The 51,844-nt window shown below is 69.6% G+C and carries 48 protein-coding genes and 2 pseudogenes; 21 read left to right on the forward strand and 29 right to left on the reverse strand.

The window, feature by feature from the left end:
* The first annotated feature begins 168 nt into the window (after nt 1-168).
* From BA895_RS14875 to BA895_RS14885, 3 genes are all read left to right on the forward strand, one after another.
* On the forward strand, nt 169-786 hold the full coding sequence (locus tag BA895_RS14875) for a nitroreductase family protein (RefSeq protein ID WP_083283396.1): 618 nt from the start codon (nt 169-171) through the stop codon (nt 784-786).
* Between the two features lie 77 nt (nt 787-863).
* Nucleotides 864-3,401: a DNA topoisomerase (ATP-hydrolyzing) subunit A gene (locus tag BA895_RS14880; RefSeq protein WP_083283397.1), complete on the forward strand. Its 2,538-nt coding sequence runs from the start codon at nt 864-866 to the stop codon at nt 3,399-3,401.
* Nucleotides 3,398-4,480 (forward strand): sucrase ferredoxin, encoded by a 1,083-nt coding sequence (locus BA895_RS14885; protein WP_254666488.1) that lies wholly within the window; start codon nt 3,398-3,400, stop codon nt 4,478-4,480. Before BA895_RS14880 ends, BA895_RS14885 begins: the two co-directional genes overlap by 4 nt.
* A gap of 66 nt (nt 4,481-4,546) precedes the next feature.
* Here the strand turns inward: BA895_RS14885 and BA895_RS23985 are convergent, their stop codons facing one another.
* From BA895_RS23985 to BA895_RS14920, 7 genes are all read right to left on the reverse strand, one after another.
* Entirely contained in the window at nt 4,547-5,431 is an 885-nt protein-coding gene (locus BA895_RS23985) for a tetratricopeptide repeat protein (protein ID WP_070192689.1), read from the reverse strand.
* Complete coding sequence (locus BA895_RS14895) at nt 5,428-6,438, reverse strand: vWA domain-containing protein (protein WP_083283407.1); 1,011 nt, start codon at nt 6,436-6,438, stop codon at nt 5,428-5,430. Before BA895_RS14895 ends, BA895_RS23985 begins: the two co-directional genes overlap by 4 nt.
* Nucleotides 6,435-7,409 (reverse strand): VWA domain-containing protein, encoded by a 975-nt coding sequence (locus BA895_RS14900; RefSeq protein WP_070192690.1) that lies wholly within the window; start codon nt 7,407-7,409, stop codon nt 6,435-6,437. The genes BA895_RS14895 and BA895_RS14900 overlap by 4 nt, the downstream gene beginning before the upstream one ends.
* Nucleotides 7,400-7,882 carry a hypothetical protein gene (locus BA895_RS14905; protein ID WP_070192691.1) on the reverse strand — a complete coding sequence of 161 codons (483 nt, stop codon included), beginning with the start codon at nt 7,880-7,882 and terminating at the stop codon, nt 7,400-7,402. The genes BA895_RS14900 and BA895_RS14905 overlap by 10 nt, the downstream gene beginning before the upstream one ends.
* Nucleotides 7,869-8,807, reverse strand: a complete 939-nt coding sequence (locus tag BA895_RS14910) for a DUF58 domain-containing protein (RefSeq protein WP_254666489.1) — start codon at nt 8,805-8,807, stop codon at nt 7,869-7,871. The genes BA895_RS14905 and BA895_RS14910 overlap by 14 nt, the downstream gene beginning before the upstream one ends.
* 45 nt (nt 8,808-8,852) lie before the next feature.
* Entirely contained in the window at nt 8,853-10,067 is a 1,215-nt protein-coding gene (locus BA895_RS14915) for a MoxR family ATPase (RefSeq protein WP_254666490.1), read from the reverse strand.
* Nucleotides 10,068-10,174: 107 nt separating this feature from the next.
* Nucleotides 10,175-12,307: a type IIA DNA topoisomerase subunit B gene (locus tag BA895_RS14920; protein WP_070192693.1), complete on the reverse strand. Its 2,133-nt coding sequence runs from the start codon at nt 12,305-12,307 to the stop codon at nt 10,175-10,177.
* Nucleotides 12,308-12,656: 349 nt separating this feature from the next.
* Between BA895_RS14920 and BA895_RS14925 the strand changes: the two genes are divergently transcribed.
* Together BA895_RS14925 and BA895_RS14930 are read left to right on the forward strand one after the other, a co-directional pair.
* Complete coding sequence (locus BA895_RS14925) at nt 12,657-12,869, forward strand: hypothetical protein (RefSeq protein ID WP_070192726.1); 213 nt, start codon at nt 12,657-12,659, stop codon at nt 12,867-12,869.
* A 44-nt stretch (nt 12,870-12,913) separates the two neighbouring features.
* A complete protein-coding gene (locus BA895_RS14930; protein ID WP_083283399.1) occupies nt 12,914-13,402 on the forward strand; it encodes a DUF456 domain-containing protein in 489 nt (162 codons plus the stop codon).
* Between the two features lie 53 nt (nt 13,403-13,455).
* Here BA895_RS14930 and BA895_RS14935 read toward each other — a convergent pair whose 3' ends face one another.
* The 6 genes from BA895_RS14935 to BA895_RS14960 all read right to left on the reverse strand — a co-directional run bounded on the left by BA895_RS14935 (nt 13,456) and on the right by BA895_RS14960 (nt 21,209).
* On the reverse strand, nt 13,456-13,863 hold the full coding sequence (locus BA895_RS14935; protein ID WP_070192694.1) for a DUF3040 domain-containing protein: 408 nt from the start codon (nt 13,861-13,863) through the stop codon (nt 13,456-13,458).
* A gap of 75 nt (nt 13,864-13,938) precedes the next feature.
* The gene (gene dinB, locus BA895_RS14940) at nt 13,939-15,198 is read right to left on the reverse strand and encodes a DNA polymerase IV (RefSeq protein ID WP_070192695.1); all 1,260 of its coding nucleotides are present in this window, start codon (nt 15,196-15,198) and stop codon (nt 13,939-13,941) included.
* Between the two features lie 99 nt (nt 15,199-15,297).
* On the reverse strand, nt 15,298-16,062 hold the full coding sequence (locus BA895_RS14945) for a bifunctional 2-polyprenyl-6-hydroxyphenol methylase/3-demethylubiquinol 3-O-methyltransferase UbiG (protein WP_070192696.1): 765 nt from the start codon (nt 16,060-16,062) through the stop codon (nt 15,298-15,300).
* 51 nt (nt 16,063-16,113) lie between these two features.
* Nucleotides 16,114-20,211 (reverse strand): DNA polymerase III subunit alpha, encoded by a 4,098-nt coding sequence (locus tag BA895_RS14950; RefSeq protein WP_070192728.1) that lies wholly within the window; start codon nt 20,209-20,211, stop codon nt 16,114-16,116.
* Between the two features lie 11 nt (nt 20,212-20,222).
* Nucleotides 20,223-20,777 (reverse strand): SAV_6107 family HEPN domain-containing protein, encoded by a 555-nt coding sequence (locus BA895_RS14955; RefSeq protein ID WP_083283400.1) that lies wholly within the window; start codon nt 20,775-20,777, stop codon nt 20,223-20,225.
* Nucleotides 20,778-20,879: 102 nt separating this feature from the next.
* Entirely contained in the window at nt 20,880-21,209 is a 330-nt protein-coding gene (locus BA895_RS14960; RefSeq protein ID WP_070192697.1) for a DUF6504 family protein, read from the reverse strand.
* 486 nt (nt 21,210-21,695) lie between these two features.
* Between BA895_RS14960 and BA895_RS14965 the strand changes: the two genes are divergently transcribed.
* Nucleotides 21,696-22,415: a DUF4126 domain-containing protein gene (locus tag BA895_RS14965; RefSeq protein WP_070192698.1), complete on the forward strand. Its 720-nt coding sequence runs from the start codon at nt 21,696-21,698 to the stop codon at nt 22,413-22,415.
* Nucleotides 22,416-22,418: 3 nt separating this feature from the next.
* Here the strand turns inward: BA895_RS14965 and BA895_RS14970 are convergent, their stop codons facing one another.
* On the reverse strand, nt 22,419-23,327 hold the full coding sequence (locus tag BA895_RS14970) for a methylenetetrahydrofolate reductase (protein ID WP_070192699.1): 909 nt from the start codon (nt 23,325-23,327) through the stop codon (nt 22,419-22,421).
* Between the two features lie 203 nt (nt 23,328-23,530).
* Between BA895_RS14970 and BA895_RS14975 the strand changes: the two genes are divergently transcribed.
* Nucleotides 23,531-24,625 (forward strand): polyprenyl synthetase family protein, encoded by a 1,095-nt coding sequence (locus BA895_RS14975; RefSeq protein WP_070192700.1) that lies wholly within the window; start codon nt 23,531-23,533, stop codon nt 24,623-24,625.
* A 147-nt stretch (nt 24,626-24,772) separates the two neighbouring features.
* On the opposite strand, the gene BA895_RS14980 is transcribed toward BA895_RS14975, so the two are convergent.
* Nucleotides 24,773-25,168, reverse strand: coding sequence for an Rv2175c family DNA-binding protein (locus BA895_RS14980; protein ID WP_371327720.1), 396 nt, complete (start codon nt 25,166-25,168; stop codon nt 24,773-24,775).
* Nucleotides 25,169-25,429: 261 nt separating this feature from the next.
* Between BA895_RS14980 and BA895_RS14985 the strand changes: the two genes are divergently transcribed.
* The 3 genes from BA895_RS14985 to BA895_RS14995 all read left to right on the forward strand — a co-directional run bounded on the left by BA895_RS14985 (nt 25,430) and on the right by BA895_RS14995 (nt 29,539).
* On the forward strand, nt 25,430-26,395 hold the full coding sequence (locus tag BA895_RS14985; protein WP_070192702.1) for a LysM peptidoglycan-binding domain-containing protein: 966 nt from the start codon (nt 25,430-25,432) through the stop codon (nt 26,393-26,395).
* Between the two features lie 77 nt (nt 26,396-26,472).
* A complete protein-coding gene (locus tag BA895_RS14990; RefSeq protein ID WP_070192703.1) occupies nt 26,473-28,614 on the forward strand; it encodes a Stk1 family PASTA domain-containing Ser/Thr kinase in 2,142 nt (713 codons plus the stop codon).
* A gap of 7 nt (nt 28,615-28,621) precedes the next feature.
* The gene (locus BA895_RS14995) at nt 28,622-29,539 is read left to right on the forward strand and encodes a DMT family transporter (RefSeq protein ID WP_070192704.1); all 918 of its coding nucleotides are present in this window, start codon (nt 28,622-28,624) and stop codon (nt 29,537-29,539) included.
* Nucleotides 29,540-29,660: 121 nt separating this feature from the next.
* On the opposite strand, the gene BA895_RS15000 is transcribed toward BA895_RS14995, so the two are convergent.
* The 5 genes and pseudogenes from BA895_RS15000 to BA895_RS15020 all read right to left on the reverse strand — a co-directional run.
* On the reverse strand, nt 29,661-31,097 hold the full coding sequence (locus BA895_RS15000) for a class II 3-deoxy-7-phosphoheptulonate synthase (protein WP_083283403.1): 1,437 nt from the start codon (nt 31,095-31,097) through the stop codon (nt 29,661-29,663).
* Nucleotides 31,098-31,113: 16 nt separating this feature from the next.
* Nucleotides 31,114-31,485: a hypothetical protein gene (locus BA895_RS15005; RefSeq protein WP_139142678.1), complete on the reverse strand. Its 372-nt coding sequence runs from the start codon at nt 31,483-31,485 to the stop codon at nt 31,114-31,116.
* A gap of 36 nt (nt 31,486-31,521) precedes the next feature.
* Complete coding sequence (locus BA895_RS15010) at nt 31,522-32,235, reverse strand: response regulator transcription factor (protein WP_070192730.1); 714 nt, start codon at nt 32,233-32,235, stop codon at nt 31,522-31,524.
* A gap of 5 nt (nt 32,236-32,240) precedes the next feature.
* The gene (gene macS, locus BA895_RS15015; RefSeq protein ID WP_070192706.1) at nt 32,241-33,392 is read right to left on the reverse strand and encodes a MacS family sensor histidine kinase; all 1,152 of its coding nucleotides are present in this window, start codon (nt 33,390-33,392) and stop codon (nt 32,241-32,243) included.
* Nucleotides 33,393-33,647: 255 nt separating this feature from the next.
* Nucleotides 33,648-34,397, reverse strand: a pseudogene (locus BA895_RS15020) (lysophospholipid acyltransferase family protein); the annotation flags it as partial.
* A gap of 107 nt (nt 34,398-34,504) precedes the next feature.
* Here BA895_RS15020 and BA895_RS24725 point away from each other — a divergent pair.
* Nucleotides 34,505-34,639 (forward strand): hypothetical protein, encoded by a 135-nt coding sequence (locus BA895_RS24725; protein WP_256388452.1) that lies wholly within the window; start codon nt 34,505-34,507, stop codon nt 34,637-34,639.
* Nucleotides 34,636-35,286 (forward strand): hypothetical protein, encoded by a 651-nt coding sequence (locus BA895_RS15025; protein ID WP_070192707.1) that lies wholly within the window; start codon nt 34,636-34,638, stop codon nt 35,284-35,286. Before BA895_RS24725 ends, BA895_RS15025 begins: the two co-directional genes overlap by 4 nt.
* A gap of 63 nt (nt 35,287-35,349) precedes the next feature.
* Here the strand turns inward: BA895_RS15025 and BA895_RS15030 are convergent, their stop codons facing one another.
* Genes BA895_RS15030 through BA895_RS15040 form a run of 3 tightly spaced genes read right to left on the reverse strand, consistent with a single transcriptional unit; the run spans nt 35,350 to nt 37,231 of the window.
* Nucleotides 35,350-36,318, reverse strand: a complete 969-nt coding sequence (locus BA895_RS15030; protein WP_070192708.1) for an ROK family glucokinase — start codon at nt 36,316-36,318, stop codon at nt 35,350-35,352.
* On the reverse strand, nt 36,315-36,791 hold the full coding sequence (locus tag BA895_RS15035) for a hypothetical protein (RefSeq protein ID WP_070192709.1): 477 nt from the start codon (nt 36,789-36,791) through the stop codon (nt 36,315-36,317). Before BA895_RS15035 ends, BA895_RS15030 begins: the two co-directional genes overlap by 4 nt.
* Nucleotides 36,788-37,231: an SRPBCC family protein gene (locus BA895_RS15040; RefSeq protein ID WP_070192710.1), complete on the reverse strand. Its 444-nt coding sequence runs from the start codon at nt 37,229-37,231 to the stop codon at nt 36,788-36,790. Before BA895_RS15040 ends, BA895_RS15035 begins: the two co-directional genes overlap by 4 nt.
* A 142-nt stretch (nt 37,232-37,373) precedes the next feature.
* Between BA895_RS15040 and BA895_RS15045 the strand changes: the two genes are divergently transcribed.
* Nucleotides 37,374-39,146 (forward strand): long-chain fatty acid--CoA ligase, encoded by a 1,773-nt coding sequence (locus BA895_RS15045; protein WP_254666492.1) that lies wholly within the window; start codon nt 37,374-37,376, stop codon nt 39,144-39,146.
* On the opposite strand, the gene BA895_RS15050 is transcribed toward BA895_RS15045, so the two are convergent.
* Together BA895_RS15050 and BA895_RS15055 are read right to left on the reverse strand one after the other, a co-directional pair.
* Nucleotides 39,139-40,515 carry a hypothetical protein gene (locus BA895_RS15050; RefSeq protein ID WP_139142680.1) on the reverse strand — a complete coding sequence of 459 codons (1,377 nt, stop codon included), beginning with the start codon at nt 40,513-40,515 and terminating at the stop codon, nt 39,139-39,141. The two genes, BA895_RS15045 and BA895_RS15050, sit on opposite strands and share 8 nt — an antisense overlap.
* 115 nt (nt 40,516-40,630) lie before the next feature.
* A complete protein-coding gene (locus BA895_RS15055) occupies nt 40,631-40,990 on the reverse strand; it encodes a hypothetical protein (RefSeq protein ID WP_175442338.1) in 360 nt (119 codons plus the stop codon).
* A gap of 263 nt (nt 40,991-41,253) precedes the next feature.
* Here BA895_RS15055 and BA895_RS15060 point away from each other — a divergent pair, with 263 nt between their 5' ends.
* From BA895_RS15060 to BA895_RS15070, 3 genes are all read left to right on the forward strand, one after another.
* Nucleotides 41,254-42,009, forward strand: coding sequence for a hypothetical protein (locus BA895_RS15060; RefSeq protein ID WP_139142681.1), 756 nt, complete (start codon nt 41,254-41,256; stop codon nt 42,007-42,009).
* A 58-nt stretch (nt 42,010-42,067) separates the two neighbouring features.
* Nucleotides 42,068-43,834, forward strand: coding sequence for a DEDD exonuclease domain-containing protein (locus tag BA895_RS15065; protein ID WP_070192714.1), 1,767 nt, complete (start codon nt 42,068-42,070; stop codon nt 43,832-43,834).
* A 61-nt stretch (nt 43,835-43,895) separates the two neighbouring features.
* Nucleotides 43,896-44,180, forward strand: a complete 285-nt coding sequence (locus tag BA895_RS15070; RefSeq protein ID WP_070192715.1) for an Lrp/AsnC family transcriptional regulator — start codon at nt 43,896-43,898, stop codon at nt 44,178-44,180.
* A gap of 9 nt (nt 44,181-44,189) precedes the next feature.
* Here the strand turns inward: BA895_RS15070 and trpD are convergent, their stop codons facing one another.
* The gene (gene trpD, locus BA895_RS15075) at nt 44,190-45,242 is read right to left on the reverse strand and encodes an anthranilate phosphoribosyltransferase (RefSeq protein ID WP_070192716.1); all 1,053 of its coding nucleotides are present in this window, start codon (nt 45,240-45,242) and stop codon (nt 44,190-44,192) included.
* 4 nt (nt 45,243-45,246) lie between these two features.
* Nucleotides 45,247-45,714: a response regulator transcription factor gene (locus BA895_RS15080; protein WP_070192717.1), complete on the reverse strand. Its 468-nt coding sequence runs from the start codon at nt 45,712-45,714 to the stop codon at nt 45,247-45,249.
* Nucleotides 45,715-45,940: 226 nt separating this feature from the next.
* Here BA895_RS15080 and BA895_RS15085 point away from each other — a divergent pair, with 226 nt between their 5' ends.
* The 5 genes from BA895_RS15085 (at nt 45,941) to BA895_RS15105 (ending at nt 50,800) form a co-directional block, all read left to right on the forward strand.
* Nucleotides 45,941-46,519, forward strand: a complete 579-nt coding sequence (locus BA895_RS15085) for a heme-copper oxidase subunit III (protein ID WP_070192718.1) — start codon at nt 45,941-45,943, stop codon at nt 46,517-46,519.
* Between the two features lie 88 nt (nt 46,520-46,607).
* A complete protein-coding gene (locus BA895_RS15090) occupies nt 46,608-47,432 on the forward strand; it encodes a c-type cytochrome (protein ID WP_070192719.1) in 825 nt (274 codons plus the stop codon).
* Nucleotides 47,429-48,508, forward strand: a complete 1,080-nt coding sequence (locus tag BA895_RS15095; RefSeq protein WP_070192720.1) for a ubiquinol-cytochrome c reductase iron-sulfur subunit — start codon at nt 47,429-47,431, stop codon at nt 48,506-48,508. Before BA895_RS15090 ends, BA895_RS15095 begins: the two co-directional genes overlap by 4 nt.
* Nucleotides 48,505-50,289 carry a ubiquinol-cytochrome c reductase cytochrome b subunit gene (locus BA895_RS15100; RefSeq protein WP_070192721.1) on the forward strand — a complete coding sequence of 595 codons (1,785 nt, stop codon included), beginning with the start codon at nt 48,505-48,507 and terminating at the stop codon, nt 50,287-50,289. The genes BA895_RS15095 and BA895_RS15100 overlap by 4 nt, the downstream gene beginning before the upstream one ends.
* A 157-nt stretch (nt 50,290-50,446) precedes the next feature.
* Nucleotides 50,447-50,800: a metallopeptidase family protein gene (locus BA895_RS15105; protein WP_070192732.1), complete on the forward strand. Its 354-nt coding sequence runs from the start codon at nt 50,447-50,449 to the stop codon at nt 50,798-50,800.
* Between the two features lie 289 nt (nt 50,801-51,089).
* On the opposite strand, the gene BA895_RS15110 is transcribed toward BA895_RS15105, so the two are convergent.
* Both BA895_RS15110 and BA895_RS15115 read right to left on the reverse strand, forming a co-directional pair.
* Entirely contained in the window at nt 51,090-51,491 is a 402-nt protein-coding gene (locus BA895_RS15110) for a cytochrome c oxidase subunit 4 (RefSeq protein WP_070192722.1), read from the reverse strand.
* 3 nt (nt 51,492-51,494) lie between these two features.
* Nucleotides 51,495-51,844 (reverse strand): annotated as a pseudogene (locus BA895_RS15115) (cytochrome ubiquinol oxidase subunit I); the annotation flags it as partial.

The raw sequence follows: 51,844 nt of genomic DNA on the forward strand, positions 1-51,844 counted from the left end.
GCCCACCGGGGCGTCCAGCCACCCGAACCCCGCCACGGTCCGACTCCTGCGGGACTGCCGGCCCCACCAGCACCCAAAACCCGCCACGGTCCGACTTCCGCGGGACAGCCGGCCCCACCAGCTCTCCCGGGTGTCCACCGAAGCCGGGCGTGGTGGGAGGGTGGCGGTGTGGAGTTCTCAGAAGTGGTTCGCCGTCGCCGCATGATCCGTCGCTACGACCCCGACCGTGCGGTGCCCAGGGAGGTCATCGAGCATTGCTTGGCCAACGCCGTTCGCGCCCCCAGCGCGGGCTTCAGCCAGGGCTGGGACTTCCTCGTGCTCCGCACGCAGCCCGAACGTGACCTGTTCTGGGCCGCCACCACCGCGGAGGGCGACGAGCCCGACGCGTGGCTCAGCGGCATCCAGTCGGCCCCGGTGCTCGTCGTCTGTCTCTCGCACAAGAACGCCTACCTCGACCGGTACGCGGCCCCCGACAAGGGCTTCGCCGACCGCGACGAGGCTCGTTGGCCAGTGCCCTACTGGCACGTCGACACCGGCATGGCCTCGCTGCTCATCCTGCTCACCGCCGTCGACGAGGGCCTGGGCGGGTTGTTCTTCGGTGTGGAGACCGACCGTCGCGCCGCAGTGCACGGCGCCTTCGCGATCCCTGCTGACCGCTCCATCGTTGGCGTGGTCTCGCTCGGCTACGCGCTGCCCGGGCCCAAGAGCCCGAGCCTGAAGCGGCACCGTCGCGACGGGCGTGAGGTGGCGCACTGGGGCCGGTTCGGCGTGGCAGCCCAGGGCTGATCGCGACGCTTTGAGAGGATGAGGCGCCCAGCCTCGCATCACCACGCCCCCCGATCACCCAAGGAGCACCACCCGGCATGGCCCGACGCACGCCACCCCCACCTCCTCCTGGTGACTTCGAGGAGAAGATCGTCGGTATCGACGTCGAGGAGGAGATGAGCAACGCCTTCCTCGAGTACTCCTACAGCGTCATCTACTCCCGCGCCCTACCCGACGCCCGCGACGGTCTGAAGCCGGTGCAACGTCGGATCCTGTACGGCGCGAACGAGCTCGGGCTGCGGCCTGAACGGGGCCACGTGAAGAGCCAACGGGTCGTCGGCGAGGTCATGGGCAAGTACCACCCGCACGGCGACACGGCGATCTACGACGCGCTGGTGCGGATGGCCCAGCCGTTCACCCTGCGGCTGCCGCTCATCGACGGCCACGGCAACTTCGGCTCCCTCGACGACGGCCCTGCGGCCGCCCGCTACACCGAGGCGCGGATGGCGTCGGCGGCCCTGCTCATGGTCGGCTCACTCGACGAGAACACCGTCGACTTCGTGCCCAACTACGACGACACGCAGCTGCAGCCGGGAGTGCTCCCGGCGGCCTACCCGAACCTGCTCGTCAACGGGGCGGCCGGAATCGCGGTCGGCATGGCGACCAACATGGCCCCCCACAACCTCGTCGAGGTCATCGGCGCCGCCCGACACCTGATCAGCAACCCGACCTGCTCGCTCGAAGACCTGATGAAGTTCGTGCCGGGCCCCGACCTGCCGTGCGGCGGGCGCATCGTCGGGCTGGAAGGCATCCGCGACGCCTACCTCACCGGTCGGGGCAGCTTCCGCACCCGCGCCACGACCCGCATCGAGTCGATCACCCCGCGTCGCAAGGGCATCGTCGTCACCGAGCTGCCCTACCTCGTCGGTCCCGAGAAGGTCATCGAGAAGATCCGCGACCTGGTGCAGGCCAAGAAGCTGACGGGCATCAGCGACCTCAAAGACCTCTCCGACCGCCAGCATGGGCTGCGCCTCGTCATCGAGATCAAGAACGGCTTCAACCCCGACGCCGTGCTCGAGCAGCTCTACCGACAGACGCCGATGGAAGAGAACTTCGGCATCAACAACGTGGCGCTCGTCGACGGCCAGCCCCGCACGATGGGCCTCAAAGAGCTGCTCACGGTCTACGTCGACTTCCGCACCGAGGTCGTGCGTCGCCGCACCGCCGACCGGCTCCGGCGCCGCGAGGAGCGGTTGCACCTCGTCGAGGGGCTGCTCGTCGCCATCGTCGACATCGACGAGGTCATCCAGGTCATCCGCGGCTCCGACGACACCGCGATCGCCCGCGAGCGCCTCATGGACGTCTTCGACCTGACCGAGCTGCAGGCGAACTACATTCTCGAGCTGCAGCTGCGCCGGCTCACGAAGTTCTCGCTCATCGAGCTCGAGACCGAGAAGTCCGAGCTCGAGCGGGCCATCGAAGAGCTCCGGGCCCTGCTGGGCAGCGAGCGCCTGCTCTCGAGGCTGGTGTCGACCGAGCTGGCCGAGGTGGCGAAGAAGCACGGCACGCCGCGGCGCACGGTGCTGCTCGAGGGGTCTGGGGCGACGGCGAAGTCGGCCACGGCCGCCCCGCTCGAGGTGGCCGACGACCCGTGCTGGGTGCTGCTCAGCTCGACCGGCCTGCTCGCCCGCACCGGCGGCGGCGAGCCCGTTCCCACTGAGGGCGCCCGGTCGAAACACGACGCGATCGTGGGCGCCGTGCTCACCTCTGCCCGCGGCGACTTCGGGCTGGTCACCAGTGCCGGGCGCATGGTGCGCCTCTCGGCCCTTGACCTGCCCACCCTGCCGCCGACCAACGGGGCCCCGAGCCTTTCCGGTGGTGCTCCGCTGGCGGCCTATGTCGACCTGGCCAAGGGCGAGGAGCCGGTGACGATCCTCGCGGTCGGCGAGCAGGCTCCGGTCATCGCGCTCGGCACGGCATCCGGGGTCGTCAAGCGGGTCACCCCCGACGCGCCCAAGGGCGGCGAGTGGGAGGTCATCGGGCTGCGCCCCGGCGACCGGGTGGTGGGGGCCGCCGTCGCCGACAGCGCGGGCCTCGACCTGGTGTTCATCACCAGCGACGCCCAGCTGCTCCGGTTCCCGGCCGACGCGGTGCGTCCGCAGGGCCGCAGCGCAGGTGGGATGGCCGGCATCAAGCTCTCGCCCGGCGCCACGGTCGCCTGGTTCGGCGTGGTCGACGGCGCCCGCGACGGCGTCGTCGTGACCTCGGCCGGGTCGTCGGCTGCCTTGCCGGGCACCGAGGGCGGGTCACTCAAGGTCACCCCGTACGGCGAGTACCCGCCGAAGGGCCGCTCCACGGGCGGGGTGCGGTGCCACCGCTTCCTCAAGGGCGAGGACCAGCTCGTCGTCGCGTTCGCGGGCAACACCCCGGTGCGCGCCGCGGCTGCGAACGGGGTGGCCATCGAGCTGCCCGAGGCGAACGGTCGCCGCGACGGTTCGGGCCTGCCCTTCGCGCCAGTGATCGCCCGCATCGTCGGCGCCCGGTCAGAGTCACCGTCAGACTCATCGTCAGGGCCGCCGTCAGGGCCGCCGTCAGGGCCGCCCTCGGAGGCGCCCACGACGGAACCGCCGCAGTGAGCCGACGAACGGACCCGGCGGCGCCGACAGGGTCGGTCGACCCCAACGACCCCAACGACCCCAACGACCCCAACGACCTGACGAGCTCGGATGCCGCCCCGCCCTGGTTCGACGCGCACCCGTCCACCGCGGGCCACGGTCAGCCGGCCGACACGGCCTGCTCGGTGCTCTCCGACGCCGACGGCACGAGCGCCTACGGCACGGCGGCTCCCGCCCGGTTCTTCGTGCTCATCGAGCAGGGTGGCCCCTGGGGGCCGCAGGCCGCCCGACAGTCGCGCCTCGATCCCACGCTCGGAGCCGAGCTCGAGTCACGCTGCACCAGAGCCGGTGGCCGTTTCATGCTCATCCGTCGCCCTGGCGGCCACCCCGCCGATCACCTTCCTCGACACGCGCTCGTCGCCTTCGCCGGTGGACACCCTCGGGACGCTTGGCTGCTCAGCGGGATGGTCGCCAACCCGAACCAGCTGCTCGCACTCGACTGGGAGGCGCTGACCCTGGGCGACAGCGCACGGGTCGGTGCCTCGTTGCCCGGCGCCGAGCCCGCTGAGCCGGCGTTGCTGGTGTGCACCAACGGCCGTCGCGACGTGTGTTGCGCCGTGCGCGGGCGGCCGATCGCCGCCGCGGCGCATCGCGAGGCCCCGACCCGGGTGTGGGAGGTCTCGCACACCGGTGGTCACCGCTTCGCACCGACCGCGGTGCTGTTGCCGTGGGGCCAGAACTACGCGCGCATCGACGAGGAGTCGACGCGGTGGGTGCTCGACGCCAGCCTGAGCGGGAACACCCCCGCCGCGCTCCTCGGCCCCCTGCACGACCGCGGCCGTTCGGGGATGCCGCCGGCGGCCCAGTGCGCCGAGGCGTTCGTTCGCGCTCACCTGGGTGAGACCCGTCTCGACGCCCTCTCGGCGTCGGCCCCTCTGTCGCACGCCGACGGGTTCCACGTCGAGGTCACCCACGCTGACGGTCGGCACTGGGTGGTGCGCGTCGAGCGGGTCGCCAGCGGTCCGGTGCGGCCCGGTTCCTGCGGCAAGGCGGCCATTCCCGTCATTGAGCACCAAGCCCGGATGGTCACGGCACCCTGACGCGGGCACCCCTGACGCGGGCAAGTTTGACACCGAGTCCCGACCTCCACCCCGGTCGGCCCGCGATCACCAGGGCTTGGCCACCCCGCTGCCGTCAGCACCGTCGGGAAGGGTGCGGTCGTCGTTGTCCTGCTGCTGGTTGCGCTCCGTCGTGTTGCGCTGCTGCTGCTGCTTGAGCAGGTCCTGCTTCTCCTCGCTCGGAGTCTTGCCCGGGTCTGGGGTCGGCTGGGGGTCGGCCGGCTTCGCCGGGTCGGCCGGCTGCGGGTCGGCGGGCTGCGGTTGCTCTTCCTGGTTCTTGCTCTCCATGCGCTGCTCTGCCTGCTGAAGCTGCTGGCCGGTCTGACCGCCTTCTGGCGCATCGCAGAGCTTCGGCCGCTCCTGCGTGATCTTGATGCCCTTGTCGTAGAACTGCTTCCACTCGGCGGTGCGCTCGCTGGCCTTGGCGGCGTCGCCCAGGGCCTCATAGGTCAGGCCGAGGTTGACTCGCACCTTGCAGTCGTCGATGCCGCCCTTGGGCACCTGCTCGAACGCCTGCTCGAACCACGGCCGGGCCGCTTCGAACTGGCCGGCGAGGGCATGGGCGTCGCCGATGGCGAACGGTGAACGGAACTGTTCGACGATGTTCACCCACCCTTGCCGCTCGCCCCAGGTCTGGGTGGCAGCCCGGTCTCCGGCCTGGTAGGCGGCCAGGGTCTGGTTGTGCACCAGGTTCAGCGTGACCAGCCGGGTAGCGACGAAGGCGAGCAGCACCACGAAGGGGAGGGAGGCGAGCAGCAGGCGCCGGCGCCGGGCCCGAAGACGGGCGGGCAACGGGTGACGGCTGCGACGGCGCCTCCAGAACCGAGAGCCTCTGCTGTTGAGTGGCGGGTCGGTCTGACCGGCGGCTGTCAGGTCGCTGGGCTCGGGAGGGTTGGCGGGGTTCGCGTGAGGTGGCGTGACCGTGGTGCTCACGGTGAGACCTCCTTGCGGCGACGGGTCTGAGCAAGTGCGGCGAGCCCGGCACCGGCCTCCCAGACGGCGATGGCGCCCACCCCGAGTAGCAGCGGCCAGTAGAGCTCGTGACGCGAACGCACCTTGCGGGCCTCGATCTCGGTGCTGCTGCCGTAGCGAGCCAGGTCGATGCCGTCGACGGCCGGGCCGATGTCGGCGCCGGCCTCGCGGTGCAGGTAGCCGACCCCGAGCTGGTCGGCGATGGTGCGCAGGGTGCTCTCGCTGATCACCGAGCGGGCGTCCTCGCCGGTCGCGGGGTCCTGGATGTACTCCCCCGACGACTCGAACCGCGCCCGGGTCGCCTTCATCCGGCCGCCCTCGGTGGTGCCGTAGCCCAGCACTGCGCCGCCGTTCACCAGGCCGGCCGGGATGGTGAACGGCGGCGGCTCGCCCTGTGCCGTCTGCTCACCGTCGCCGAGGTAGTAGACGACCCGGCCGCGGTCGGGCGTGCGTTGGCTGGCCTGCTCAAGCAGCGTGCGCAGCCGGTCGTTCGCCTCGGTGACCGACGAGCCCCGGGAGTACTCGGTCGGCTCGGGCAGCAGGGTCTCGGTCACCGAGGCCAGGGCCGTGGTGTCGGTGGTGAGCGGCAGACGCACCCGGGTCGACTGGTCAAAGGTGACCACCGAGTAGCGGGCTCCCGGCAGGGCGGCCGCTATCGCGTCGATATCGCGCCGCACGCCCGCCACCCGGGGCTGCTCGTCACCCCAGTCCTCGGCGATGATGCTGCTCGTGGTGTCGACGACGAAGTAGACGTTGAGGTTGGCCGCCGTGGTGTCCACCTCGTCGCCGGGCAGGCCCGGGCGCAGCGCGGCCACGCCGAGCAGCACGACTGCTGCCGTGAGTCGCCAGTGCGTCGGTCGTGACTCTCCGCCCATGGTTCTCGACGACGGGTTCCACCACACGGCAACGAGGCCGGCGAGCACGAGCACGACCAGCACGGGCCAGGCGACGATGGGGAGGAAGCTCATGACGACCACCTGCGACTCGCGCCGATGACCCCGACCAGGCCCAGACCGGCCAGCGCGATGGGAACGGTGGGGGCATCGGTGTAGAGCGCACGCGCAGCCGACTCGATGATGCTCGCCTCCTGCGCCTGCACGGCATCCACGATCGTGGTGACGGCGCTCTCGTCCCTCAGGGCGAAGTACCGTCCGCCCGTCGAGGTGACGACCGTGCGCATGGCGCCGGCCTCGCGGTCGGCTCCGTCCTCCTCGGGGTTCAGCCCATAGACGCGCACGCCCTTCGACGTGGCCAGCTGGCCGGCCTCGTCGAGGTCGATGAGTGGTCGCCCGGCCAGGTGGTTGTCGGTGGCGAACACGATCGAGCGGGCCCGTTGGGTGTCGATACGGTCGAAGCTGCTCGCGCAGGTGGCCAGGCCGTCACCGATCAGTGAGGTGCCGCGGCCGTTGAAGGTGCCCGCGAAGAACGAGTCGTAGTCGGAGTCGCCGCCCAGGGCCTTCTCGGCGGAGTCGAGCTCGTCGTTGATGTAGTCGTAGTCGTCGGTGAGCGGAAAGACGGTGGCCGCCGACGAGTTGAAGATCACCATGCCGATGCGCTCGCCCTCGAACTTGGTCACCAGCGTCTTGAAGGTCTTCACCAGCTGTGCGTCGAAGGAGGCCATCGAGCCCGAGATGTCGAGACAGAGCATGATGTCGCGGCTGCGGCTCTGCGGCTTGTCGATGGTCGTGTCGAGCGGTCGGGCCGCGCCGACGATGGCCGCGCCGCCGAGCAGACAGGCACTGACCGCCAGCACCACCAGCCGGATCCGGTGCGTGCGCAGTGCGTGCTGGTACTCGGGCAACCGGGTCAGGGCCTGCGAGTTGGCCACGGCGGCGCCCGAACGGCGAGCGCTGCGAGAGAGCCGTCGATAGACGAGGTAGCCGCCGACGAGGGCGAGGATGGTGGCCACGACGAGGGTGCCGGGTGATCTCAGGTCCATCGGGCCACCACCGCCGTCGCCTGGGCGGCCGCGCCCAGCAGCGTGGTCCCCTCCGCCGGCGCGAACTCGCCGGGATACAGCTGCGCGACGACCGCGGAGACCGGGGTGAGCCGCCCACCGGACGCGTGCAGGTCGGTCAGGGTCATCGTCGGTGCCCGGATGCCGGAGACCTCCTGCACGAAGTGACGCACCAGCACGCTCAGCTGCTGGTGACCCCGGCGCGCGGTGATCTCGCCCGCCTCCACTCTGGCGACGACGACCTCGATCTGGCGCGTGTAGTCGCTGCGCAGGCGGCTCAGGCGGTCGGGTGTGATGCGTGGCGGCACGACCACCGGCTTCTCGCGGGTCGACCACCACACCCAGCCGTACCAGAGCGCGATGGCGGCGAACCCGGCGATACCGACCCACAGCCAGGTGACGGCATACGGGTCGGGCGCGTAGAAACCCGGCGGCGGACCCTCAGCGACGAGCACGACGCTGCCTCTCCAGCAGGGCGAAGACGGCTCCGACCACCTCGTCGCTCGACCCGATGCGGGCGTGGTTGATGCCACGGCGGCCCAGCAGAGCCGTGGTGTGCTCGACCCGGTGGGCCACTGCGGCGGCGTAGGCAGCGCGAACCCGTGGGTCGAGGCGAACCAGGGTCGGCAGCGTGTGGGTGTCGGACACGTCGTACGTGGTGCGGCCGGCCTCGATCGAGGTGGGGTCGGCATCCTCAACGGTGATCCAGAGGATCTCGTGCTGCACGTGCAGACGACGCAGCAGCTCCTCCGTCTCCGGGTCGAGGTCGCGGTCGTCGGCGAGCACGAGCAGGAAGAGGCGCCGCCTGACGTTGCGGATGATCCAGCGCAGCTGACTGGCCAGGTTGCTCTGCTCGCTCTCGAGAGACGTGGCGGAGTCGATGGCGCGTAGGAGCAGCTCGAGGTGAGCCTCGGTGCCGCGCAGGTCGTGGGCCGTCGTCGTGGATGCGGTGCCCCGCACCATTCCGACGAGGTCGCCGTGGCGCTGCGCCAGCCAACCGACCAGTCCCGCCGCCGCGATGGCCACCTCCTTCTTCGGCTCACCGCTGCGAGTCGTGGCGGCCATCCCCCGCCCCGTGTCGACCACGAGCATGAGGTTCTGCTTGCGGTGGGCGACGTAGCGCTTGACGAGCGGCCGCGTGTGTCGCGCCGTCGCCTTCCAGTCGATGTCGCGCACCTCGTCGCCGATGACGTAGTCGCGCAGGTCGTCGTAGTCGAGGCTGCGGCCGTGGAAGACCGACGCGTACTCACCCTCGAGCAGACCGCGGGAGCGCCGCCGAGCATGCACGAAGAGCTTGCTCTTGACCCGGGTCAGCATCGTGGTCGGTGACCTGGTGGGCCCGGCGCCCGGGCGTGGCGTACCGGGCGGCACGGGCGGCACGGAAGGAGGGTTGGCTCGTGACGGCATGAGCGGTGGGCAACCCCGTCAGGGGGTCCGGATCCCGTTCACCATAGCGTCGATGATGGCTTCGACGGCCACCTCGTCGGCGGCGGCCTCGAAGCCGAGCGTGACCCGGTGGCGCAGCACGCGGTGAGTGAGCGCCTTCACGTCGTCGGGCACCACGTGGTTGCGCCCGTCGATGAGCGCACGAGCCCGGGCCGCGCTGCTGAACGCGATGCTGGCGCGGGGGCTGGCCCCGAAGTCGACGTAGTTTGCCAGCCGGGCCTCGATGTAGTCGCGAGGATGCCGGGTGACGTAGCTGATGCCCACGATGTAGTTGACGATGGCGGGGTCGATATAGACCCGTCCCGCGAGAGCCTGCAGCCGGTTGATGTCCTCGACCGACACGACTGCCTGAGGGGCCACCGAGAAGATGCCGGCGTCGATGCGGCGCAGCACCTCGGCCTCCTCGGCCGGTGAGGGGTAGTCGAGCACGTCCTTGAGCATGAAGCGGTCCATCTGCGCCTCGGGCAACGGGTAGGTGCCCTCCTGCTCGATGGGGTTCTGGGTGGCCAGCACCAGGAAGGGCACCGGGAGCGGGTAGCTGTGGTCACCGATCGAGGTCTGGCGCTCCTGCATCGCCTCCAGCATCGCCGACTGCGTCTTGGCGCTGCTGCGGTTGATCTCGTCGAGCAGCACGAAGTTGGCGTGCACCGGCCCGAGCTGGGTCTCGAAGCTGCCCGAGTGCTGGTTGTAGACCTGGGTGCCGACGATGTCGCTGGGCAGCAGGTCGGGGGTGCACTGGATGCGATGGAAGCTGCCACCGACCGCCTGGGCCACCGTCTGGGCCGCCGTGGTCTTCGCCAACCCCGGCACGCTCTCGAGCAGCACGTGGCCCCCGGTCAGCAGTGCGATGAGCAGTGTCTCGTGCAGGCGCGTCTGCCCGACCACCTTGGCCGTGAAGGCGCCGGAGATGGCCGCTACCGTCTCACGGGCCCAGGCGAGCTCGTCGGCGTCGAGGTATCTGGCCCCGTCGGGCACCGTCTCGTGTTCCGGGGTGTTGAGCGTGTCGACGGCAACATCGGAGTCGATGCTTTCGGTGCTTTCGGTACTTTTGATGCCCTCGGGCCGGATCCCGGCTGCTGCAGCGGCCCCGTCATCGCCGGTCGCCCCGTCAGGGATCTGGACCGCGTACATCTCGCGGGTCGCGGCGCCACCCTCAGCGTCCGTCTCTGTCCCACCCACGTTGCCCTGCACCATGTGGCCCCTTCTCGGCGAATCACGTCATCGTCCGCGCGGCAGCGACAGCAGCGATGGCAGACCGTCGGACGATGGCACGGAGTCACATCGTAAACGTGCGGCCGCGCTCAGGCGTCGATGCGCTCTCGGTCGATGTCGTTCGCCGAGCCGATGATGAAGTCCTTGCGGGGAGCGACCTCGTTGCCCATGAGCAGCTCGAACACGCGCTCGGCCGCCTCCAGGTCACGCATGGTGACCTGCCGCAGGGTGCGGTGGCGGGGGTCCATGGTCGTGTCGGCCAGCTGGTCGGCATCCATCTCACCGAGGCCCTTGTAGCGCTGCATCGGCTGCTTGATCTTCTTGCCGCTCTTCTCCAGCCGCGACAGGGTGCGGCGCATCTCGGGCTCGTTGAAGGTGTAGATCAGCTCGTTCTTCTTCGACCCGGCGTTGATCACCTCGAGCCGGTGCAGGGGCGGCATCGCGGCGTAGACCCGCCCGGCCTCGACGAGGGGGCGCATGTAGCGGAAGAAGAGCGTGAGCAGCAGGGTGCGGATGTGCGCGCCGTCGACGTCGGCGTCGGTCATGATGATGACCTTGCCGTAGCGCGCCGCCTCGAGCTCGAAGCTGCGCCCTGAGCCGGCGCCGATGACCTGGATGATCGAGGCGCACTCCGCGTTCTTCAGCATGTCGGAGACGGAGGCCTTCTGAACGTTGAGGATCTTGCCCCGGATGGGAAGCAGCGCCTGGAACTCGGAGCTGCGCGCCTCTTTGGCGGTGCCCATCGCCGAGTCGCCCTCGACGATGAACAGCTCGGAGCGCTCGACGTCGCTGGTGCGGCAGTCACGCAGCTTCGTGGGCAGGGTCGAACTCTCGAGGGCGTTCTTGCGTCGCTGGGTCTCCTTGTGCAGCCGCGCGCTGATGCGCGACTTCATCTCGGAGACGACCTTCTCGAGCAGCAGGGCCGACTGTGACTTCTCGCCCCGCTTGGTCGAGGTCAGCCGGGCGGTGAGCTGCTGTTCGACGACCTTGGCGACGATGGCACGCACCGCATTGGTGCCGAGCACCTCCTTGGTCTGACCTTCGAACTGCGGCTCCGCCAGGCGCACGGTGACGACGGCGGTCAGCCCGGCGAGCACGTCGTCCTTCTCGGGCTTGTCGTTGCCGACCTTGAGGCGACGGGCGTTGAGCTCCAGCTGGCGTCGGAAGACCTTGAGCAGGGACTGCTCGAAGCCGACGACGTGGGTGCCGCCCTTCGGGGTCGCGATGATGTTGACGAAGGACTGCACCCGGGCGTCGTAACCCTGACCCCACCGCAGGGCCACATCGACGACGCACTCACGTTCGACCTCGGTCGGGCTCATGTGGCCCTGGGCGTCGAGCACCGGAACGGTCTCGGTGAAGGTGCCCGAACCCTCGAGTCGCCACACCTCGGTGATGGCCGGGTCGGGCGCGAGAAACTCGGCGAACTCGCTGATGCCGCCGTCGTGCTGGAAGACCTCCTCGCGCGGCGACTCCTCGCCGGGGGCGGTGCTCTCCCGGCGTTCGTCGCGCAGCACGAGCTTCAGGCCCGGGATGAGGAAGCTGGTCTGGCGGGCCCGCGCCGCGAGCGACTCGTAGTCGAGACCGGCATCCTTGAGGAAGATCTGGTGGTCGGGCCAGAAGCGCACCCGGGTGCCGGTGATGCCGCGCCTGGCCTTGCCCACGACCGGCAGCTCGCTGCGCGTCAGGTACGGCGTGAACTCGGAGTCGGGTGACTGGACGGGCGAGGTGTCGAGAAAGCGCCCCGGCTCACCGCGTCGGAAGCTCATGCCGTAGGTCTTGCCTCCCCGGTCTACCGCGACGTCGAGCCGGGCGGAGAGGGCATTGACGACTGAGGCCCCCACGCCGTGCAGCCCGCCCGTGGCGGCGTAGGAGCCACCCCCGAACTTGCCGCCGGCGTGCAGCTTGGTGAAGACCACCTCGACCCCCGACAGGCCCGTGCGCGACTCGATGTCGACGGGGATGCCGCGACCGTTGTCGCGCACCTCGATCGACCCGTCGGCTCCGAGGATCACCACGATGTCGGTACACACTCCGGCCAGGGCCTCGTCGACGGCGTTGTCGATGATCTCCCACACACAGTGCATCAGGCCGCGCTGGTCGGTGGAGCCGATGTACATGCCGGGCCGCTTGCGCACGGCTTCGAGACCCTCGAGCACCTGGAGGTGACGCGCGGTGTAGTCGCCGTTTCGAGGCTGTGCAGTGCGTGAGGCGGAGGCCAAGGCGGGTCGTTCTCCCTCGTCAGAGTCAGGGTCTGCAACGTCAGCCTAATGACCGCTTCCGGCCACGGCCGACAGGCTCGCGGGTCGGCTGCCGGCCCGCGACGTCACGGCCTGGCGAGCCGGCAGCAATCCGCTGGGCCCACCGTCGACGAACCTGCGTCACGTAACGATCGGGACATGACCCACGTCTCAGCCACCGGGCTTACGACGCGGGAAGGTTTCCCCGTGATTGACTGTTGGAACGGTCACGAGGCACCGAGGCGGTAGACAAGAACCGGATCGGGCGTCGCAACGACATGGCAGGGTTTTCCTTGACGGAACCCCTGAGGGAGGAAAGAAGGCGAGCATGATGACGACAGCACTGGCACCCGAGATGACAGCAGCCGACCGCTGTGACCGATGTGGGGCCCAGGCCTACATTCGCGCCCGACTTGTTTCCGGCGGAGAGCTCTTCTTCTGTGGCCACCACGGCCGCGAGTTCGTTCCCGCGCTGCGAGACAAGGCGGTCGACATCGTCGATGAGACCGATCGGCTCGTCGAGAGCCCGGCGTCCAGCAACTGACGCCAAGCCCGCCCTTGCCCTTGATACCCCACTGCTGACCGGCCGTGATCACGGCCACCAACGTCCTCGTCCTGCTCGCCATGCTGGTGGGCACGGCGGGGATTGTTCTTCCTGTGCTACCTGGGCTGCTCGTGGTCTGGCTCGCGTTTCTCGTGTGGACCATCGACCAGCCCGACCGGTCGGGCTGGGTGGTCTTCGCGGTCGCGACCGTGATCTACGCCGTCGGCCTGGTGGCGCAGTATGTCTACCCGGGCCGCCGGTTGCGATCTGCCGGGGTTCAGAACTGGGTCATCGCGGTGTCCCTGGCCGTTGCCGTCGTGGGTCTCTTCGTGATTCCCGTCGTCGGAGCCCCGGTGGGCTTCATCGCCGCCATCTACCTGCTCGAGCTGATACGGCGCCGCGAGCATCGTGGCGCGTGGACGGCCACGAAGAAGGCGGTTCGAGCCGTCGGCCTCAGCGTGGGTATCGAGCTGGTCACGGCTCTGACCATGATCACGGTGTGGGGCAGCGCCGTCTGGGCCAGAGCCAACTGAGCGCCCCCGACGGAGGCGCTCACGTTCTCAGGATTCGGTGCTGTGCCAGTGCCTCACGGCTGGTCGCGTCGGCGCTTCTCCCAGCGTTCCTCGAGACGGCCCATGAAGTTGCCCTGCCTGGCCGTAGCACTCTTGCCGGACGGGGTCGACTTCTGGTGGGGCTTGACGGTGCCATCGGCAGAGACCGAGCCAAGACTGGCCTTCGCCGGCGTGATCGCGAACACGATGCCGCCCACCATCACGGCAAAACCGACTGCCCCGAGCCAGATCAGGCTGCTCATGGCCGATACGACCACCAGCCCCAGGCCGGCCAGGCCAGCCACTACCCCGATGATGACTCGGCCTCGCCCGCCGGATTGCTTCTTCGTCTTCTCGATCCGGGATGCGAACCGCGGATCTTCGGCGTAGAGGGCTTCCTCCATCTGTTGGAGAAGAGCTTCCTCGTGTTCCGAGAGTGCCACTCGGCACCTCCCTGTGCGGTCTCGTTTTTCTCTCCCGAATCGTATGTCGTGATCAGCCGTTCCGGGTGCTTACCTCTAGGATAAGTCGCCCGAGCCCCCTTGTGAACCCGAGCGTCTCTCGGGCATGAGACTTGCCGGTCGCACCGACCCGGCACCGAACCTCGCACTTGCCCTGTCGACCGCGACGTCGGCCTCTCTCCAGCCGTGTTCGGGGTCGTCGAGACGTGCTTGGATGGGGGCTTTTCCGGCTTCCACAAGGCCCTCGAGTCGCACGCCGACGAGGCGGATCCGCGCTCGCTGCAGGCCGAGCCGGTCGTACAGCTCGCGAGCTGTGGCGAAGATCTCACGTGAGACGTCGGTGTGGTGGCGCAGCGTCTTGGCGCGGGTGATCGTCGTGAAGTCGGCGAAGCGCACCTTGATCGAGACCGTACGGCCGGTCATGCCGGCCGACCGGGCGCGGGCCGCGGTGCGGTCGGACAGGCGCAGCAGCTCACGGTGGATCACCACGGGGTCGGAGATGTCGTGGGCGAAGGTCTCGTCGGCACCGATCGACTTCTCTCGACGCTCGGGAACGACGGAGCGCGGGTCACGGCCCCAGGCCAGCTCGTGCAGGTTGCGACCGGCCCCGTCGCCCAGGGCCCGCTGGAGGGTTTCCAACGGGGTGTGGGCCAGGTCTGCGACGGTGCGCAGCCCCAACCGGTGCAGATGCTCCTCCGTCTTCTCCCCGACCCCCCAGATGGCGCCGACCGGCAGCTGGTGCAAGAAGGCGACCGTCTCGTCACGGGGCACGACGATCAGGCCGTCGGGTTTGGCCAGCGTCGACGCGAGCTTGGCCACGAACTTGGTGGCGGCCACCCCGACGGAGCAGGTGATGCCCTGCTCGTCGGCGATCGTGTCGCGCAGCTGCTCGGCGATGCGGGTCGGACGTCCGAGTCGGCGCATGGCGCCTGAGACATCGAGAAACGCCTCGTCGAGCGAGAGCGGCTCGACGTGCTCGGTGATGGTGGCGAAGGTGGCCATGATGGCATCGGAGATAGCGGCGTAGCGTCGGTGGTCGGGCTCGATGATGATGGCCTGCGGGCACAGCCGTCGAGCCCGGGCCATCGGCATGGCCGAGGCGACGCCGAAGGCACGGGCCTCGTAGGTGGCCGAGAGCACCACCGAGCGACCGCTCGCTCCCCCGATGATGACGGGCCGGCCCACCAGCTCGGGCCGGGACAGCAGCGATGCCGAGGCGTAGAAGGCGTCCATGTCGATGTGCAGCACCGTGCACCCGGTGTCGTCTGGCGGGTGGGCACCGGCCCGGGTCGGTGCCGTGAACTGTCGCCGGCTCATGTCGTCACCGGTTGCGTGGCCCGGTCGATACCGCCGAACCGCTCGACCCTGCAGACCCTCCCGACCATGGCTGGTCTGTCGCCCCGGTCGACGGGTGCTTCAGGAGCGGTGGGCGATGATGTGCAGGCCATGGCCGAGCGTGCGGAGGAACTCGCGGCCGGGCCCCACAACGAGCAGCTCGTCGAGCTGGGCGACGGCGGCACGGTCAGCCTCCGAGTCGAGATGGGATGAGGGCACCAGGTGCCCGAGGATATCGGTGCCACGCGTGTGGTCGGCGGTGAAGCCGGTACGGGTGAGCAGTGCCTCGATCTGGTCGGGGTCGAAGCGTCTGGACAGGGGGTCGGTCGCGCCCCATCGGCCGGCTGGGTCGACGAGGGCGGCGCGGGCCTGCTCGAACTCGCCGGCGATGGTCTTGGCGAACACGACGGCGAGACGGCCCGAGACGAGCAGAGACAACAGCCCACCCGGCACGAGGGCGGCCTGGATCGCTCGCAGGGTGGACTCGGGGTCGTCGACGAACTCGAGGGTGCCGTGGCAGCAGGCCAGGTCGAACTCGCGGCCGGCCAGCGACTCGGCGAGACGGTCTCCATCGCCTTGGACGGCCGTGACGTGCCCCTCGCTACCTGACTCGCGAGCGCGCCGGGCGAGGGAGGCGAGGGCATCGGGGCTGGGGTCGACCACGACGACCTGGTGCCCGGCCTCGGCGAGTGGCACGGCCACCCCACCGGTTCCGCCGCCGAGATCGAGAACCTGGAGCGGGCGGCCGAGGCGGGTCCGGTGCTCGTCGGCAAGGGCCGAGACCACAGCCACGACCGCTGACGGCCGGGCCCCGGCGCGTCTCCGCGGGGGCTGCTCGTCGGGCACGGTGTCCTCCGGAGGATGTCTGGTGTGGTGAGGTCGTTCTGCACGATCACCTTAGTGCCCCGAGCTGCCGGGGCTCGCGTGCCACAGCTTGCGTGGCGGGTTGCTCTCCCGGTCGACCGCGGCTGCGCGCTCGGGCGAGACCCGCGGCACTCCCCCGGGCACGAGCGCCCCCGACCCCCGCGACCCGCGAACGTCAGCCCCGGCCGGTTTGATGTCGGCGTAGGGCGACTGCTTGAAGCCGGACGCATGCACGAGCACCCGTCTTCCCTCAGAGGTTCCATCAGCGCCTTGGTCGAGCGTTGTGCCACCGGTGGCCTCGTGCTCACCGAGGGCGGCCGCTCGCTGCCAGGCCGAACGGTCGGCTGCCTCGAGGGCATCACGGGCCGCGTCGACTCCACCCGTGGTCCAGGCGTCTTGCAGCTGCCCGAGCTCCCACGCACCGGTGGCACGGATCGAGACGCCCTTCGGGCCGGTGCGGCGCACGACGCCCCGGCAGAGCAGCAGCCACGAGTGGAAGACGGTGGCGGCATACGGGCCCTGGACGTCTTCGAAGAAGGTGAGGTCGACCGGCCCGGTGGCGTCGTCGAGGGTGAGGAAGACGACCCGCCGACCCGTGCGGATCGGTGGGGTCTGGGTGGCCACCTTGACCCCTGCCACCCAGACCTCGCGGCCGCTGCGGCCGGTGAGCAGCTCGCGGGCGCGGGTGACACCCAGCGCGTCGAGCATCGGGGTGTAGAAGTCGATGACGTGACCGCTCGCGTCGAGACCGAGCACTTCGAGCTCGGCCCGCACCCGCTCCGACCCGGTCATCTCGGGCAGTCCGCTCGTGGCCCGCAGGCGGGGGGTGTCGCCGAGGTCGAGGGTCAGCTGGGTCGCGACGGGCTCGGTCGCGGGAGCCGGCCCCTGCGACTGGGCTGCCGCCAGGGCACGGATGTCACCGGTGACCGAGACGGAGGTGACCCGCCGACGGGAACCCCGGGAGGCGGCCGAGACCCGTCGCTGCGAGGACGACCAGCGGTCGAGCTCGGCGACGTGCAGCAGCAGGTCGCGCCGGGTCACCTGCCCGCGCCGGCCCAGACCGCCCCGCACCTGGCGCACCGACCCTGCCGTGCCGCCGTCGAGCCGGGTCGGCCCGCCGAGGTCGATGTCGTGGATCGTGTCGAAACCCCCGGCCAGCACCAGCTTCTCGACGACCGGCCGCGAGGCATGGGCCCGCTGCCAGAAGTCGGACAGGCTCGCGTAGGGCTGCGCGGCCACGATGCTGGTCACCTCGGCCGCACTGATGCCGTGCACGTCAGCGAGGGACAGACGGATGCCAGGGCTGCCGTCGTCGGTGCGCTCGAACCGGTAGGTGCCGGTCGAGGCGTTGACGTCGAGCCCGAGGATCGTGATGCCGAACGAGCGGGCATCGTCGAGGATGAGTCGTTTGGGGTACATCCCCGGGTCGTGCGTCAGCACCCCGGCGAGAAAGGCCGCAGGGTGGTGCGCCTTGAGCCAGGCCGACTGGTAGGTCGGCAGGGCGAAGGCAGCAGCGTGCGCCTTGCAGAACCCGAACGACGCGAAGGCCTTGAGCACCTCCCAGATGCGGTCTGCCACCGCGGGCTCGTAGCCTCGAGCCCGGGCAGCGGGCCGCCACCACCGTTCGACCCGTTCCTGACCTGCGGTAGTGCCCAGGGCGCGGCGCACCTCGTCGGCCTCGGCGAGGGAGACCCCCGTGGTCTCGGCCACGATCATGAGCACCTGCTCGTGGAAGACGACGACCCCTTCGGTCTCCTCGAGCGCAGGGATCAGGGTCGGGTGCAGGTAGGAGGGGTCCTTCCAGCCCTGTCGCGCATTGAGGAACGGCACGATCATGTCGCTCTTGACCGGTCCCGGGCGAAAGAGCGAGATGTCGATGATGATGTCGTCGAAGGTCTGCGGGCCGAACTTGCCGATCAGCTCGCGTTGCCCCGGGCTCTCGATCTGGAAGCAGCCCAGGGTGCGGGTGGAGCGGATCATCTCGAAGGTCGGCTCGTCGTCGAAGGGGACCTGCTCCTCGTCGTCGAGGTCGACCTGTTCACCGTCGACCCGCTCGACCTCCTTGATCGCGTAGGCCATCGCGGACTGCATGCGGATGCCGAGGATGTCGAGCTTGAGCAGCCCCATCGCCTCGACGTCGTCTTTGTCGAACTGGCTCATCGGGAACCCCAGCCAGCTCGCCTCGACGGGGGTTCGCCTCAGCAGCTCGGAGTCGGAGAGCACGACACCGCAGGGGTGGAGAGCGATGTGCCGGGGCAACCCGTCAAGGCGCTCGACGATGTCGAACATCAGCTGTAGCCGAGGCACGTCGAGCCCGCTCGCCCGCAGCTCGGGCAGCTCGGCCAGGGCGTGGCGCACGTTGCGGGCGGCGATGTGCGGGAAGGCCTTGGCCATCGCGTCGATCTCGCCAGGGGGCAGCCCCAGCGCGGCCCCGACGTCACGGATGGCGTGACGCACCCGGTAGGTGTCCATCATCGACACGCAGGTGACCCGCTCGCCACCGAAACGACCGAGCACCTTCTCGTAGATCTCGGTGCGACGCGCCGACTCGACGTCGATGTCGATGTCGGGCAGCTCGGCCCGCAGCGGTGAGCAGAACCGCTCCATGAGCAGCCCGTGACGCATCGGGTCGACCCCGGAGATGCCGAGCAGGTAGTTGACGAGCGACCCGGCCCCGGAACCCCTGGCCGCGACCCGCACCCCCATCTCGCGGATCAGATCGCACACCTGCGCGACGGTGAGGAAGTAGGTGGCGTAGCCGAGCGTCTCGATGACGCCCAGCTCATCTTCGAGCCGCTCGCTCACCGCTGTCAGTGAGGTGGTGCTGCGCCCGGGGTAGCGGGTCGCGATCGCCTCACGGCATCGCCTCGCCAGTACCTGCTGGGGGCCCGTTCCCGCTCGGATGCCGAGCACTCCGGGCTCGGGCAGGTGCACCGAGCCGATCCCGAGGTCGGCACGAGGATCCTGAATGCAGTCGGTCGCGAGTGCGGTGGTGCGAGCGACCAGCTCGCGAGCCTGCTCTCGGGCCAGCCCGGCGCCACCGACGAGCCCCGGACCGGAGACCTGAACGACATCAAGGGCGAGCGAGTGCATCAGTGGGGTCGGCGAGAGGTGCCCGGCCGTGGTGACCCGGTCGAGGTGGCGGGTGTCGAGGGGCACCAGTCTGCGGGCTGCGTCGAGCACGTCGACGATGGCGGCATCCTGGGGGTCGAGGTGGCGCACCGCGGCGGTGATGATGCTGGGCACGCCCAGCTCGCGAGCCAGGGCCAGCATCCGCCCGGCCTGACCGAGGCTGCCGGGCAGGTGCTCGGGGCCGCCGTGGCAGACCACCTCGACGACGACACCGCCGCGGGGCAGCAGGGCGATCCAACGTTCGAGCGCAGCTCTGGCCTGGCTGTGCGCCTTGGCCAGCACCGCGCGCCCGACGTCGGAGTCGGGCCCGAGCAGCACGACCAACCGAGAGGGCTCCTGCCGCCGTGCCATCTCGGGTGTCACGGCCCTACCGGTCGAGTGGCCACTTTCGTACCCACCGCTCGAGTGGCCACTCTCGTACCTACCGGCAACCGGTGCGGTGATGGGCGCCACGGCACCCGGAGCGCCCGACGCGTGCTCGGCGAGGAGCCGCTCGGTCACGACCGGGGTGCCCCGCTCTCCGCGCAGGTGGGTCGCCGTGACGAGTCGGCACAACGCTGCCCAGCCCTCTCCGGGTGCCAGTGCGCCACCACTTCCACGAGCGAGCACCGTGACACGTGGGAGTCGTGGGTCGACGACGGCACCTCCGCGAACCGGAGTGCGCATCGGCGTGGTCGCCGGGCCGGGAGAGCCCCGACCGGCAACCCCACCAGCGACTCCAGCAGTAGCTCCACCAGTGGGTCTTGAACGGCCGGTAGCCCCCTGTCGACGCGCAGGCGGCCCCTCGAGGGCGAGGTCGACGCCGAGCACCGGGGCCACCCCGTGTTTCATGCAGGCAGTGGCGAACTTGACCGCGCCGTAGAGCCCGTCGCGATCGGTCAGGGCCAGCGCCGGCTGGGCCCAGGCGGCAGCCCGCTCGACGAGCTGGTCGGGCCGGGCCGTGCCGTAGCGCATCGAGTAGCCGGAGGCGACATGCAGGTGGACGAAGGTGTCGGTCATCGCCATCGCCGTCAACGAGCGGTTGAGCCGTCGACCCGGTCAGCCGCCCTCCTGGCACCGGTACCGACCACGGTGAGCCTCGAGGTTCTTCCCGTGGCCTGCCCAGTTACCTGCCCCGTTACCTGCCCGGTGGCCAAGGGAGAGACGGGCGTGATGCTCTGCGGCAGCGGCATCGTGGCCAGGACCCCGAGAGAGTCGTGGACGATCTCGAGGAACATCTCGGCCTGACGGAGCAGGTCGTCGGCCTCACGCACCGAGACCGGTTCGCCCCGGTCGATGGCCGATCGCCGGGTCGAACAGGCAGCGAAGAAGGCAGCCCACTCGCCCAGCTCGGGAGCGATGCGCGGCAGAACCTGCCAGACGCTGCGTGGCCGCGACCGCGGTGACGGGACGGACCGGGCCGCCACCAGTGCCGCCGCGGCCCGCAGCGCACCGAGGTGGGCATCGCGAAAACGCTCAGCCACGTCGCTGGTACGGCAGGCGGACTCAAGAGTGAGGTGCGACCGGCCCAGCAGGTCGAACACGGCGGGGCCCATCGGTGGGCGAGGGAGGTGTGCTGCGGTCATGGTCTTCCTGTCAACGGTTCTGGCGATGGGCGATACCGAGTGATCGGCGTGATCGGCGTGATCGGCGTGATCGGCCGATATCAGGCCGGGTGCGGCACGACATCAGTCGGCTACCCGAACGAGCGACCACTGCTCGTCGTGGGCGGACTCGTCGTGGGCGAGGTCGTAGACACCGGGAGCGAACGACCACCCCGGGCTGGCCTCGACCCGCCAGACCTGGTGCTCGGCCGCTGCTGCTGCGATGCCGGTACCCGGCTGCGCACGCGCCCCGTCGGGGTCACCGGACTCCCGCCACCAGGCCCGTCGCTCACGCCACTGGGCCAGCACGTCGCGAACGACGTAGAGTCGCCCCTTCCAGATGAAGGCCTCCGGCTGCTGCTGCGAGCCCTCGACCGGACGAACCTGCACGACATCACTGAACCTGCGAACCACGACACGTCTCCTACCCGGACACGTCGAGGTCGGAAATCACGACCCAGGTCGCCGCGCCCTCGCGAACAACCCGACACCAACCGACGACTGATCTGATGAACCCCGCTGGATCAGTTCGAACGTATGTTCGAACTGATCTCACCCTAACCCCCGCAGCCGACACCGTGTCAAGACCGTCCACTCAACGGCATCCACCGCACCAGGCGCGTCGTCGTCGCGAGGGCGGCGGCGGGGCGGCGGCGGGAGCGGCAGCCGGCTCTTTCGGGGCGGGGAAGGCCGACGTCACCCCGGCACTCGGGCCACATCTGAGTACCGATGCTCAGGCGCAGCAGCACGACCTGCGGCACCGTAAGGGGTGCGGGTTCGGTCCGCGAACGGAGGGGTGCAGGGGTCCCTTCCGCTCACGGATCGGGCCCGTTCTCACGTCCGGTACCGTCTGAACCCACCCGCACCCGGGAACCGGCAAGAAGGGGGTCAGACGTCATCATGGGAACCGAGCTCATCCCCCTGGTGTTCACCTCCGGGTGGGCGAGCGGAATCAACGCGTACGCCGCCCTGCTCGTGCTCGGCCTCGCCGAGCGGTTCTTCGGCTTCAGCCAGATCCCAGACGCCCTCGGCCGCACCGACGTGCTGGTCGGGGCCGGCATCCTCTTCGTCATCGAGATGGTCGCCGACAAGATTCCCTATGTCGACTCGCTGTGGGACTCGATCCACACCGTCGTGCGCCCCGCCGTGGGCGCGACCATCGGCTACCTCCTCGGCCACGACAACGCCGCCCTCGCGACCGCGGCCTCGGCCGCCACCGGAGGCGTCACGGCGTTCATCTCCCACACCGTCAAGGCCGGGTTGCGCGCCGCGGTCAACACCTCCCCCGAGCCGGCGAGCAACATCGTGGTCAGCACCGGCGAAGACCTCACCGTCACCGGCGTCATGGCCCTGGCCGTCGCCCATCCGTGGTGGGCAGCGGGGATCGCCTTCGTGCTGCTCGCCGCCGGCGCCTATCTGCTCTACCGGCTCGCCGGCCGCCTGCGCCGGGTCAAGCGCCGCTACGACGCCTGGGGCGAGCGGGTCGGCATCGCCACCCCGGCGGGCCGCTCGAGACGAGCACGGGGGCCTCGAGGCAGCCGTGCTGCGCCACCAGCCGGCCCCGAACCCGACCCAGCTGTCGAGCAGCCGTCTGACCAGCCGTTCGACCAGGAGCGCTGAGCCTCAGAGGTTGCCGAACACCTCGAGCGTGGCCGAGCTGCGGTTCATCGTGATGAAGTGGATGCCGGGAGCCCCCTCGTCGAGCAGCCGCCGCGACGACTCGGTCGCGATGGCCATCCCCTCGGCCCGCACCCCGACCGCGTCGTCACCCTGCCGGTCGAGCCGGTCGGTCACGGCGGTGGGCATCGGCTGGCCTGCGAGCTCGGCCATCCGGACCACCTGACGCGCGTTGGTGATCGGCATGATCGCCGGGATGACCGAGAGCATCGACCCACGCCGCGTCAGCTCGTCGCGAAGCCGCAGGTAGCTCTCGACGTCGAAGACCATCTGGGTCACCGCGAACTCGGCGCCGGCCGCCTCCTTGCGGATCAGGGTCTCCACGTCGTCGGCGATGTCGTGGGACTCGGGGTGCCCGTCGGGGAAGGCCGCGACGCCGACCGTGAAGTCGCCCAGGCCCTTGACGAGCTCGACGAGCTCGTCGGCGTGGTCGAACCCCTCGGGGTGGGCCGTCCACGGCTGCCCCAGGCCCCCCTGGGGATCGCCGCGCAGGGCGAGGATGTTGCGCACTCCGGCGGCCGCGTACGACCCGACGATGGCGCGCAGCTCGCCGACGGAGTGACCCACGCAGGTCAGGTGCGCCAAGGGGGTGAGAGAGGTGGACTCGAGCACCCGCTGGGTGAGCTTGACGGTGCGGTCACGGGTGGCTCCCCCGGCCCCGTAGGTGATCGACACGAAGCTGGGTGAGAGCTTCTCGAGGCGGCGGATGGAGTCCCAGAGGCTCACCTCGGCGTCGTCGTCCTTCGGCGGAAAGAACTCGAAGCTGAAGGTGGGGGTGTCGGAGTCGACCATCGCCGGGATCGAGCGGGTGAACCGCTCGGCCCGGACCATCGAGGATGCCGTGCCGTATGCCATACGCCAACCTTAAGCCGGTAGCGCGGCGGGGCCACGGACGTTCCACGGGCGCACCACGGGCGCAACACGGGCGCACCACGGGCGTTCGTGGGACTCACGGCGGTCGGCGCCGGCGGGCCGACCACCAGGAGACCGCGACGCACGCCCTACCTGCTGGCCCACGTAGGCTGAGCACTCATCCGAAGCGACGAAGGGGTGCCCCCTTGTTCAACCCCACCGACCTCGAGGCCCTGCGCGCTCGGGTCCAGCAGGCGATCGAGCAGCAGATCGCTGACGGCGGCCGTGTGCTCGATGAGATCGGCGATGAGATCGCCCCGCTCACCGGCGCGGTCTCGGGGCTGCTCCGCGGAGGCAAGGGTCTGCGTGCCGGTTTCCTCTACTGGGGCTACCGGGCTGCGGGCGGCAGCGACTCCGACGCCCTGGTCCGGCTGGCCGCGAGCATGGAGTTCTTCCAGGGTGCCGCCCTGCTGCACGACGACGTGATGGACCGCAGCGACACCCGGCGTGGCCAGCCGGCCGCTCATCGGGCCGTGGCTGCCCTGCATCGCGCGCAGGGCTGGGCCGGAGACGCAGACCGCTTCGGTGAGGGCACCGCCATCCTGGCCGGCGACCTCTGCCTCACCTGGTGCGACGAGATGTACGCCACCTGCGGCCTGCCCGACGACGCCCTGGCGCGGGGCCGCTCCCAGTTCGACGGCATGCGCACCCAGCTCATGGGCGGCCAGTTCCTCGACCTGCTCGAGGCCGCGCGGGGCTGGTCGGGCCTTGACCTCGACGCCCGCATCGCCTCGGCGCGAAAGGTGATCCGCTTCAAGAGCGCGAAGTACACCATCGAGCAGCCGTTGGTCATCGGCGCCCTCGTCGGCGGCACCGACCGGGCTGCCCTCGAGCCGCTCTCCACCTACGGCCTCGCGCTCGGCGAGGCCTTCCAGCTTCGCGATGACGTGCTCGGTGTCTTCGGCGACCCGGAGGCCACCGGGAAGCCGGCGGGCGACGACCTGCGCGAGGGCAAGCTCACGCTCCTGGTCGCCCACGCTCTCGGCGCCGCAGATGACGACGACCGAGCCACCGTCGAGACCCTGCTCGGCCGCGACGACCTCGACCAGGCCGGGGTCGGGACGATTCGCGGCATCATGACCGCGACCGGAGCAGTCGACCGGGTCGAGACCCTCATCACCACGCTTGCCGACGACGCTCACGCAGCGGTCGAGAAGGCCCGCGCCTGCGGGCAATTCGATGAGCAACCCCTCGACGTGCTCGACGAGCTCGTCGGTGTGTCGACCGCCCGGTACGCCTGACGTCGCCGATCGCCGACTGATCCGCAGACTGGTATGCCGCTTGACCGGCATCCGGATCAGTCTGCCGATCAGTCTGCGGTCACTGCTGTGACAGCGACACCAGCCGTAGACTGATCCGCCGCTTGACCGGCATCCGGATGCCGGTGGTCACAGGGCAACCTCCATGGCGCGCCGACGCACCTCCGTCTTGTGACCGGCCCAGAGCGCGTCGATGGGGGCCCCGTCGACCGGCAGCGTGGGGTCGGGGGTGAAGAGCCACTCGATGATCTCGTCGTCGCGCATCCCGCTGTCGGCCAGCACCGTGAAGGTGCCGCGCAGCTCGGACCGAGGGCCCTCGTCGTTGAAGAACCGGGTCGGAACGGCCACCACCTTCCGATCACCGATGCGAGCGCTCAGCACCTCGCGGTCGACGATGAGCTGACGGGCGGCGGACAGCCGGAGGCCGAGGCGGTCGGCGACCTCGGGCACAGTGAGCCAGTCGGCCACGAGTGCTTCCAGGGAGCCACCGGTCGGAGGCGTGGTCATCTCAGGTGGTGTCGTCACTGCGCAGAGTCTGCCACCTGCCCCCGGCGCGCGCGGCGGGCCGCCCAGTTCGTGCTCGTCCAGTCGGCGTGGATGCCGGGCGGATGCCGGGCGGATGCCGGTGACATCCGGGGGGGAAGAGCGGTCGCATCTCAGTTGAATTACACAAGTGTGGTTTTACTTTAGTGATCAAACATCTACTACTGTCGCAAAAGCCCCCCCCGCCCCTACAGCCTCAGTACCGAAACCCTGCCCCCGCCGCAGGCCCCGGGAAGGACCTCCATGCCCCTCGCCGCCGACGTTGCGACCCTGGCCCCAGCACCACACGCCCTGTTCGCGCCCCTCACCGCCGTCTCCGGCTCCTGGAAGACGATCGTCGTACGCCCGGGCGACACGCTCTGGGACCTCGCCATCCGCTACCGCACCACGCCTCAGGCCCTCGTGGCCAAGAACCGCCTGCGCGGCGGTGGGCACCTGCTCGCCGTGGGGCAGAAGCTGCTCGTCCCTGGGGCGACCCCGTCGAAGACGCCCTCCAGGCCACCGTCGAAGACCGGTTCGACGGCATCCGGCACGACGAGCCCGAAGACACCGACGGGCTCGACTCGCACCCACGTGGTCACGGCCGGCGAGACGATGACCGGAATCGCGCGACGCTACGGCCTGTCGCTGACCAAGCTGCTCGCGGCGAACCGTCTGCCCAACTCCGGCACGATCTTCGTCGGCCAGCGGATCAGGGTGCCCGGGGCCACGTCAGCCTCCCCCGCGCCGGCCAAGCCGTCCGCCAAGCCGGCGAACAAGCCGAGCCCCTATGCCGCCGCCGTCGCCCACAGCAAGGCGCTGCTCGCCGGACGGTCGGTGCCCAGTCGCACCACGACGGCCGCGATGATCCGCACCACGGCCCTTCGTCATGGCGTCGACCCGCGCCTCGCCCTGGCGATCGGCTGGCAGGAGTCGGGCTGGAACCAGCGCGCCGTGTCGTACACCAACGCGGTCGGGGTGATGCAGATCATGCCGATCTCCGGCACCTGGGCGGCACAGCTCGCCGGGCGAAAGCTCGACCTCTACGACGCTGCCGACAACATCACGGCCGGGGTGCTCATCCTGCGTGCCCTGCAGCGCAGCGCCGACACGCGCGAGCAGGCCATCGCGGCGTACTACCAAGGGCTCTCGTCGGTGCGCAGCCGTGGCCTGTACACCGACACGAAGGCTTACGTCGCCTCGATCCTGAAGATCTACACCCGGATGTGACCCGCGCGTAGGGCCGTGACCAGGCTCCGTGCCGGAACCTCCCGGAGTTGCACCGGAAGGGACCGTAAACTCCTCCCGTGACGTCCAGCGTGGCGGACGCGCTCGTGGGTCGGGTGATCGACGGGCGCTACCGCATCATCTCCCACCTCGCGGACGGTGGCATGGCCTCCGTCTACGTGGCACTCGACGCACGCCTCGACCGGGAGGTCGCGGTCAAGATCATGCGGCCGGGCCTCGCGACCGACCACGTGTTCGTCGAGCGTTTCCGGGCGGAGGCCCGCTCGGCCGCTCGGCTCAGCCACCCCAACGTCGTCGCGGTCTTCGACCAGGGCGAGTGCGACGGCGACGTCTTCCTCGCCATGGAGCTCGTCGAGGGCAAGACCCTTCGCGACGTGATCCACGAGGAGTCACCCCTCACCGCGCGCGAGTCGCTCGCCATCCTCGAACCCATCCTCGAAGCGCTGCGCGCTGCCCACCTGGCCGGCATCATCCACCGCGACGTCAAGCCCGAGAACGTCATCGTGCGCCACGACGGCGAGGTCAAGGTGGCCGACTTCGGACTGGCCCGGGCCATCACCAACCAGACCACCACGAGCCAGACCGGCGTGCTACTCGGAACCGTGTCCTACCTCTCGCCCGAGCAGGTCGAACGCGGCACCGCCGACCAGCGCAGCGACGTGTATGCCGCTGGGCTGGTGCTCTTCGAGATGCTCACCGGGCGCAAGGCGGTCACGGGCGAGACCCCGATCCAGATCGCCTACAAGCACGTCCACGGTTCCATCCCCCCGCCCTCGAGCCTGGTGCCGACGGTGCCTCGAGAGCTCGACGACCTCGTTGCCGAAGCGGTCGCGGTGGAGCCGGCCGACCGGTTCGCGTCGGCGCAGGCCCTGCTGACGGCGCTGCGCTCCGTTCGTCGCTCCCTGCGCCCGGAACAGCTCGACCGTCGCGGCAGCCTCGCCGTCAGCAACGACTCGAGCCGGTTCGCTCCCCCACTCCCAGAGGCCTCCACCGGTAGGCGAGGGGCGAGCCCGACGAGTCCGTCGGCCGGTCGCGAGGCCGCGGGCAGCCACCCAGCCCAGACCGCCGGTGCCGGCCACGTTGCGGACGGCAACCCCGACGGCGGCGCCCACGACGACCGCACGCACACCGCCCGCATCGTTAGGGCCGGCGCGGCCAGCCGTACGCTGCCCGAGCACATCGAACGGATCAAACGCCTCGACCGGCCCCTCGACGCCGCCCGCGCCGAGCGGGCCGAGACTGCGGCGGGCCGCGGCTCCGAACGCCCCGCCGTGTCGAAGACCACCGCCCTGCCGATCGGCGCAGAGCTGCCCCGCGAGCGTCGTCGGTGGCCATGGTGGCTCGCCGCGGCACTGCTGGTGCTCGGCGGCGGAGGCGCAGGCTGGTGGTTCAGCGCCGGGCCCGGCGCGTCCACCACGGTTCCCGCCGTCGTCGGGCAACAGGTCAGCGCGGCCGACGGCGTGTTCGCCGAAGCGTCACTGAACTCCGAGACCAGCGAGGAGTTCTCCGAGACCCGGGCGAAGGGCACCGTGCTGCGCACCTCGCCGGCCGCGGGCACCGAGGTGTCGAAGCAGACGAAGGTGCTCGTCGTGGTCTCCAAGGGCCAGGAACGCTACGCCGTGCCCACGTTGACGGGGTCGAAGGCCGACACGGTGGCGGCCTCGCTGTCCGGACGCAAGCTCAAGCTGGGCGACACCACCGAGGCGTTCAGCGAGACCGTCGCGGCCGGGGTGGTGATCTCGCAGCAACCCGCGCCCGGCGCCTCGGTGCGCCGAGACACCCCGGTCACCGTCGTGGTCTCCAAGGGCCGGCAACCCATCAAGGTACCCGCGGTCAAGGGGCTCGCGATCGACGCGGCCACCGCCGCCATCACCGATGCCGGGCTCACCGCCAAGCGCGTCGACGACGCGAACAGCGACACCGTGCCCGCCGGGCAGGTCATCACGCAGAAGCCGGCGGCCGGCACCCTGTTCCGCGGACAGCCCGTCGAGATCACCGTGTCCAAGGGGCCGGTCATGGTGCAGGTGCCGAAGGTGGTCGGGCGCCCCGTGGCCGAGGCCGAGAAGGCTCTCACCGATCTGGGCTTCACCGTCAAGAAGGAGTACCCCTTCGGGCGGCTCTTCGACCTCGTGAGGGTGCAGAGCGTCGAAGGCGGGCAGTCGGTACGCAAGGGCGCGACCATCGTGCTGACGATCGTCTGACCCCCGGATGTCCAGGCAGCACCCGGCATCCCTCTCACCCCGGGCCGGCTGGGCCACGGCGCTGCTCGTGGCCCTCACCGCGGTCTGGGGGTCGACCTTCTTCCTCATCCACGACCTGGTCGAGACCGTGCCACCGGTCGACTTCCTTGCGGTGCGGTTCGTCATCGCGGCGGTCATCATGGTCGTGCTGTTCCGTCGACCGCTGCGGGCCCTGACCCGTCAGCAGGTGCTGGTGGGTTCGGGGCTGGGCGCTCTCTACGGGGGCGCGCAGATCCTGCAGACCCAGGGCCTGGCCACGACACCGGCATCCGTCTCGGGGTTCATCACCGGCAGCTACGTCGTGCTGACGCCGGTGTTCACGGCTGTGCTGCTGAGGCAGCGGGTGGCGGGGGCGACGTGGGCCGCGGTCGGGATCGCGACGTCCGGGTTGGCCCTGCTCTCGCTCAACGGGGTGAGTATCGGCTTCGGCGAGGCGATCACCCTGCTGGGCGCCGTGCTCTACGCACTGCACATCATCGGGCTCGGCCGCTACAGCGCAACTGAGATCGCCACAGGTCTCTCGGTCGTGCAGATGGTCGTCATCGCGGTGATCTGCACCGTCGGTGCGCTGCCCGGCGGAATCGTGCTGCCTGACACCCCGGGTCGGTGGGCCTCCTTGCTCTACATGGTGGTGTTCGCCAGCATCCTCGCGCTGTGGGCCCAGACGTGGGCGCAGGCGCACCTTCCGGCCACGCGGGCCGCGATCATCATGACCCTCGAGCCGGTGTTCGCAGCCACCTTCGCGGTGGTACTGGGCAACGAGGCCGCCACGTGGCGGATGCTCGTCGGTGGCGCCCTCGTGCTCACGGCGATGTACGCCATCGAGCTGCGGGCCCGCCGGCGCCCCGGAGAGCTACCGGTCGAGGCCCTGCACCACGAGGTCTGACCTACCGCACGCGGTTCGAACGACGGGTTGGTGAGCGAACGAGGTGGTGTACCACCGCGTTCGACCTCGAACGAGTCGTTCGCGGGGGAAAGCGGGGGAAAGCGGGGGTGGGGTGGGGTGGTCAGGCCTGAGCCAGCATCTCGGAGACCACGAACGCCAGCTCGAGCGACTGCTGGTGGTTCAGGCGCGGGTCGCACAACGACTCGTAGCGCTTCTCGAGGTCGGAGTCGATGATCTTGCCGAACCCGCCGAGGCACTCGGTGACGTCGTTTCCGGTCAGCTCGACGTGGATGCCGCCGGGCACGGTTCCGAGCGACTGGTGCACCTCGAAGAACCCGCGCACCTCCTCGACGATGTCCTCGAAGTCGCGGGTCTTGTAGCCCGAGGGGCTCTCGAACGTGTTGCCGTGCATGGGGTCGCAGATCCAGGTGACGGTGGCGCCCGAGGCGGTCACCTTGTCGACGATGGCGGGCAGGGCGTCGCGCACCGTGCCCGCGCCCATCCTGGTGATGAAGGTCAGCCGGCCGGGGGTGCGGCCCGGGTCGACCTTGTCGATGAGCCGAAGCACCTCGTCGATGTCGGCCTTGGGGCCGAGCTTGACGCCGATGGGGTTGCTGATGCGCGACACGAAGTCGACGTGGGAGCCGTCCAGCTGACGGGTGCGCTCCCCCACCCACACGAAGTGGCTCGAGGTGTCGTAAAGCTTCCCGGTGCGCGAGTCGATCCGCGTCAGCGGTCGTTCGTAGTCGAGCAGCAGGGCCTCGTGGGAGGCGAAGAACTCGACGGTGCGCAGCTTGTCGAAGTCGGCCCCGCACGCGGCCATGAACTTCATCGCCTTGTCGATGTCGTGGGCGATCTTCTCGTAGCGGGAGTTGGCCGAGTTCGTGACGAAACCCCGGTTCCACTCGTGCACGTACCGCAGGTCGGCGAAGCCGCCCGTGGTGAAGGCACGCACGAGGTTGAGGGTCGCCGAGCTCGCGTGGTAGGCCCGCACGAGACGTTGCGGGTCGGGGGTGCGAGCCGACTCGTGGAAGGCGAAGTCGTTGACCATGTCGCCGCGGAAGGCCGGCAGGGTGACCCCGTCGCGGGTCTCGACGGTCGAGCTGCGCGGCTTGGCGTACTGCCCGGCCATGCGACCGATCTTCACGACCGGCACCGAGGCGCCGTAGGTGAGCACGGCCGCCATCTGCAGGATGGTCTTGACCCGGTCGCGGATGTTGTCGGCCGTCGCGGACGCGAAGGTCTCGGCGCAGTCTCCGCCCTGAAGCACGAACGCCTCGCCGACCGCAGCAGAGGCCATCCGCTCGGTGAGGATGTCGCACTCGCCGGCAAAGACGAGCGGGGGGTAGGAGGCGAGGGTGGCGGTCACCTCGGCAAGCGCCGCCGTGTCGGGCCAGCTGGGCTGCTGCGCGGCCTCGAGCGCCGCCGCAGCCGCGTTGAGCTCGGCGATGGCCTGCGACCCGTCGGCGGCGATCTGCTCTGCGTCGGAGACAGCGGTGCTCGTGTTCACGGTTCCAGCGTAGATGCGCCTCCACCGGCCAACGGCTCGGGTCCGCATCGCGGTACCTCTGACCTCACCTCCAGCGACGCCCGCGTGCCTTTCGGGGCGTCTTCACCCCGTACGTCCGAGCGAGATCAAGCACGTGGGGGCACGGCTGTGGCAACCCACACGCCTTGGACACCACCGGCTCGTCGGGCCCGGAAAGTTCTGCCGCGGCCGCCGCCCCGTGCTCACCCAGAAGGGCTCGGTCGGCCCGAAGACTCTTCAGCAGCTGCTCTATCGACCCCGTGCCGGTGGTACAGCAGCTCGACGTGGTGTTCAGCGACACCGACTGCAGGGCGTCGATGCGGGCATCGATGGCGTAGCGCACCACCAGGTACAGGTCGGGCACCTCCGGCGACTCGACGTGCCTCGCCAGGTCAGGGGCCGCGACCTCGTCACTCATGGTCACCGAGCGTAGCCCGACCACCGGTTTGCCGGGTCAGGATGCCGGGTCGGCGAGATCGAGACCGCGCTCGAGCGCGAACCGGGCGAGCTCGACCCGGTTTCGCAGATGCAGCTTGCCGAAGATGTTCTGCACGTGGTTCTGCACGGTGCGGTGCGAGAGGAAGAGCAGCCCGGCGATCTCCTTGTAGCCCATTCCGGTCGCGACGTACTTGAGCACCTCTGTCTCGCGGTCGGTGAGCTCGGGGATGACCCGGTCGTCAGCGCCGTTGCCGGATCGCGGCCGCCGGAACTCCCCGAGCACCAGCCCCGCCAGGCCCGCGGTGAAGACCGGCTCTCCGGCTGCTGTCGCGTGGACCGCGGCCACGAACTCCTCGCGACGGGCCGACTTGACGAGGTAGCCGAGCGCGCCGGCCTTGACGGCATCCAGCACATCCTGCTGGTCGCCGCTCGCCGACAGGATCAGGATGCGGGTGTCGACCCCGGCCGCGGCCAGCGCCGAGCACACCTCTGGGCCGGACAGGGCGGGCAGGTTGAGGTCGAGCACCAGCACGTCGGGCACGGTGGCCCGGGTGCGAGCCAGCGCGGCCCGCCCGTCGTCGGCGGTGGCCACTACCTCGAAACCGGCGTCTGCGAGGTCTCGCGCCACCGCGTCACGCCACATCGGGTGGTCGTCGGCCACCACGACGCGGATGCGGTCAGGCACCTGCCGCCCTTGAGCGGGCGGGTCGGCCTCCGCCTCCCCACTCATGGCGCTCATGGCGCGCCTGCCGGAAGTCGCAGCTCGACCGTGGTGCCGCCGGAGGGCCCCGAGCTGATCCGGGCCGTGCCGCCGAGATCCTGCAGCCGGCCCTTGATGCTCGAGGACACTCCGAGCCGACCCTCGGTCTCAGCCTCCTCCAGCCGGCCCTCCGGCAGGCCCTGTCCACTGTCTCGAATCGTCACGCTCACGTCCTTGCCGTCGGCGTCGAGCAGCACCCAGGTGCGGGCCGACTCGCCCGCGTGCTTGCGAACGTTGTCGAGCGCCGCCTCGACGGCTGCCACCATCTCGTCGCTCACTCGCCGGGGCAGCATGATCGGGGCGGCCGGCGCGACGAGCTGCACCTGCTCCCCCTCGATGTGGCGCAGGGCCGCGCGCAGGTCTGCGTCACCGGCCACCGCGCGGTCGACGACGTCGAGGTCGTGCTGGCTCACAAGGGTGCGCAGGATGCGCTCCTGCTCACCGGCCATCGCCCCGAGCGATGCCGCTTCGCCCCCGAGATCTCCGGCCCGCCGATGGATGTACGAGAGGGTCTGCAGCACCCCGTCATGAACGGTGCGCGCCAACCGGTCGCGCTCAGCCCGGGCAGCGTCGCGTCGCATGGCCTCGGTGAGGGCCGCGTGACTGGCTCGGGCCAGGTCGACGCAGTAGCCGATACAGCCGCCGAGGAGGAAGACGAAGACCGAGTTGGTGATGGTGTTGCCGGTGGGGGTGCCCACCTCGAGGAAGATGCAGATGGTCACGATGGCGGCGGCGACCAGCCCCCCGCGCCACCCGAGCAGGATCGCGATGCCGATGACCGCCGCCGCGGGCCAGATGGACGGGATCGTCTTGGCGCCGGCGGTGATGACCGCCTCGTCGTCGATGACCCGGGTCATCAGGATGGCCACGCACGCGATGACCAGCTCGACCGCGTAGGCGCGCACGGTGCGCATCGGTCGAACCGTCTGTGCGACGGTCCACGCGGTGAGCAGGGCGAGCACCACGACAGCGACCACCGGCATCGCGATCTCGTCGCGACGGTGCCAGACCGTGTACACGGCGTACACCAGCGCCAGGCACCGATAGACGTCGACGCCCCGCCACAGACCGCGCACGACGACGTGGTCGTCGAGCGCGGTGGTGGACGTGAGCGACGTGGTGGTCATCGGTCAGGAGGCCAGGTCGCCGCGTGCGCCGGCGTCCAGCTCGTCATCGCTGACCGAACTCTGGTCGGATGCCGTCTGGTCGGATGCCGTCTGGCCCGCTGGTGTCTGGCCCGATGGTGTCTGGCCGGCTGGTGTCTGGCCGACTGCCTTCTCGGTGGAGAGCGTGTCGGCGGGCTCAGCGGCATCCGGCTCGGTGGCGACCGTCGCCGGCTGCGGACGGGACGCCGGGTGGCGACCCTCGGCCGCGTCGAGCGCCTCCTCCAGCTCGGGGGCGGCGGAGCCGGGCTTGGCGGCCTCCTGCAGCTCGCGAGCCTTGGCCTTCGCGGCGGCGACGAGGCGGTCCTTCATCGAGGTGGCGTACATGTCGACGTACTCCTGGTCGGAGAGCAGCATCAGCTCGTACATCACCTCGTCGGTGATGGACCGAAGCACGAAGCGGTCATCCTCCATCCCCTCGTAGCGGGAGAAGTCGAGAGGTTTGCCGACGCGCACCCCGATCCGCATGATGTGGGGGATGACCTTGCCGGTCGGCTGGGCCTTGTCGGTGCCGATCATGGCCACCGGGATGACGGGCACCCCTGCCTCCAGCGCCATCCGGGCCATCCCCGTTCGGCCGCGATAGAGGCGTCCGTCGGGAGAGCGGGTGCCTTCGGGATAGATGCCGAGCACGTCACCGCGGTTCAGCACGCGCAGGCCCGAGCTGAGGGCCGCGCTGCTCGCCTTGCCCCCGGAACGGTCGACCGGCAGCTGGCCGACGCCCTTGAAGAACGCAGCGGTGAGCCGGCCCTTGATGCCGCGGCCGGTGAAGTAGTCGCTCTTGGCCAGGAAGGTGACCCGTCGCGACACCACGAGCGGCAGAAAAACCGAGTCGGAGAACGACAGGTGGTTGGAGGCGAAGATGGCGGCCCCCTCCTCGGGGATGTTCTCCTCTCCCTCCACCCACGGGCGGAACAGCAGCCTGATGATCGGGCCGAGGATGACCTTCTTCAGAACCCAGTAGAACAACCGTGTCCACCTCCAACTGTGACGGCGAGCACTCTACGGCACTCGCGGCGCACAGTCGGGCGTGCGAGGATTCGACCAGTGTCCCCCGACGCCGCCAGGAGTCAATCGTGCCGGTCCACCGCAACCCCGAAACCGCCCCTCTCCGGGCCGGCCCGGCCGCTGTGCCGACCCGTGAGCGACACACCGGACCCATCGCCGGCCCCGTCGCTGTCGTCACCGAGCTCGCGGGAGGCACCTGGTGAACGAGCGAGATCTCGACGCCGAGTTCGAGAGGATCATCGCGGGCTGGGATGTGGTGGCGCCCGACCCGACGTTCGAGCTCGGCCCGGCTGACGAACCCGCACCCCGGCTCGAGGCCGAACCCGAAACCTCCACCACGGCTGACGCTGGTACCGCCCCGGATGCCGGTCTCGACGCGGGGCCGGACGCCACCTCGGCGACAGGCCCGGGCCTCGCCCCGGAACGCTCCGAACCGTCCGACGCGCCGCGCCCCGGCCTCGACGAACCGACCGGACCGACCGGACCGACCGGGGTGCTCGGGTTCCCCATCGCGCCAGGGGCCGGACACGTGTGGCGCGGCACCGCACGACCGCATCACGACGACGACGTTGCGCTCGAGGCGGTGCCCTCCGATGACCCCGATGGTGACCACTTCATCCCGCCGACGGAGATGGACCTGCCCACGGCCGAGGACGACCCCATGTTCTGGGCGATCGTCGTCGGGCTGGCCGGTGGGCCACTGCTGCTGCTCTACCTGCTTTTCTTCGACCGTGACGGCAGCGGCTGGTGGATCGTCACCGCGCTCACGATGATCGGGGTCGGCTTCATCCTGCTCGTCCTGCGCGGTGGCACCGAACGCGACCCGACTGACGACGGCACCCGAATCTGACCTCGTCACCGCGGTCGACGGCAACCTCGGTGGATCGCGGGAGTCCCGATCGGTCCGACACCGTCACTGGTCGGCTCTGGCCAGCTCGGCGGCCCCGATGAGGCCGGCATCGCCGCCCAGCACGGCGCGCACGATCCGAGCCTCGGGGCGGTAGCCCCTGCCGGTCAGCTGCCGTCGAAAGGCCTCACGGGCCGGGCCGATCAGCATCTCGCCTGCCGCGCTGACTCCCCCGCCGATCACGAACAGCCCCGGATCGAAGGCGGCCGCGAGGTTGGCCATCCCGATGCCGAGCCACTCACCGATGTCAGCGAGCAGCTCACGCGCCATGGCGTCGCCGCCGCGCGCGGCCTCGGTGATGAAGGGCCCGCTCAACCCGGCCGGGTCACCGTCGAGCTTCGTCAACAGGTCGGCCACGACCGGTGAGCCGGCGTGCATCATGGCGCTCGCTTCACGCACAAGGGCGTTGCCGCTGGCGTACTGCTCCCAGCACCCCCGGTTGCCGCACTCACACCGGATGCCGTTCGGCACGATCTGCATGTGGCCGAACTCGCCGGCGATCCCGTTTCGACCACGCTGCACCTGGTGGTCGATGATCAGGGCGCCGCCGATACCGGTTCCGAGGGTGATCATCACGACGTGCGACTCACCCCTGGCTGCACCGTACGTCGCCTCGGCCCACGCGGCGGCGTTGGCGTCGTTGTCGACCGTGACCGGGAACGCGATCCGGGCGGCGAGCGCATCGCGAAGCGGCTCGTTGCGCCAGGAGAGGTGTGGCGCGAACACGACCGTGGCGCGGTCGACGGCCACGAAGCCCGCCGCCCCGATCCCGACGGCCACGATGTCGTCGTGGTCCACTCGCGCGAGCAGGTCATCGACCGCCTCGACAATGGTGTTCTCGACGACGGATGGCGATGTGGAGCGATGCGGCGTGTCGCGCCGGGTGCGGTGCACGATCACGCCGTTCTCGTCCACGACTCCCCCGGCCACCTTCGTGCCGCCGATGTCGATGCCGATGGCCAGACGAGCGCTCATGGCCGGTCGCCCGCTGCCGGGCCTGGTTCGCCGGCATCCGGGTTGCGGCCACCGTCGTCAGAGGCATCAGATGCAGGGGTCCCCCGGTCTGCTCGCTCCGTGCTCGACGCCGTTCGCTGCGCCGCGGCCACATCTCGCAGGGCCGTCGCGGCGAAGGTGGCGAAGTCGGCGATGCGTTCGATCGTGTCGGGGTTGACCCTCTGCACGAAGGCGATCAGCTGACACACCGGGCAGACACGACAGGCGGCAGGGGGCGCTCCGCCACAGGTGCATACGCCCCCTTCGGGCGGGGCGGTCGAGCCGGCATCCGTCTTGGGCTGCGAGCCCGAGCCGGAACGGGAGCCGCCGGACGGGCCGGCGAACGAACCACGTTGGCTGAGCAGCTCGACCAGCAGGGCAGCCTCGGCGGCCACCGATCTCGGTGGCCCGTCGTCGCGTCGGCCGGCCGCGTCGGAGCCTCCGCAGTCGCTCACGCCTCGACGCGCTTCTTCAGCCCCTTGAGCGCAGTGTCGATGATCACCTTCTCGGCCTTGCGCTTGAGCAGGCCGATCATCGGGATCTTCACGTCGACCGAGAGCCGGTAGGTGACCTTCGTCGAGTCACCTTGGCCCACCAGTGTGTACGAGCCGTTCATCGCCTTGAGCACCGTGGCGGAGACCAGCGACCACGAGACGACGCCAGTGCCGTCCTCGACGACGTCCCACTCGTACTCGAGCACGTAGGTGTCTCTGATCGCACCGGCATCGAGAGTGAACTGCACCTGGTCGGCCCAGCCGTCGCCGTCCTCCGCGAGCACCGTCACCTTCTTCACCTCACCGGCCCAAGCGGGGTAGGCCTCGAAGTCGGCGATGACGTCGAGCACCTCCCCCGGGGCGGCGTCGACGACGATGGAGGACTCCGTGCGATCGGCCATGCGCCGAACGTTACCGCCTCTGCCGCCTGCCGGCCCCGTCTCTCCTTACCGAGCCCTGTCGCGCACGACCCGTGCAAGGATGTGCCCGAAACGGTGCCGTTCTGATGGAGGAGTGACCGTGAAGGACAACATCGTCCCGCCCATGGCTGAAGTCACGACGTCTGGAAGCCTGGCTGACCTGCCACCCCGCAACGCGGCTGTCGATCCCGCGGGGATCGCCTTCTCGCGAAAGGTCACCTCAGAGTCGTGGTCGTCGGTCACGTGGTCTCAGTTCGCCTCCGACGTCGACGCCGTCGCCAAGGGCCTGATCGCTGCGGGGATCGGCAGCGGCGATCGGGTCGGGCTGATGTGCCGCACTCGTTACGAGTGGACGCTCATCGACTTCGCCGTCTGGAGCGCCGGCGCCGTGGTGGTGCCGATCTACGAGACCTCGTCGGCCGAACAGGTGCAGTGGATCCTCCACAACTCGGGTGCTCTGGCCGTCTTCGTCGAGAACCAGCAGCATCTGGCGACGGTCAACCGGGCCACGGAGTCGTTGTCGGGGCCGGTCTCGGTCATCGAGATCGACGGCGGAGGCCTCGCCGAGCTGCGCGAGAAGGGTGCCGACGTCGCCGACGACGACCTGCGTCAACGTCAGGCCGGCCTCGACCGGTCGTCGGTCGCGTCGATCATCTACACCTCGGGCACGACGGGCCGACCGAAGGGGTGTGCGCTCTCGCACGGCAACTTCCTCGACCTCACCGAGAACGCCACGGCGAAGATGAGCGAGATCTTGAGTCCCGCCGACGCGTCGACGCTGCTCTTCCTGCCGCTCGCGCACGTCTTCGCCCGGTTCATCGAGGTGCTGTGCGTCACCGCCCGAGTCCGGATGGGCCACTCTGCCGACATCCGGACCCTGCTCGAGGACTTCGCCGGCTTCAAGCCCACCTTCATCCTCGCCGTGCCGCGGGTCTTCGAGAAGATCTACAACTCGGCGGAGGCCAAAGCGTCGGCGGCCGGCAAGGCCCAGGGCGCGATCTTCACCCGCGCCACGGCAACGGCCATCGCCCACAGCCAGGCCCTCGACGACGGTGGCCCCAGTCTGGCGCTCAAGCTGCGTCACACCGTTTTCGACCGGCTCGTCTACACCAAGCTGCGCCAGGCCATGGGCGGTCAGGTGCGCTACGCCGTGTCGGGTGGGGCGCCCCTGGGCAGCCGCCTCGGCCACTTCTACCGCGGTATCGGCGTGGTGATCCTCGAGGGCTACGGTCTCACCGAGACGACGGCACCGATCTGTGTGAACACCCCTGACCGGGTCAAGGTCGGCACGGTGGGCCGGCCGCTGCCGGGCAGTGGCGTGCGCATCGCCGACGACGGCGAGATCCTGCTCCAGGGCGTCGGTGTCTTCACGGCGTACCACGCCAACGAGGCGGCGACCGCTGAGGCGATCGTCGACGGCTGGTTCCACACCGGCGACCTCGGTGACCTCGACGACGAGGGCTTCCTGCGGATCACCGGACGCAAGAAGGAGATTCTGGTGACGGCGGGGGGCAAGAACGTCGCACCGGCAGTGCTGGAAGACCGGCTGCGAGCCCACCCGCTCGTGTCGCAGTGCATCGTCGTCGGAGACCAGAAGCCCTTCATCGCGGCGCTGATCACCCTCGACGAGGACATGTGGCCGCTGTGGTCGAAGAACCACGGCCTCGAGAACGTCACTCTCGAGGCGGCCCGCACCCATCCGTTGGTGCTCGAGGCCCTTCAGCAGGCCGTCGACCAGGCCAACGCCGCAGTGTCCAAGGCCGAGTCGATCCGCAAGTTCGCCGTGCTGCCGGGCGACTTCACCGAGAGCAACGGCTACCTCACCCCCTCGCTGAAGCTCAAGCGAAACGTCGTGATGAAGGACTACGCCGACGAGGTCGAGAAGCTGTTCAGCTGACCAGTTGCGCGACCCGGGCCCGCCAGTCACGCACCAACCCGGCCCGGTTCGTGTGCAGGGCGGACACCAGGGCGTGGTCGACGACGTGCTGGTCGTCAGCACCGTCGGGGGTGGGCACCGTGGCGGCCGCAGACCGTTCGGAGGTGTCGGCCACCTCCCGGTAGAAGCGCACCAGTGCTGGCACGCCATCGCGCTCGGCGAGAGTGCGCACCACGAGCAACGACAGCCCATAGGCCGCCTGCACGCCACCGGCAGCGGGGTCGAACTGCGCCGCAGTGGGGAGGTCCCGCGGCAGTCCGCTGCGGCGCACCGCGTCCACGGCGGGGCGCACGATGTCACCCTCGGGCAACGACACCGCGCGGTAGGCCACGAACTCGGCAAAGCCCTCCGACAGCCAGAGCGGAACCGCACCGGTTGTCGAGCCCCGCACGACGACGTGCGTCAGCTCGTGGGCCGCAACGACGTCACGTCCCCGACCGGACAGGGAGATCCACGCCTTCGGAACGATCACGATGCGATCGGCGCCGGCCGGCTGCCTCGCTGGCAGGGGACCATCCGTGACAGCGGCGACATCGCGCAAGGCCACGGGATCGACCGCGCCGCGCCCGAGCAGCAGAGCCGCCTCGGTATCGGTCGCCGGGGCCACCCACACGGCCGGTCGTGACCGGCCCCAGACGGCGGCCACGTGCGACTGCGCCGCGTCCGCCCGGGCGAGCAGGTCGGTCGCGAGGTGTGGACTGCCGGCGAGCACCAGACTCGTGGCAGAGCGGCGAACCGTCAGGTGGTCCAGATCCCAGGGCTGAGGACGATCATGAGGAGCCCACGCGATGACCTGCGGCTCCCCGTCAGCGCTCGGCGCAGGGTGAACGCTCAGGTCGACATCGAAGGTTCTGTCTGCTGTGTCGAAGCCGGCCAGCCGGTAGCTGAACCGGGCCTTCACCCTGAGCGACGACGGGGGCGTGGCCGACGACGGCGTCAGGGCCGGGGGGGAGACCACCGGGCTCTGGCCGGTCACGGAGACGAGCCGCAGCCCGATGACGCCGATCGAGCGCATCCGGTCGAAGACCTGGCCCTGCCGCTCTCGCAGCAATGAGCCGGCGACCGGGGCGAGCCAGTGTTCACGGGCTCCGTCGGACACGGCAGCGACTCTCGCACGCAGCATCCTCTCGGTGCCGGCGATGGGCGACTCTTGCGGTAGCGCCGGCGTGGGTACGGCTGTGGGTGCCGCCGCCTGGTCGCTCACGCCTGGTGAAGGCACGGCCTCGACGCCGGCGCTGGGCGACACGTCAGGCCCGGGCCAGGTGCAACCCGAGCCCGCACTGAGAGCCAGGGCACCCACCGCCACCACCACGGCTGTACGGCGGCGCATGAGACGGTGGCGCGTGAGACGGTGGCGGCAGGGCACCGAGTCATGGTGGCACGGCTGCAGATGCTCGGCTCAGGTCAAACCTTCACCGTGAGGTGGAGGTTGAGATCTCTGCGCCTCAGATAGCCCGACGCTGACTGTCGGGGACTGGCGCGGCCCACCGCCGACCAGACTCGACAACGGCGCGCGCGCGGCTCGCGGTGTCGTGGTCGACCAGCCCCACCGCGGCGAGGATGGACACGGCTCGCCGCTCGGCGCGGTCGAGCACGACTGAGTCAGGCGGGTTCAGGCCGGCCTGCGTGGTCGGCTCGGTTCCCAGGGAGTCATCGGTCCCGAGGGTGCCGAGGGTGCCGAGGGTGCCGAGGGCGCCGAGGGTGCCGGGGGTGCCGGGGGTACCGGACGACCCCGCGACCCCGAGGCGGTGCGGCGCCGGCGGCTCGTTCCTCGTCGGGAACGGAAGCTGGGTCAGGGCAGTCACGACGCAGTCAGCGCAGTGAAGCTCTCGTACCGGGCAGGTCTGGCAGTCGACGATCATCATGGTGGGTTCACGTCCTCTCTCTGATCTTGCCTTGATCTGTTGTGGCAGACGCTACGAGCCACCACCGACAGCCGGCCTCCGCCGGCTGCCTGGTCACCGGACCCGAGGCGGCGCTGCCGCTACCGCCATGTCATGCTTTGCACCGACTTCCCCGCCGCCACCGCTCCGAGCTGAGTGGCGGCCCCCTCATCTGGAGACACTTCATGCGACGACCTCTTGCCACCTCCCTCATCGCTGCGGGGGCCGGGATTGCCTCGACACTGCTGGTTACTCCGACCGCCGTGGCCTCACCCGTGGCGGAGGACGCATCCGCAGTGGCGGTCGTCACCGCCGAGTGGAGCATGCAGAGCCGAGGAGTCACGGTTCCCGACCCCGGATCGGGCCTGACCCTCAAGCTGAGCGGCTCATGGTCTGCCCTTCCGGGGCAGGTTCGCTTCGGCGCCGACGGAGCCAGGGGCCTGGCGCTCACAGACGATGTCGGCAGGCTCAGCCCCCGAAAGGCAGATTTCGCTGTGGTCGCCGCCTTCACCACGGCAACGGTTCCCACCACCGGGGGCTACTCGTCGAACGTGGTTCAGAAGGGCCTCTTCGGGACGGGCGGCCAGTGGAAGATGCAGCTGCACCCCAGCAAGCAGTGGGGAACGCTCGCCGAATGTCGGTTCGAGGGTGACAAGGGGTCGGTGATCGTGCGTGACGGCCGGAACAGCCGGCTCGACGACGGTCGCTCGCACGTCGTGGCCTGCTGGCGTAGCGGCTCACGTCTCGGCGTCACGGTGGACGGGCACAAGACGCTCGTTTCGCGGAGCGTCGGGAAGATCGCTCCGCAGACAGGAGTGACGGTGGCCAACCAGAGCACCGCGGGGAGCGTCGGAGACCAGTTCAACGGCTCGATCAGCTGCGTCGTGGTGGCGATCGGCCCCAGATCCTTGGCTCGCGCGCAGTCCCGATCCGGCTGCTGACCCTGGTTCACGGCCGCGCCTTCGCAGCGTTGTCGCCGGTGCGTCCTACGGTCTGAGCATGAAGGCGATCCAGTCGACGTTCGACGACCTCGGCACTGCACTGGCCGACGTCACGTTTGTCGTGGTCGACCTCGAGACCACCGGCGGTAGCCCCGACCACTGCGGTATCACCGAGATCGGGGCCGTCAAGGTTCGCGGCGGAATGGTGCAGGGTGAGTTCCAGACCCTCGTCAACCCCGCTGAGCCGATCCCGGCGTTCATCTCCGTGCTCACCGGCATCACCGATGCCATGGTGGCGCAGTCCCCCCGCATCGAGACCGCTGTGCCGGCGTTCCTGGAGTTCGCTGCCGGCTCCGTGCTCGTGGCGCACAACGCCGGCTTCGACATCGGTTTTCTCAAGGCGGCCGCTCGGCGCGTCGGGGTGCCCTGGCCGAGCTTTCGGGTGCTCGACACCCTGCACCTGGCTCGACACCTCGTGGGCCGCGACGAGTCACCGAACCACAAGCTGGGCTCGCTCGCCCACGTCTTCAGCGCCACGACCACCCCCGACCACCGGGCCCTGCACGACGCAAGAGCCACCGTCGACGTGCTCCACGGGCTCATCGAGCGGGTCGGCAACCTCGGCGTCCACACCCTCGAAGAGCTGGCGAGCTACACCTCCCGGGTCACTCCCGACCAGCGTCGCAAACGGTTCCTGGCCGAGTCGTTGCCCAACGCGCCCGGGGTCTACCTGTTCAAGGACGCCGAGCGCCGAGTGCTCTATGTCGGAACCAGCCGAGACGTGCGCACCCGTGTGCGCACGTACTTCACGGCATCCGAGACCCGCTCCCGGATGGCCGACATGGTGCGCCTGTCGCACGCTGTGGAGGCCGTCGTCTGCCAGACTCCCCTCGAGGCGCAGGTTCGTGAGCTACGCCTCATCGACGAACATCAGCCCCGCTTCAACCGTCGCTCGAAGCGCAACCGCAAGGCGTGCTGGGTCAAGCTCACCCGCGAACGGTTTCCGCGGCTGTCGCTCGTGCGCCAGGTTCGCGACGACGGCGCCCACTACATCGGCCCGTTCCGCTCACGCGTCACCGCCCAGGCGGCCATCGACGCCGTGCACGAGGTGATCCCGCTTCGGCAGTGCACCCAACGGTTGTCCGGCAACGAGTCCCCCTGCGCTCTCGCCGACCTGGGTCGGTGCGGGGCTCCCTGCACCGGGGCACAGTCCGAGCGTGAGTACGCCGTCGTCGCCGCACGCGCTTCGGCCCTGTTCACCGGCGACGCGAGGCCCGGCGCGCACCTGCTGCGGGCTCGGCTCGAGGCCCTGGCCTCCCAGGAACGGTTCGAGGATGCCGCCAAGGTGCGCGACCGGTTCGTGCAGCTCGTCCGAGGAGCCGCCAGGGCTCAGCGGCTCGACCCTTTGCTGCACACCGCCGAGATGGTCGCCGCCCGGGCCCGCGTCGAGGGCGGTTGGGAGCTGGTCACCATTCGCTACGGACGACTCGCAGGAACCGTCCTGAGCCCGCGCGGCGCCGACCCGATGGTCTACGTCGCCACGATGCTGGCGACGGCCGAGGTCGTGGCGGTCTCCTCTCGTGCCGACCCGGCCGCCCTCACCGAGGAGACCGAGCTGTTGCTGCGTTGGCTCGAGCAGCCTGGAGTGCGCATCGTCGACATCGACGGAGCCTGGACCTGCCCGATAGGCGGGGCCGGCTCGGTGCGCCACGAGCTCGAGCCGGCCATCGCTGCGGCTGCCGATGCGGCGGCGGAGGTCGTCGGCTTCGACGGCGAGCGAGGATCGGCCCTGGGGCATCGGTCGGGCTGGCGGGCCGCTGGATGACGTTCTGGCGGCCACCCGCCGTGACAGTGGCTCTCGCAAGACGGCCCGGTAGGGTGGGCCCGTGATCACCGCCATCGTCATGATCAGCTGCGAGGTCGACCGGATCCCTGAGGTCGCGGAAGCCATCGCGAACATCCCGCAGGTCTCGGAGGTCTACTCGGTCACGGGCGACGCCGACCTGATCGCGATGGTGCGCGTGCGCGCGCACGACGAGTTCGCCGAAGTGATCGCCGACCACCTGAACAAGGTTGAGGGAGTTGTCGGCACCTCGACGCACATCGCCTTTCGCACCTACTCCGCCCACGACCTCGAGGCAGCCTTCAGCCTCGGCCTCGAAGGCGCCTGACCTTCGAGGTCAGCGGTGCGTAGCCTCGACCCAGCGGTGCACCAGCCGGGTCGCGGCGCCGCTGTCGATGGCCTGTTCGGCCACCCGCATCCCCGCGGCCAGGTCGCGGTCGAAGTCGGCCGGTGCGGGCCCCGAGTCGGCCCTTGTGAGGGCTACCGCGATACCTGCGTTGAGCACCACCGCATCTCGCACCGTGCCCCGCTCACCCGCGAAGACCCGCAGCACCACGTCGGCGTTGAACGCCGCGTCGCCGCCACGGAGCTCTTCGACTGGATGCAGCTCGAGCCCCACGCGCGTCGGATCGACCTCGCGCTCGGTGACCTGGCCGCCGCGTACCCACCAGACGTGCGTCGTGGTCGAGACGGTCACCTCGTCGAGCCCGTCGTCGCCACGGAACACCGCGGCATCCTTGCCCCTGCTCGCGAAGACCCCCGCCAACAGGGGGGCCATGCGCGCGTCAGCACAGCCGACCGCGGCGAACGTCGGCTGAGCGGGGTTGGTCAGTGGCCCGAGGAAGTTGAAGGCAGTGCCGATACCGAGGTCTCGGCGGGCCACGGCGGTGTGCCGGAACCCGGGGTGAAAGGTCTGCGCGAAGCAGAAGGTGATGCCGGCCTCGCGCACCACCTCCGCCACCCGTGCGGGTGAGAGGGCGAGGTCGATCCCCAACGACTCGAGCACGTCGGCGGAACCCGAGCTCGACGACGCCGCCCGGTTGCCGTGCTTGACGACCCGGATGCCGGCGGCCGCGGCGACCATCGAGGCCATCGTGGAGATATTGACGGTATGGGCGCGGTCACCCCCGGTGCCGACGATGTCGAGGCTCGGCTCCTGCACCTCGATGCGGTTCGCGTGCGCGAGCATCTGCTCGGCCAGACCGTGCATCTCCTCAACGCGCTCCCCCTTGGCCCGCAGACCGATGAGAAAGCCGGCCACCTGCGCGGGGGTCGCCTCCCCCGCCATGATCTGCGCCATGGCCCACTCGCTCGCGCCGCGGCCGAGGTCATGTCCGTCGATGAGGTCAGAGAGCAGGGTGGGCCAGGTGACCTGCTCGGGGGTGCCCACGGGGTCAGCCCGTGGGCGCGGCCGTGCGCGCGAGCGTCGCGATGGCCGACGTGAGCGCGATCGGGTCGATCGGGTGCGGAACGGCGAGGTCGGCCTGCGACCAGGCAGCCAGCCAGCTGTCCTGGGGGCGACCGGTCAGCACGATGATGGCCGGGCAGTCGAAGATCTCGTTCTTCAGCTGTCGGGCCAGCCCGAGGCCGCCGACCTTGGCCGCCTCCCCGTCGAGCACGAGGATGTCGAAGCGATCGTGGTCAGCAGCGTCGATGACTGCATCGGCCGTGGCGCACTCGTGCCAACGGACGATCTCGACGTCGCGCGCCGGGCGGCGCCCCGCTGCGGCGCGCACGGCGTCGCGGGTCGTGTAGTCGTCGCTGTAGAGCAGGATCGAGACCCGGTGCGGCGGCGCGGCCGTGGTCGCCGTGGTGAGCTCGGTGGAGGGGCCGCCGGCGGCGCTGACGTTCGAGTCGGTCATGCGGTGATGCTACCGGGCAGCCGGTCGCCACCGGGTCGACGGGCCTCCTATGCGGGAACGCGTGTCGGAATCATCACGAAACCTCGACAGGTACGCGCTGACCGGGGGGTCAGTCGCGCACCGCAGGGTGAATGTGGCCATAATAGGAAGCGTGTCGACAGCATCCACGCTTCCCCCCAGCGCAGTCGTGAGTACGCCCGCCCACGGGCCGGCCACTCGCCCCAACATGGTCGCCGTAGGCACCATCGTCTGGCTCTCGAGCGAGCTGATGTTCTTCGCCGGCGTTTTCGCCGTCTACTTCCAGCTGCGCTCGGTGCGTGCTGACCTGTGGGCCGAGCAGACGGCCAAGCTCAACGTCACCTTCGCGGCCATCAACGCGACCGTGCTGGTGATCTCCTCGGTGTGGTGCCAGCTCGGGGTCTGGAAGGCCGAGCGGGGTCAGAAGGCGCGCACCGGCAGCCTGCTCGACCTCAAGAGCTGGGGCATGCGCGAGTGGTACGTGCTCACCTACCTCTTCGGTGCCTTCTTCATCGCCGGCCAGGTGATGGAGTACGCCGAGCTCACCCACGAGAACGTCACCCTGAGCTCCGACGCCTACGGGTCGATCTTCTACATGGCGACCGGCCTGCACGGCATCCACGTCACCGGCGGCCTCATCGCCTTCCTGCTGATCATCGCGCGCACGTTCACGACCAAGCGCTACACGCACGCCAACGCCACCGGCGCGGTCGTCACCTCCTACTACTGGCACTTCGTCGACGTGGTCTGGATCGCGCTCTTCATCACGATCTACATCCTCAAGTGACTCTGACCACGACCGACCGGCACGACCCGAGCCACCAGCCCCGCCGCCAGAACAGCACCCCAACCCGCACGGACGACAGGACGACTCAGTGAAAGCCTTGGCCGCTCGCCGCCGACACCCCGCAGCCATCGCCGTGCTGATCCTGCTCGGCCTCCTCGTGACGGGCGGGGCATACTCGTTCCTCGCCCCCAAGCAGGCTCAAGCCACCTCGGTCACGGCCGACTCGGTGGCCACCGGCAAGAAGCTCTTCCTCGCCAACTGTGCGTCCTGTCACGGTCTCAACGCGCAGGGCACCGCTTCGGGGCCCTCGCTGGTCGGCGTCGGCGCCGCCTCGGTCGACTTCCAGGTCGGAACCGGTCGGATGCCGCTCGCCGGCCCCGCAGTGCAGGCGCCCCAGAACAAGGTGAAGTTCGACGAGGAGCAGATCTCGGCGCTGGCGGCCTACGTCGCCACGCTCGGGCCCGGGCCGGCGGTTCCCGACGGCGAGTACACGACCCCCATCGTTCCCGGTGACGAGAAGGCAGCCGGCCAGAGCCTGACCAACAGTGAACGCATCGCCCGAGGCGGCGAGATCTTCCGGGTCAACTGCGCGATGTGCCACAACTTCGCGGGCGCCGGCGGCGCCTTGACCCGCGGTAAGTACGCTCCGGCCCTCACGGGGGTCACGCCGACCCACATCTACGAGGCCATGGTCACCGGCCCCCAGTCGATGCCGGTCTTCAACGACACGAACATCACCCCCGCCGGCAAGCAGGAGGTCATCTCCTACCTCGATGCCATCGACAACCAGACGAACGTCGGAGGCATGACCTTGGGCAACCTCGGGCCGGTCTCGGAAGGTCTCTTCGCGTGGATCTTCCTGCTCGGCCTGATGATCGCCTCGGCCGTCTGGCTCGGAAAGAAGGCAGCATGAGCGACATCGACACCACTCGGCCCGAGTCTGGCTCCGAGCTGGCACACCACCAGGAGCAGTCTCTCGACCGGTTCGAGAACCCGGGTCTTCCGCCGCACATCCACCGTGCCGCTGACGATGACCCGGCCGCCGGCAAGAGGGCCGAGAAGCAGGTCGCCACCCTCTTCGGTCTGTCGATGCTGGCCACGCTCGTCTTCATGGTCGCCTACTTCGCCATTCCCGACGAGTCAACCTTCTACCTGCCTGGGGTGGGCCTGTCGAAGACCCAGAACGTCGTGCTCGGCCTATCGATGGGCTTCGCGCTCTTCTTCATCGGCATCGGTGCGGTCCACTGGGCCAAGACGCTGATGTCTGATGAGGAGATCGTCGAGGAACGACACCCGCAGCGCTCCGATGACCGCAGCCGGGCTGCCGCCGTGGCCACCGTGCTCGACGGCGGCGCCAACGCCCAGCTCGGGCGTCGCCCGCTCATCCTCTACTCCCTCACGGGGGCCCTGGGGCTGTTCGCCCTCCCCTTCGTGCTGCAGATCGCCGGCTCGCTCGGCCCCGTCAATGCTCCTGAAGAGCTCAAAGAGAACATCTGGGACCTCAAGAACAACGACGGCAAGCCGATCCGACTCATGCGCGACCCCGAGATGACTCCGATCAAGCTCTCCGACGTCACCAACGGCTCGGTCTTCCACGTCATGCCCGAGACGCTGCAGAAGAACATCGACGAGAACCACGGCGTTCTCGAGGCGAAGGCCAAGGCAGCGGTGATCCTGATCCGTCTCGAGCCTGACCTCATCAAGGTGCAGAAGCAGAAGGACTGGGGGGTCGACGGGGTCGTCGCCTACTCCAAGATCTGCACCCACGTCGGCTGCGCCGTCGGCCTCTACGAGCAGACCACTCACCACCTGCTCTGCCCGTGCCACCAGTCGACCTTCGACCTGCCCGACGACTGCAACGTCATCTTCGGCCCGGCCAAGCGGCCGCTGCCGCAACTCAAGATCACCGTCGACGACGCGGGATACCTCGTCGCCCCCCAGGGCTTCATGGAGCCCGTGGGACCGAGTTTCTGGGAGCGTTCACGATGAGCACCATCAACGACACGCGGCCGGCTGAGGCGCTGCGCGACGGCGACCTCGGCGCCGAGCAGGAGCGGGCCGACGTCAAGCCGCTCGGCGGGATCGCCGGCTGGCTCGATGACCGCACGGGCGGGGCCAAGCCCACGTCGCACTTCCTGAAGAAGGTGTTCCCCGACCACTGGTCGTTCATGCTGGGCGAGATCGCGATGTACTCGATGATCATCTGCCTGCTGACCGGGGTCTTCCTGACCTTCTGGTACGTGCCGAGCATGACGCAGGTCGTCTACGACGGTTCGTACGTGCCGCTGCAGGGCATTACGGTCTCCGACGCCTACCGCTCGACCCTCAACATCTCCTTCGACATCCGCGGTGGGCTGCTGATCCGGCAGATTCACCACTGGGGCGCGCTGATCTTCGTCGTCTCGGTCTTCGTGCACATGACACGGGTCTTCTTCACCGGAGCGTTCCGCAAGCCCCGTGAGATCAACTGGGTGCTCGGAACCCTGCTGTCGATGCTGGCCTGCATCGAGGGTTTCGCCGGCTACTCGCTTCCCGACGACCTGCTCTCCGGCACCGGCATCCGCGCCATGAACGGCTTCGTGCAGTCCATTCCCGTCGTCGGCAGCTACGTGTCGTACTTCATCTTCGGCGGGGCCTTCCCCGGTGAGGCGATCATCCCGCGCCTGTACTCGGTGCACGTGCTCCTCCTGCCGGCCGTGCTCGTCGGAGTCTTCACGGCCCACATCCTGTTCGTCGTGATCCACAAGCACACCCAGTTCCCCGGGCCCGGCCGCACCAACAACAACGTCGTCGGCTACCCGCTGATGCCGGTCTACATGGCCAAGGCCGGGGGCTTCTTCTTCATCGTCTTCGGCATCATCGCCCTCGTCTCGGCCGTGGTCTCGATCAACCCGATCTGGGGCTACGGACCGTATGACCCGTCGCCGATCACGGCAGGCTCCCAGCCCGACTGGTACATGGGCTTCGCCGACGGTGCACTCCGTCTGCTGCCGGGCTTCCTGGAGTTCCAGACGTTCGGCTTCACCTGGAGCATGAACATCTTCCCGGGCTCGATCCTGCTGCTGCCGTTGATGTGGGGCATCATCGGCGTCTACCCGTTCGTCGAGTCGTGGGTCACCGGCGACAAGCGCGAGCACCACCTGCTCGACCGGCCCCGCAACGCCCCGACCCGCGCGGGCATCGGTGTCGCCGGCATCACCGCCTACACCGTGCTGCTGTTCGCATCGGGCAACGACCTCATGGCCATCAAGCTGCAGCTGTCGATCAACGACCTGACCCAGCTCTTCCGGCTGCTGTTCTTCGTCGGCCCGGTGATCGCCTTCTGGTTGACCAAGCGCATCTGCCTCAGCCTGCAGCGTGCCGACCGTCAGAAGGTGCTCCACGGCCGCGAGACCGGCACCATCTGGCGCTACCCCGATGGCCGGTTCGAAGAGATCCACGCCCCGCTCAGCCCCTTCGAGCGGTGGGCTCTGGTTCAGCACGAGTCGCCCGAGCCCCTGCGGATCTCCGCCGAGGCCGACGAGAACGGGGTGGCCAGCCCGCTGGCGCGCGTGGAGCGCGTCCGAGCCAAGCTGTCGCACTTCTACTTCAGCGACCGGGTGGCCCCGCCCACGCCGTCTGAGCTCGAGGCGGCTCACCACCACGGTGACGAGGTCGACGAGAGTCATCTGCTCACCGGTCAGCATGAGGCCATCGACACTTCCGAGACGAGCGACTCCAGCTCGACCCCTCGCGAGACCATCAAGGCCGACCGCAAACGCCTGACCTAGGCCTGCGCGCACCAACACCGAGAGGCCCGTCCCTACCACCTAGGTGGGGCGGGTTTCTCGCTGCCCGAGCAGGGGTGAAGACTGGCGCCGACCTCCGGTCAGCGACGTGACGGTTTCAGCGACGTGGCAGGTTCAGCGACGTGACAGACTCGACAGCGTGCAACAGGTCAGTGACGAGTACTTCGAGCAGGTGGTCGGAGAGGCCCTTGACTCGATCCCCGCCGACCTGGCCGCAGCCATGAGCAACGTGGTGGTGCTCGTCGAGGCGGAACCGCCCGCTGACGAGCCGGAGCTGCTCGGGATCTACGAGGGCACTCCCCTGACCGAACGGGACGGCTGGTGGGACGCCGGCTCGCTTCCCGACCGCATCACCATCTTCGCAGGACCGCTGCAACGGCTGTGCTCCACGGCCGAACAGCTTCGAGACGAGATCGCCATCACCGTCGTACACGAGGTCGCCCACCATTTCGGCATTGACGACGCCCACCTGCACGAGCTCGGCTGGGGCTGAACCGGCAGGGTTAACCGTCAGGCTGAGCCGTCGGGTCTCACCCCGGGCTCTCGCTCGCGTACCGGGCCCCTGCGCGCCAAGCACGGCCGCGGCACACCTTTACGCGCGACCGCACGAGGTCTACCGTCGGAGATGTCAGTCAAGTCCGATCGGACGGAGGTACCCGATGACCTCTCCAGCGCGATCGCACCACGAGCCGAACGGGCCGTGACCCAGCTTGCATGACGAAGGGGAAGGCCAACCGGCCTTCCCCTTCGTCATGTCCGACGCGTGGGCCGGCAGGAACCTCTCAGATGGAGTACTCACCCGAGAAGGACTCGAAGACCCAGAGCACCAGGGCGACGGCCCCCAAGAACGCACCGATGATGAACAGCCACCAACCGACCGCCAGGCCAGTGAACATGACAGCACCGGCGAGCGCGAGCCAGAGCGGGGTCCATGAGCTGGCGACGAAGTATCCGTAGTTTCCCTCACCCTCGTCGATCTCGCCCGTGATGTTGTCTTCGGGGCGGAGGGGAAGAGCCTTGCCGGTGACGTAGAGGTAGAACCCTGTCAACAGGAACAGCAGCATCGTCAGCAGCAGGGCGGTGGTCCCGATCGGCTCTTCCCACTTCGACCAGAAGCCGTAGATCAGGGTGAGCACTGCGAAGAAGACGCAGAGGTACGCGAAGAGCTTGGTCTCGACCTTCACCGTTCAGCTCTCCTTGCCCGCGTTGGACGCCCGCGCGGGGTCTCGGTCTCCGACGTCGGCCTGGCCCATGACCTGGATCAGGGTGCCACGGTCAGGCACGGGTGCGGCTCCCGGGGCGGCTTCGGGGTGATGGAGGTCGAACGCCGGCCGTTCGGAGCGGATGCGGGGCAACGAGGTGAAGTTGTGCCGCGGCGGCGGGCACGAGGTCGCCCATTCGAGCGAACCGCCGTAGCCCCAGGGGTCGTCGGTCTCGACCAGTGGCGCGGAACGCCAAGTACGCCACACGTTGTACAGGAACGGGATCATCGAGGCGCCGAGCAGGAACGCGCCGCAGCTGGAGATCACGTTCGCCG

Source organism: Humibacillus sp. DSM 29435 (genome assembly GCF_001758225.1).
In the GTDB taxonomy this organism is placed as follows: domain Bacteria; phylum Actinomycetota; class Actinomycetes; order Actinomycetales; family Dermatophilaceae; genus DSM-29435.

Coding starts and splice junctions, on each gene's coding strand:
- BA895_RS15000 (WP_083283403.1), bottom strand. CDS start 31,097: ATGCGGACCCGAGCCGTTGGCCGGTGGAGGCGCATCTACGCTGGAACC.
- BA895_RS15040 (WP_070192710.1), bottom strand. CDS start 37,231: ATGGCCGATCGCACGGAGTCCTCCATCGTCGTCGACGCCGCCCCGGGG.
- BA895_RS15065 (WP_070192714.1), top strand. CDS start 42,068: ATGAAGGCGATCCAGTCGACGTTCGACGACCTCGGCACTGCACTGGCC.
- BA895_RS15005 (WP_139142678.1), bottom strand. CDS start 31,485: ATGAGTGACGAGGTCGCGGCCCCTGACCTGGCGAGGCACGTCGAGTCG.
- BA895_RS15100 (WP_070192721.1), top strand. CDS start 48,505: ATGAGCACCATCAACGACACGCGGCCGGCTGAGGCGCTGCGCGACGGC.
- BA895_RS14970 (WP_070192699.1), bottom strand. CDS start 23,327: ATGGCATACGGCACGGCATCCTCGATGGTCCGGGCCGAGCGGTTCACC.
- BA895_RS15030 (WP_070192708.1), bottom strand. CDS start 36,318: ATGAGCGCTCGTCTGGCCATCGGCATCGACATCGGCGGCACGAAGGTG.
- BA895_RS14895 (WP_083283407.1), bottom strand. CDS start 6,438: ATGAGCTTCCTCCCCATCGTCGCCTGGCCCGTGCTGGTCGTGCTCGTG.
- BA895_RS14900 (WP_070192690.1), bottom strand. CDS start 7,409: ATGGACCTGAGATCACCCGGCACCCTCGTCGTGGCCACCATCCTCGCC.
- BA895_RS15095 (WP_070192720.1), top strand. CDS start 47,429: ATGAGCGACATCGACACCACTCGGCCCGAGTCTGGCTCCGAGCTGGCA.
- BA895_RS14915 (WP_254666490.1), bottom strand. CDS start 10,067: ATGGTGCAGGGCAACGTGGGTGGGACAGAGACGGACGCTGAGGGTGGC.
- dinB (WP_070192695.1), bottom strand. CDS start 15,198: ATGAGCCGGCGACAGTTCACGGCACCGACCCGGGCCGGTGCCCACCCG.
- BA895_RS14925 (WP_070192726.1), top strand. CDS start 12,657: ATGACGACAGCACTGGCACCCGAGATGACAGCAGCCGACCGCTGTGAC.
- BA895_RS15060 (WP_139142681.1), top strand. CDS start 41,254: ATGCGACGACCTCTTGCCACCTCCCTCATCGCTGCGGGGGCCGGGATT.
- macS (WP_070192706.1), bottom strand. CDS start 33,392: ATGACCACCACGTCGCTCACGTCCACCACCGCGCTCGACGACCACGTC.
- BA895_RS14985 (WP_070192702.1), top strand. CDS start 25,430: ATGCCCCTCGCCGCCGACGTTGCGACCCTGGCCCCAGCACCACACGCC.
- BA895_RS14965 (WP_070192698.1), top strand. CDS start 21,696: ATGGGAACCGAGCTCATCCCCCTGGTGTTCACCTCCGGGTGGGCGAGC.
- BA895_RS14955 (WP_083283400.1), bottom strand. CDS start 20,777: ATGACCGCAGCACACCTCCCTCGCCCACCGATGGGCCCCGCCGTGTTC.
- BA895_RS14950 (WP_070192728.1), bottom strand. CDS start 20,211: ATGACCGACACCTTCGTCCACCTGCATGTCGCCTCCGGCTACTCGATG.
- BA895_RS14995 (WP_070192704.1), top strand. CDS start 28,622: ATGTCCAGGCAGCACCCGGCATCCCTCTCACCCCGGGCCGGCTGGGCC.
- BA895_RS15080 (WP_070192717.1), bottom strand. CDS start 45,714: ATGACCGACTCGAACGTCAGCGCCGCCGGCGGCCCCTCCACCGAGCTC.
- BA895_RS15045 (WP_254666492.1), top strand. CDS start 37,374: ATGGCTGAAGTCACGACGTCTGGAAGCCTGGCTGACCTGCCACCCCGC.
- BA895_RS15085 (WP_070192718.1), top strand. CDS start 45,941: ATGGTCGCCGTAGGCACCATCGTCTGGCTCTCGAGCGAGCTGATGTTC.
- BA895_RS14880 (WP_083283397.1), top strand. CDS start 864: ATGGCCCGACGCACGCCACCCCCACCTCCTCCTGGTGACTTCGAGGAG.
- BA895_RS15050 (WP_139142680.1), bottom strand. CDS start 40,515: ATGCGCCGCCGTACAGCCGTGGTGGTGGCGGTGGGTGCCCTGGCTCTC.
- BA895_RS15010 (WP_070192730.1), bottom strand. CDS start 32,235: ATGAGTGGGGAGGCGGAGGCCGACCCGCCCGCTCAAGGGCGGCAGGTG.